This window comes from Thalassospira lucentensis (assembly GCF_050516545.1).
GTDB lineage: Bacteria > Pseudomonadota > Alphaproteobacteria > Rhodospirillales > Thalassospiraceae > Thalassospira > Thalassospira lucentensis_C.
Genome location: NZ_CP191544.1, coordinates 2,087,427 through 2,145,097, shown reverse-complemented (window position 1 = coordinate 2,145,097; position 57,671 = coordinate 2,087,427). Strand labels below are relative to the sequence as shown.

52 protein-coding genes and 1 pseudogene (2 of these 53 cut by a window edge) are annotated in these 57,671 nt (G+C 52.6%); 19 read left to right on the top strand and 34 right to left on the bottom strand.

What is annotated here, in order from left to right; genetic code table 11:
- Positions 1-2,052, top strand: partial view of a glucose/quinate/shikimate family membrane-bound PQQ-dependent dehydrogenase gene (locus ACQ0MK_RS09955; RefSeq protein ID WP_430475871.1) — the 3' portion only. 288 nt of this gene lie to the left of the window's left edge; 2,052 of the gene's 2,340 nt are visible here — the last part of the coding sequence; its start codon lies beyond the left edge, outside the window; its stop codon occupies positions 2,050-2,052.
- A gap of 73 nt (positions 2,053-2,125) precedes the next feature.
- Here the strand turns inward: ACQ0MK_RS09955 and ACQ0MK_RS09950 are convergent, their stop codons facing one another.
- From ACQ0MK_RS09950 to ACQ0MK_RS09940, 3 genes are all read right to left on the bottom strand, one after another.
- Complete coding sequence (locus ACQ0MK_RS09950) at positions 2,126-2,791, bottom strand: tetratricopeptide repeat protein (protein WP_430475870.1); 666 nt, start codon at positions 2,789-2,791, stop codon at positions 2,126-2,128.
- A gap of 116 nt (positions 2,792-2,907) precedes the next feature.
- On the bottom strand, positions 2,908-3,264 hold the full coding sequence (locus tag ACQ0MK_RS09945; RefSeq protein WP_350161868.1) for a DUF2794 domain-containing protein: 357 nt from the start codon (positions 3,262-3,264) through the stop codon (positions 2,908-2,910).
- A gap of 173 nt (positions 3,265-3,437) precedes the next feature.
- On the bottom strand, positions 3,438-3,863 hold the full coding sequence (locus tag ACQ0MK_RS09940; RefSeq protein ID WP_350042194.1) for a hypothetical protein: 426 nt from the start codon (positions 3,861-3,863) through the stop codon (positions 3,438-3,440).
- A gap of 534 nt (positions 3,864-4,397) precedes the next feature.
- Between ACQ0MK_RS09940 and ACQ0MK_RS09935 the strand changes: the two genes are divergently transcribed.
- From ACQ0MK_RS09935 to ACQ0MK_RS09920, 4 genes are all read left to right on the top strand, one after another.
- On the top strand, positions 4,398-5,048 hold the full coding sequence (locus ACQ0MK_RS09935; protein ID WP_350161866.1) for a tetratricopeptide repeat protein: 651 nt from the start codon (positions 4,398-4,400) through the stop codon (positions 5,046-5,048).
- Positions 5,049-5,115: 67 nt separating this feature from the next.
- Positions 5,116-6,456, top strand: coding sequence for a PQQ-binding-like beta-propeller repeat protein (locus tag ACQ0MK_RS09930; protein ID WP_430475869.1), 1,341 nt, complete (start codon positions 5,116-5,118; stop codon positions 6,454-6,456).
- Between the two features lie 108 nt (positions 6,457-6,564).
- On the top strand, positions 6,565-8,091 hold the full coding sequence (der, locus tag ACQ0MK_RS09925) for a ribosome biogenesis GTPase Der (protein WP_430475868.1): 1,527 nt from the start codon (positions 6,565-6,567) through the stop codon (positions 8,089-8,091).
- Between the two features lie 206 nt (positions 8,092-8,297).
- Positions 8,298-9,980 (top strand): sensor domain-containing diguanylate cyclase, encoded by a 1,683-nt coding sequence (locus ACQ0MK_RS09920; protein ID WP_430475867.1) that lies wholly within the window; start codon positions 8,298-8,300, stop codon positions 9,978-9,980.
- Positions 9,981-10,144: 164 nt separating this feature from the next.
- Here ACQ0MK_RS09920 and ACQ0MK_RS09915 read toward each other — a convergent pair whose 3' ends face one another.
- Positions 10,145-11,182: an aldo/keto reductase gene (locus ACQ0MK_RS09915; RefSeq protein WP_430475866.1), complete on the bottom strand. Its 1,038-nt coding sequence runs from the start codon at positions 11,180-11,182 to the stop codon at positions 10,145-10,147.
- A gap of 107 nt (positions 11,183-11,289) precedes the next feature.
- On the opposite strand from ACQ0MK_RS09915, the gene ACQ0MK_RS09910 reads away from it, so the two are divergent.
- Complete coding sequence (locus ACQ0MK_RS09910; protein WP_430475865.1) at positions 11,290-12,195, top strand: LysR substrate-binding domain-containing protein; 906 nt, start codon at positions 11,290-11,292, stop codon at positions 12,193-12,195.
- A gap of 173 nt (positions 12,196-12,368) precedes the next feature.
- Here ACQ0MK_RS09910 and ACQ0MK_RS09905 read toward each other — a convergent pair whose 3' ends face one another.
- The 13 genes from ACQ0MK_RS09905 to rpsF all read right to left on the bottom strand — a co-directional run bounded on the left by ACQ0MK_RS09905 (position 12,369) and on the right by rpsF (position 24,294).
- Positions 12,369-12,857, bottom strand: coding sequence for a c-type cytochrome (locus tag ACQ0MK_RS09905; RefSeq protein ID WP_430475864.1), 489 nt, complete (start codon positions 12,855-12,857; stop codon positions 12,369-12,371).
- A 189-nt stretch (positions 12,858-13,046) separates the two neighbouring features.
- Positions 13,047-13,760: an SDR family NAD(P)-dependent oxidoreductase gene (locus tag ACQ0MK_RS09900; RefSeq protein ID WP_430475863.1), complete on the bottom strand. Its 714-nt coding sequence runs from the start codon at positions 13,758-13,760 to the stop codon at positions 13,047-13,049.
- Entirely contained in the window at positions 13,757-15,217 is a 1,461-nt protein-coding gene (gene purF / locus ACQ0MK_RS09895) for an amidophosphoribosyltransferase (protein ID WP_430475862.1), read from the bottom strand. The genes ACQ0MK_RS09900 and purF overlap by 4 nt, the downstream gene beginning before the upstream one ends.
- A 65-nt stretch (positions 15,218-15,282) precedes the next feature.
- On the bottom strand, positions 15,283-15,969 hold the full coding sequence (locus ACQ0MK_RS09890) for a CvpA family protein (RefSeq protein WP_430475861.1): 687 nt from the start codon (positions 15,967-15,969) through the stop codon (positions 15,283-15,285).
- A gap of 70 nt (positions 15,970-16,039) precedes the next feature.
- Positions 16,040-17,452 carry a DNA repair protein RadA gene (gene radA, locus ACQ0MK_RS09885; RefSeq protein ID WP_350045475.1) on the bottom strand — a complete coding sequence of 471 codons (1,413 nt, stop codon included), beginning with the start codon at positions 17,450-17,452 and terminating at the stop codon, positions 16,040-16,042.
- A 67-nt stretch (positions 17,453-17,519) separates the two neighbouring features.
- Positions 17,520-18,296, bottom strand: coding sequence for an ABC transporter ATP-binding protein (locus tag ACQ0MK_RS09880; RefSeq protein WP_430475860.1), 777 nt, complete (start codon positions 18,294-18,296; stop codon positions 17,520-17,522).
- Between the two features lie 18 nt (positions 18,297-18,314).
- Positions 18,315-19,088, bottom strand: a complete 774-nt coding sequence (locus ACQ0MK_RS09875; protein WP_350045477.1) for an MlaE family ABC transporter permease — start codon at positions 19,086-19,088, stop codon at positions 18,315-18,317.
- Between the two features lie 59 nt (positions 19,089-19,147).
- Complete coding sequence (alr, locus tag ACQ0MK_RS09870) at positions 19,148-20,269, bottom strand: alanine racemase (RefSeq protein ID WP_430475859.1); 1,122 nt, start codon at positions 20,267-20,269, stop codon at positions 19,148-19,150.
- A 48-nt stretch (positions 20,270-20,317) separates the two neighbouring features.
- The gene (locus tag ACQ0MK_RS09865; protein WP_350042207.1) at positions 20,318-21,856 is read right to left on the bottom strand and encodes a replicative DNA helicase; all 1,539 of its coding nucleotides are present in this window, start codon (positions 21,854-21,856) and stop codon (positions 20,318-20,320) included.
- A gap of 207 nt (positions 21,857-22,063) precedes the next feature.
- A complete protein-coding gene (rplI, locus tag ACQ0MK_RS09860; RefSeq protein WP_430475858.1) occupies positions 22,064-22,675 on the bottom strand; it encodes a 50S ribosomal protein L9 in 612 nt (203 codons plus the stop codon).
- Positions 22,675-23,613: a DUF2232 domain-containing protein gene (locus ACQ0MK_RS09855; protein WP_350042209.1), complete on the bottom strand. Its 939-nt coding sequence runs from the start codon at positions 23,611-23,613 to the stop codon at positions 22,675-22,677. The genes rplI and ACQ0MK_RS09855 overlap by 1 nt, the downstream gene beginning before the upstream one ends.
- 47 nt (positions 23,614-23,660) lie before the next feature.
- On the bottom strand, positions 23,661-23,894 hold the full coding sequence (rpsR, locus tag ACQ0MK_RS09850) for a 30S ribosomal protein S18 (protein WP_007090355.1): 234 nt from the start codon (positions 23,892-23,894) through the stop codon (positions 23,661-23,663).
- 22 nt (positions 23,895-23,916) lie between these two features.
- Positions 23,917-24,294 carry a 30S ribosomal protein S6 gene (gene rpsF, locus ACQ0MK_RS09845; RefSeq protein ID WP_430475857.1) on the bottom strand — a complete coding sequence of 126 codons (378 nt, stop codon included), beginning with the start codon at positions 24,292-24,294 and terminating at the stop codon, positions 23,917-23,919.
- Between the two features lie 698 nt (positions 24,295-24,992).
- Here rpsF and fabD point away from each other — a divergent pair.
- The 5 genes from fabD to mltG all read left to right on the top strand — a co-directional run bounded on the left by fabD (position 24,993) and on the right by mltG (position 29,482).
- Complete coding sequence (fabD, locus tag ACQ0MK_RS09840; RefSeq protein ID WP_430475856.1) at positions 24,993-25,934, top strand: ACP S-malonyltransferase; 942 nt, start codon at positions 24,993-24,995, stop codon at positions 25,932-25,934.
- Positions 25,935-25,978: 44 nt separating this feature from the next.
- Complete coding sequence (gene fabG / locus ACQ0MK_RS09835) at positions 25,979-26,719, top strand: 3-oxoacyl-[acyl-carrier-protein] reductase (RefSeq protein ID WP_350042212.1); 741 nt, start codon at positions 25,979-25,981, stop codon at positions 26,717-26,719.
- A gap of 171 nt (positions 26,720-26,890) precedes the next feature.
- The gene (locus ACQ0MK_RS09830) at positions 26,891-27,127 is read left to right on the top strand and encodes an acyl carrier protein (RefSeq protein WP_007090351.1); all 237 of its coding nucleotides are present in this window, start codon (positions 26,891-26,893) and stop codon (positions 27,125-27,127) included.
- An 87-nt stretch (positions 27,128-27,214) separates the two neighbouring features.
- Positions 27,215-28,474 (top strand): beta-ketoacyl-ACP synthase II, encoded by a 1,260-nt coding sequence (gene fabF / locus ACQ0MK_RS09825; protein WP_350042213.1) that lies wholly within the window; start codon positions 27,215-27,217, stop codon positions 28,472-28,474.
- A gap of 33 nt (positions 28,475-28,507) precedes the next feature.
- On the top strand, positions 28,508-29,482 hold the full coding sequence (gene mltG, locus ACQ0MK_RS09820; protein ID WP_430475855.1) for an endolytic transglycosylase MltG: 975 nt from the start codon (positions 28,508-28,510) through the stop codon (positions 29,480-29,482).
- A gap of 115 nt (positions 29,483-29,597) precedes the next feature.
- Here the strand turns inward: mltG and ACQ0MK_RS09815 are convergent, their stop codons facing one another.
- Positions 29,598-30,389, bottom strand: coding sequence for an SDR family NAD(P)-dependent oxidoreductase (locus tag ACQ0MK_RS09815; protein ID WP_430475854.1), 792 nt, complete (start codon positions 30,387-30,389; stop codon positions 29,598-29,600).
- 194 nt (positions 30,390-30,583) lie between these two features.
- Here ACQ0MK_RS09815 and ACQ0MK_RS09810 point away from each other — a divergent pair, with 194 nt between their 5' ends.
- Positions 30,584-31,468, top strand: coding sequence for a YicC/YloC family endoribonuclease (locus ACQ0MK_RS09810; protein WP_430475853.1), 885 nt, complete (start codon positions 30,584-30,586; stop codon positions 31,466-31,468).
- Between the two features lie 22 nt (positions 31,469-31,490).
- Positions 31,491-32,123: a guanylate kinase gene (gene gmk / locus ACQ0MK_RS09805; RefSeq protein ID WP_430475852.1), complete on the top strand. Its 633-nt coding sequence runs from the start codon at positions 31,491-31,493 to the stop codon at positions 32,121-32,123.
- A gap of 22 nt (positions 32,124-32,145) precedes the next feature.
- On the opposite strand, the gene rsmA is transcribed toward gmk, so the two are convergent.
- The 7 genes from rsmA to ACQ0MK_RS09770 form a co-directional block, all read right to left on the bottom strand.
- The gene (gene rsmA, locus ACQ0MK_RS09800) at positions 32,146-33,015 is read right to left on the bottom strand and encodes a 16S rRNA (adenine(1518)-N(6)/adenine(1519)-N(6))-dimethyltransferase RsmA (protein WP_430475851.1); all 870 of its coding nucleotides are present in this window, start codon (positions 33,013-33,015) and stop codon (positions 32,146-32,148) included.
- Positions 33,016-33,021: 6 nt separating this feature from the next.
- On the bottom strand, positions 33,022-34,038 hold the full coding sequence (gene pdxA, locus ACQ0MK_RS09795) for a 4-hydroxythreonine-4-phosphate dehydrogenase PdxA (RefSeq protein WP_430475850.1): 1,017 nt from the start codon (positions 34,036-34,038) through the stop codon (positions 33,022-33,024).
- Between the two features lie 26 nt (positions 34,039-34,064).
- A complete protein-coding gene (locus tag ACQ0MK_RS09790) occupies positions 34,065-35,345 on the bottom strand; it encodes a peptidylprolyl isomerase (RefSeq protein ID WP_430475849.1) in 1,281 nt (426 codons plus the stop codon).
- Between the two features lie 6 nt (positions 35,346-35,351).
- A complete protein-coding gene (locus ACQ0MK_RS09785) occupies positions 35,352-37,520 on the bottom strand; it encodes an LPS-assembly protein LptD (RefSeq protein ID WP_430475848.1) in 2,169 nt (722 codons plus the stop codon).
- Between the two features lie 22 nt (positions 37,521-37,542).
- Positions 37,543-38,646, bottom strand: a complete 1,104-nt coding sequence (lptG, locus tag ACQ0MK_RS09780; protein WP_350045487.1) for an LPS export ABC transporter permease LptG — start codon at positions 38,644-38,646, stop codon at positions 37,543-37,545.
- Entirely contained in the window at positions 38,643-39,761 is a 1,119-nt protein-coding gene (lptF, locus tag ACQ0MK_RS09775) for an LPS export ABC transporter permease LptF (RefSeq protein WP_430475847.1), read from the bottom strand. The genes lptG and lptF overlap by 4 nt, the downstream gene beginning before the upstream one ends.
- Positions 39,762-39,957: 196 nt before the next feature.
- Entirely contained in the window at positions 39,958-41,742 is a 1,785-nt protein-coding gene (locus tag ACQ0MK_RS09770) for an acyl-CoA dehydrogenase (protein WP_430475846.1), read from the bottom strand.
- A 356-nt stretch (positions 41,743-42,098) separates the two neighbouring features.
- On the opposite strand from ACQ0MK_RS09770, the gene ACQ0MK_RS09765 reads away from it, so the two are divergent.
- The gene (locus ACQ0MK_RS09765; protein ID WP_430475845.1) at positions 42,099-43,595 is read left to right on the top strand and encodes a S41 family peptidase; all 1,497 of its coding nucleotides are present in this window, start codon (positions 42,099-42,101) and stop codon (positions 43,593-43,595) included.
- Positions 43,596-43,689: 94 nt separating this feature from the next.
- On the opposite strand, the pseudogene ACQ0MK_RS09760 reads toward ACQ0MK_RS09765, so the two are convergent.
- The 3 genes and pseudogenes from ACQ0MK_RS09760 to ACQ0MK_RS09750 form a co-directional block, all read right to left on the bottom strand.
- Positions 43,690-44,562, bottom strand: a pseudogene (locus tag ACQ0MK_RS09760) (NAD(P)-dependent oxidoreductase); the annotation flags it as partial.
- A gap of 120 nt (positions 44,563-44,682) precedes the next feature.
- A complete protein-coding gene (gene ppk2, locus ACQ0MK_RS09755) occupies positions 44,683-45,741 on the bottom strand; it encodes a polyphosphate kinase 2 (RefSeq protein ID WP_430475844.1) in 1,059 nt (352 codons plus the stop codon).
- Between the two features lie 248 nt (positions 45,742-45,989).
- Entirely contained in the window at positions 45,990-46,259 is a 270-nt protein-coding gene (locus tag ACQ0MK_RS09750; RefSeq protein ID WP_430475843.1) for a DUF1127 domain-containing protein, read from the bottom strand.
- A 138-nt stretch (positions 46,260-46,397) separates the two neighbouring features.
- Here ACQ0MK_RS09750 and gcvA point away from each other — a divergent pair, with 138 nt between their 5' ends.
- A complete protein-coding gene (gcvA, locus tag ACQ0MK_RS09745) occupies positions 46,398-47,339 on the top strand; it encodes a transcriptional regulator GcvA (RefSeq protein ID WP_430475842.1) in 942 nt (313 codons plus the stop codon).
- Between the two features lie 46 nt (positions 47,340-47,385).
- On the opposite strand, the gene ACQ0MK_RS09740 is transcribed toward gcvA, so the two are convergent.
- Positions 47,386-47,820: a DUF1489 family protein gene (locus ACQ0MK_RS09740; RefSeq protein ID WP_430475841.1), complete on the bottom strand. Its 435-nt coding sequence runs from the start codon at positions 47,818-47,820 to the stop codon at positions 47,386-47,388.
- Between the two features lie 200 nt (positions 47,821-48,020).
- On the opposite strand from ACQ0MK_RS09740, the gene ACQ0MK_RS09735 reads away from it, so the two are divergent.
- From ACQ0MK_RS09735 to ACQ0MK_RS09720, 4 genes are all read left to right on the top strand, one after another.
- Positions 48,021-48,314, top strand: coding sequence for a DUF2849 domain-containing protein (locus tag ACQ0MK_RS09735; protein ID WP_350042230.1), 294 nt, complete (start codon positions 48,021-48,023; stop codon positions 48,312-48,314).
- A gap of 11 nt (positions 48,315-48,325) precedes the next feature.
- Positions 48,326-49,981 carry a nitrite/sulfite reductase gene (locus ACQ0MK_RS09730; RefSeq protein WP_430475840.1) on the top strand — a complete coding sequence of 552 codons (1,656 nt, stop codon included), beginning with the start codon at positions 48,326-48,328 and terminating at the stop codon, positions 49,979-49,981.
- On the top strand, positions 49,968-50,495 hold the full coding sequence (locus ACQ0MK_RS09725; protein WP_430475839.1) for a DUF934 domain-containing protein: 528 nt from the start codon (positions 49,968-49,970) through the stop codon (positions 50,493-50,495). Before ACQ0MK_RS09730 ends, ACQ0MK_RS09725 begins: the two co-directional genes overlap by 14 nt.
- A gap of 374 nt (positions 50,496-50,869) precedes the next feature.
- Complete coding sequence (locus tag ACQ0MK_RS09720; protein WP_430475838.1) at positions 50,870-52,534, top strand: methyl-accepting chemotaxis protein; 1,665 nt, start codon at positions 50,870-50,872, stop codon at positions 52,532-52,534.
- Here the strand turns inward: ACQ0MK_RS09720 and ACQ0MK_RS09715 are convergent.
- The 5 genes in view from ACQ0MK_RS09715 to ACQ0MK_RS09695 are tightly spaced (at most 7 nt apart) and all read right to left on the bottom strand, a layout consistent with a single transcriptional unit that may run on beyond the window.
- Complete coding sequence (locus tag ACQ0MK_RS09715) at positions 52,531-53,046, bottom strand: GNAT family N-acetyltransferase (protein ID WP_430475837.1); 516 nt, start codon at positions 53,044-53,046, stop codon at positions 52,531-52,533. The genes ACQ0MK_RS09720 and ACQ0MK_RS09715 overlap by 4 nt on opposite strands.
- Positions 53,047-53,049: 3 nt before the next feature.
- On the bottom strand, positions 53,050-53,979 hold the full coding sequence (locus ACQ0MK_RS09710; protein ID WP_430475836.1) for a hydroxymethylglutaryl-CoA lyase: 930 nt from the start codon (positions 53,977-53,979) through the stop codon (positions 53,050-53,052).
- Positions 53,979-55,982, bottom strand: a complete 2,004-nt coding sequence (locus ACQ0MK_RS09705) for an acetyl/propionyl/methylcrotonyl-CoA carboxylase subunit alpha (protein WP_430475835.1) — start codon at positions 55,980-55,982, stop codon at positions 53,979-53,981. The genes ACQ0MK_RS09710 and ACQ0MK_RS09705 overlap by 1 nt, the downstream gene beginning before the upstream one ends.
- Before the next feature lies 1 nt (position 55,983).
- A complete protein-coding gene (locus tag ACQ0MK_RS09700; protein ID WP_430475834.1) occupies positions 55,984-56,796 on the bottom strand; it encodes an enoyl-CoA hydratase/isomerase family protein in 813 nt (270 codons plus the stop codon).
- A 7-nt stretch (positions 56,797-56,803) separates the two neighbouring features.
- Positions 56,804-57,671, bottom strand: partial view of a carboxyl transferase domain-containing protein gene (locus ACQ0MK_RS09695; RefSeq protein ID WP_430475833.1) — the 3' portion only. The gene runs 743 nt beyond the window's last position; 868 of the gene's 1,611 nt are visible here — the last part of the coding sequence; the start codon falls outside the window, past its right edge; it ends in the stop codon at positions 56,804-56,806.

Genomic DNA, 57,671 nt, shown 5'->3' with positions numbered 1-57,671 from the left:
CCGGCATTTCGCAAGACATTGGTTTCGGGGAAACCGGTGCCCGATGTCAAACCAACCCGTTCCTTCCTGCTTGAAGGCAGTGTGGTTCTGGCGGTGATTGTTGCGGTTTATTCCATGATGAACAATCCAAACGAAGTTACCGGGGCGTTGCCCAGTGATCCGGTGGTCAGCAGCCCATCTTATGGTGGAACGGTGCCCGATGGCGATTGGCATCAATATGGTCGCACGCCATATGGGCAGCGCTATTCACCGCTTGATCAGATCAATATCGAAAATGTCACATCCCTAGAACAGGCATGGGTTTATCAGACCGGTGATATGAAGCGCGTCGATGACGTGCCCGAAACGACGTATCAGGTCACGCCGCTGAAAGTTGGCGAAACGCTTTATCTGTGTACACCGCACAGCTGGGCAATTGCGATTGACGCAAATACCGGACAGGAAAAATGGAAATTCGATCCCGGCATTCCGCAAAATCCGGATCGGCAGCATCAGACATGCCGCGGTGTGACCTATTACAAGGACCCGGGAGTCTCGGAAAACGGGCCTTGCACCGCCCGTGTATTCTTACCGACATCTGATGCGCGCCTGATTGCATTGGATGCCGATACAGGCGAGGTTTGCCCATCCTTTGGCGATGAAGGCACTGTGCATCTTGAAACGGGCATGCCGTACAATCCGGCGGGGTATTATTATTCGACCTCACCGCCAGTGGCAGCCGATGGAAAGCTTATTATTGGCGGGGCGGTGAATGATAACTATTCAACCAAGTCCCAATCCGGCGTCATCCGTGCGTATGACATTAATACCGGGGAGCCGATCTGGAACTGGGATTCAGGTAATCCGGATCAGACAGAACCAATTCCGGAAGGCCAGACCTATACCGCCAATTCGCCCAATAGCTGGTCGGTTTCGAGTGCAGATGAAATGCTTGGCATGATCTATGTACCGCTGGGCAATAAGGTGCCTGATCAGCTTGGTATGAACCGCGATGAGAATGTTGAAACCTATTCATCTTCCATCGTCGCCCTTAGCCTTGAAACAGGGCAGGTCCAATGGGTGCGTCAGACCGTCCACCATGATCTTTGGGATATGGATGTTCCGGCCCAGCCAGCGCTGCTTGATATCACCAATCAGGATGGTCAAACGGTGCCCGCCCTTGTCGGTCCGACCAAACAGGGTGACATTTATGTCCTTGATCGCCGGACGGGCGAGCCAATCATTCCGGTCACTGAAGTTCCGGCACCTGGCGGGGCAATTCCCGAAGACTTTACTGCACCGACCCAACCGGTATCTGATTTGACCTTTATGCCCGAACCCCTGACGGAAAAGGATATGTGGGGCATTACCCTGTTTGATCAATTGGCGTGTCGTATTGCGTTCCATCAGTTGAAATATGAAGGCCGATATACGCCGCCATCCTTGCAAGGGTCGCTGATTTACCCGGGTAATTTCGGGACCTTTAACTGGGGCAGTGTTGCGGTTGATCCGGAACGTCAGGTGATGTTTGGCATGCCGACCTATCTTGCCTTTACATCGCAATTGATCCCGCGCGATGAAGTGCCGCCACCCGGAACGGAAAAGGCCAGCGAGATGGGCATTAACCGCAATGTCGGCGCACCTTATGCGGTAAGTATGGGGCCGTTTTTATCCCCGCTTGGTGTTCCGTGTCAGGCTCCACCGTGGGGCTATGTCGCCGGTGCTGATCTGCGTACAGGCAAGATCGCCTACAAACATAAAAACGGCACCGTCGAAGATATGACGCCGTTACCGTTGCCATTCGAGGTCGGTGTGCCCGGAATTGGCGGTCCGATCATAACCAAGGGCGGTGTCGCGTTCCTTGGTGCGGCAGTGGATAACTATTTCCGCGCCTATGATGTGTCGACCGGCAACCAATTGTGGGAAACACGTCTTCCGGCCGGTGGGCAGTCGACCCCGATGACCTATCAGACCAAAGACGGCACGCAATATGTGCTGATTGTTGCTGGCGGGCATGGGTCAATCGGAACAACGCCGGGGGATTACGTGATCGCCTATAAGCTGTCCGAGTGACCGGCTTTAAGTGGATTTGAGACAACAAAGGGACCTGTCATGCAGGTCCCTTTGTTGTGTTTGTTGGAGGAGTTTATCCGGCAGCCTCGTTGGTCAGGCGATCATTGATCCGTTTGATTTCTTCGGGACGCAGGCGAGGTTCAAGGGCGGAAACTGCGGCCTTGGCATCCATCGGTTTTTCTTCTTCTGCCCCGGTGGGCAGGGATACTACGCCAAGGGTTGCGCGTTTTAACCAGTAATAAGATTCCGCGTAATTTTGCGGAACCCCCCAGCCGCGTTCAAGCATCGCCCCGAACATGAATTGCGCGGCATGCATGTTTTCCTTGGCGGCAATCTCAAAATAATGGGCGGCTTCGACAAAGTTTTGCGATGCGCCGCGCCCATGGAAATACTGTGCCCCGATCAAATAGGCGGCATTGGCATTGTGCGGGTTGATGTGAAGGGCGCGTTTGAAATACTCGGTCGCGCGGAACTGATCATAGTTCAAGCCGTGCCCGTTAAAATACAGCAACCCGATATAATAGGTCGCGCCACCGTGATTGGCTTTGGCGGCTTGTGAAAACCACTTGGCGGCCTGCTTGTAATCAACCGGTCCTGTTTCGCCGCGATAATACAACAGGCCAAGGGCATATTGTGCAAACGGATCGTGATTGTTTGCCGCCACATGCCACTGGCTTTGCGCCAAGGCAAAATTGCCAGATTGATAGGCGCGATACCCTGACTGGTATTCCGCACTCATCTGTGTCGCCGGGCTAGGGGATGGCAGGGCCGAGATTGCGACGGAGAGGGAGACGGCGAATGCGACATTTCGAAAAAGATTTGAAACAACGGATCGAGATGGCGCGGTCATTTTTGTCATGAATGGGTTTTGAACAGCGGGATCACTTTGCGGGCGCGTTTTTCGATGGCCTCAAGGACATTGTTGATGTCTGAACTTTGCTTGATCCGCTGCCCGCTATGCAGGGCAAGAAACTGGCCGGCGTTCTTGTGTTCGGGACCAAGTTTGATGACCGCAAATAATGGGGTCTCATGGGCGCTGCGAAAGATTGAAAACATCGCCATGCCATCCAGATGGTCAATCGCATAATCACGCCAGGCGCCGCTTGCGACCTGACGGGAATATGTGTTCATGAGCCTCATAAGTTCTGCCCGGTCAAAATGCACAAAGCTTTTGGCTTTGCGGTATTTGGCCAAATCGAACAATGTTCCCATGTCATGCTCCGGCAGTCTGGACCCTAAAGATGGCGTCATCCCGCATGCCCGAAAATGACAGCCATATGACACGGTAGCGTGGATTGGCAATTGCCTCAAGTTTCAATGAAAAAAACCAGCCGCGCGGTTAAACCTGCGGGCTGGTTATGATCGAACGATCAAGGGCTTGGCGGTTAAAGACTGCGTGAACGGGTCGGTGGCCAGTCCACAGTCTGGGAGCCCGTGTTATAGGGGTCGGGCGTGCGATAGCAGCTGACCGCCGCCAGCGTGCGATAACAATAAAGCGGGGGTTCAGGCACCGGGTCTTTTTTGCAATAGGATTTGCCATCAATCTTGCGGATGGTCGAGCAATCCTGACCGGTGGAAAGGGATACGGCATGATCAATAAGGGTTTTGTCCGTATTGATGATGCTGATCACGTCAAAGGCCAGATACCATTCGCCGCCGGTAAACAGGCTGGTTCCGGCTATGTCTGACATGGTTGTGCTGCAACCAGAAACGCTTGTCCCCAGCAAGGCCGCAAACAATCCGGCAAGGATGCGTTGTCGAATGATACGTTTGGCATCGAAGCGGCTATGAACAATCTGGCGGCGTTTCATGATGGTCTCCGTCCAGCCACCGGGCAATTTTGACCGATGACATTGTGAAATCTGTTCCCTTGGCATTTACCAAAGCAAACCTTGTGCCGAATTTGCCATATTGGCCTGTCTGTTTTTGATGTGGGCGGTTTTAGTGTTGTTTTCAGCCTGTTTCGCGCAATTCTGTTGGATCGAATATACATCTGATGGGCGTGCTTTCGCCTTGAGATTTATCCTTGATAATGTACGCCAATCCTTTCCAAGCGGTTTAAACCGGCATGTAACGGCAAAGACGGGCAGGCAATTCTTTCCCTTTTGCGAAGAAATGCCGTAATTTGCCCAAAACTCTGGTTTTGTTTGACGATGAAATTGGCGCGAAAAGCGGTTTGATATGGGTGGAATCCGGTAATCGGGTAAAATAATCGCCTGAAAGCTGTGATTGGTGTCGAGCAGACTTGACCCTGTGCGTGCTGGCGCGTTAAATCCTTGCCAGATTTATTTTCAGATAAGCGGGCAAGTTGCCCGCTTTATTGTGACCGGATTGGAGCCGTTTTCGTGGTTGATATTTTCCAGGAAGTCGAAGAAGACCTTAAGCGTGAACGCAGTGAAGAACTGTGGCGCAAATACGGGAAATACGTAATCGGTACCGCAGCTGTTATCGTGCTGGGTGTTGCAGGTCGTGAAGGCCTGAAAACTTACGAGCAGACCACCAGCATCGAAAACGGTACGCGCTTTGCCAATGCCGTCGAACTTGCCCAGGCAGGTGAAGACAAACAGGAAGCCGCACTTGAGGCACTTGATGCGATCATTGCCGATGGCAATGCCGGTTTTGTCGCCATGGGCCATTTCCAGAAAGCTGCGATTTACCTGCGCGCCGGGGCAACCCCGTCTGCGGTAAGCGAACTTGAAGCCGTTGCTGCGAACGACGACATTGATCAGGTTTATCGTGATCTTGCTGTTGTCCAGATCGCCATGAACAGTGCGACACAAAGCAATGCCAAAGACCTGATCGCGCAGTTGGAGCCGATCGCGGTTCCGGAAAATGCCTGGTATTACTCGGCACGTGAAATGATTGCGTTGCTTCATGTTGCTGCCGGTGATGTTGCAGCGGCCAAACCGCTTCTGACCGATATTGCCGATGATGGTGACGCGCCGTCTGGCATGCGGGCACGTGCAAGTGAAATTCTCAAGGCCGTTGGTGCCTGACCAGATCTAGGCAAAGGTTGGCCAGACAATGATCTGACCAACAGGACGTGAGCTTGAATTAGGGGATATGGTTTTGACCACACGCGGTATTAAGTCACTTCTGTGCGTTATGGGGCTGACTGGCCTTTTGGCAGGGTGTTCCAGTTGGCTGGGCCAAGCCGAAGATCCACCACTACCGGGTGAACGTATCTCCGTTCTGGCGTTGCAAAGTACGGTACAGCCTGACGTCGAATTATCTGATCAGCGTGTCATTCTGCCAGAACCAGAACCGATGGTCGATTGGCCGCAGAATGGCGGCTTCCCGAACCACGCATTGCACCATGTTGCGTTGGCAAGTGATGTCCTTGAGCAGGATTGGTCGGTCGATAGCGGCGAAGGGTCGATGGATGACAATCTTTTGCTTAATCAGGCGATCGTTGCCCGTGGTGTGATCTTTACCATTGATGCAAGTGCCGAAGTTCGCGCATTTGCTGCAGGTTCAGGCAAAGAAATCTGGTCGCTTGAACTTGCCCCGGAAGATGAAGAGGACAGCACCTTGCTTGGTGGTGGTCTGGCCTATGAAGGCGGGATCATTTACGCGACGACCGGTTTTGCCGAAATCATTGCGATTGACGCGCCAAGTGCAACCATCCTGTGGCGTGAACAGGTCAGTGCGCCGATGCGTTCGGCGCCAACTGTGCGCGGCGGGCGTATTTTTGCCATCACGATTGATAACCAGACGATTGCGCTCAATGCCTTGACCGGTGAAAACCTTTGGAACCATCGCGGTGCATCCGAGGGGGCGTCATTTATCGGCGGCGCCAGCCCGGCTGTTGACCAAGGTGTGGTGATTTCGGCCTATTCAACGGGTGAGATGTATGCGCTGCGTGTCGAGAACGGGCAGGTGATCTGGTCCGATGCGCTGGCCGGTGCCGGGCGCACAGATGCGGTTTCTGCAATTGCCGATATTCGGGGTTTGCCGGTGATTGACAATGATCTGGTGTTTGCGACCAGTAACTCCGGTTTGACCGTTGCGATTGACCTTCGGACAGGCTATCGGGTCTGGGAACTTGAAGCCGGTGGTATCCAGTCGCCATGGGTTGCAGGCGATTATATTTACGTTCTTACTAACACAAATGATCTGATTGCCTTGCGTCGGAAGACCGGACAGGTTAAATGGGTGACAGTTCTGCCACGTTTTGTCGATCCCGAAGACCAGGATGAGCCGATTGTTTGGACAGGTCCGGTTCTGGTTGGTGACAGGTTGATCGTTGGTAACGAGCAGGGCGAAGTAATGACTGTTTCCCCTTATAGCGGTGACATTCTTGGCAAGGACGAATTGTCCGGGCCAATTACCCTGCCGCCATCTGTTGCAGGTGACAGTCTTTACTTCCTGACTGCGGATGCCGATCTAATTGCATATCGCTGATCAGTAATAGAAGTTTTCCGCAAGGGTTCCTTGCAAGATTTGCGGTGCGCCGTGGGCTTTGATGCCTCCGGCGCATATCGCCGTTTATAACGAGAGTCTGAAAGTCAGATGTCGCTAAAAGTAGCTATTATCGGTCGCCCCAACGTTGGGAAGTCGACCTTGTTTAACCGTCTGGTCGGCAAAAAGCTGGCCCTGGTTGATGACCAGCCCGGTGTCACCCGCGACCGCCGTTATGGCAAGGCGCGGCTTGGTGATATGTCGTTCGATATTATCGATACCGCCGGTCTGGAAGAAGTATTTGATAATTCCGTCGAAGGCATGATGCGCCAGCAAAGTGAAATGGCGTTTGAGGAATGCGATATTGCGCTGTTCCTGATTGATGCCCGTGCGGGTTTGACCCCGCTTGACAATCACTTTGCCGATTGGCTGCGCAAACGCCACAAGCCGGTCTATGTCATTGCCAACAAGCATGAAGGCATTGCACAGGACCCGGGCCTGTATGAGGCCTATGGACTTGGACTTGGTGATGTTGCCCCGATTTCGGCTGAGCATGGTCTTGGGATCGAGCTGCTTTACGACATGCTCGAACCGCATTGGAAAGAATGGAAAGACCGCATTCGTGTTGCCAAACAGCATGCCCGTGAAGAAGCAAATGAAGCGGCTGGTTTGGACGCAGATGATGCGGATGACCAGATCGAGGATGATGACTTTGCCGATTATGGTGGCGAGGCCTTCCCATCGTTTGAAATCGAATTCAACGAAGATGATGAAGACGAAGACGGCGAGTTGATCGACGAAGGTCCGCGGGATAATTCAAAAATCCAGTTGGCAATCGTTGGCCGCCCGAATGCCGGTAAATCAACATTGCTTAATCAGCTTTTGGGTGAAAACCGCGTGATGACGGGGCCGCAGGCCGGGTTGACCCGCGATTCAATCGCCGTTGACTGGTCCTATGAAGGCCGTCCGTTCCGTTTGGTTGATACAGCCGGTATGCGCCGTAAGAAAAAGATCGATGACCGTGTTGAACGGCTTTCGGTTGCTGATACGCTGCGCGTGATCCGTTATGCACAGGTCGTTGTGTTGATGCTTGATGCGACCAACACGATGGACAAGCAGGACCTGACGATTGCCCGTATGGTGCTTGAAGAAGGCCGCGCCTTGATCATTGCAGTGAACAAGTGGGACACGATCACGGACAAGGCTGGTGTCATGCAGGCCCTTCGGGACAAGCTTGATACATCCTTTGCCCAGGCCAAAGGCATTCCGGTTCTGACTTTCTCGGCACTGACCGGGCGTGGGACTGAACGTCTGATGCCGACTGTTCTTGATATCCACGATATCTGGAGCCGTCGTATTTCAACATCGAAGCTTAACCGTTGGCTTGAAATTGTTAGCGAACGCCACTTGCCACCGGTCATTTCCGGGCGCCGTATTCGCCTGCGCTATATGACACAGGCAAAGGCACGTCCGCCAAGCTTCTTTATCAACTGTTCCAAGGCAGCAGAGCTTCCAGAAAGCTATACGCGTTACCTGATCAATGGTTTGCGCGAAGATTTCGATATGCCGGGCGTTCCGATCCGGATCAATCTGCGCAGCAGCGACAACCCGTTTGCGAACAAGAAAAAGAAACGCTAGTTTCAATAGCTTGGTAGCGAACCAATTTAGAACCGCCCTGTTGTCGCAGGGCGGTTTTTATTTTATGGTGTAGGTGACTATACTAAAGAATGGGATTTGAGTGAGGAATGTATATGTTTAATGGTAGTGAAAGCTTGTACGCAGGCCTTTACTTTCAGGCGTATCCAATGTGGCGATGTCATCGATAACCAAAACGGGCGGGGCTGATGCGACTAAAACACGTTTTGTTGATCTGTTTTCTCGTGCTTTCGGCATTGCCGTTGATCCTGAGTATCTGGACACTGCACAGTCATAGCTCCGCGCAGTATCGCAAGCAGATCGCTTCCAATCTTGATGCCATTTCCGAACTGGCAAAACAGCGTCTTTTGGCCACTGTTGATCACATTGATGATAATGCGACACTCTTGGCCAATAACGAGGCCGTGCGTCGGCATCTCGTTGATTTTGCGCGCACACGTGCCTACGAGCTCTATGATCAGATGGAAGCAAGCCTGCGTGAAGCAGAACATCAGATGGACAACATCATTGATGTCACGCTGTTTGCGCCGAACGGGCAGTTTTTGGCATCTGTCAATCAGCGCGCGACATCGTTTGATCCCAAATTGTTTCTTGATAAGGAACGCGCGATTTTTCTGGTGCATTCTCAGGAACTGATCATGCGCAGCATCACGCGTATCATGCGTGCGGGAGTCATACTTGGTTTCATGGTGGTTGATTTCGACGCAGATTTCATACTTGATCTGGTCGAGGACAGGACCGGCCTCGGCGAAACTGGTGAATGGCTGTTTGCTGTGCGCGACGCAGAAGGACATGCGCTGTTTGCCGTGCCGTTGAGATATGACCCAACGGCATCGTTCGTGCGCCGGGTACCCAAGGATCGCCTTGATGTTCCGATTACTCAGGCGATGCTCGGCAATGAGATTCTGATGGATGAAGCACCCGACTATCAAGGGATACCGGTCATGGCATCAACCCGCTACCTGCCGTCAATGGATTGGGGACTGGTTGCCAAAATCAATGAGTCGGAGATTGCATCGATTATTAGCGCAGCCAATCGGGTTTTGGAACTGATCGGTATCGGGATTCTGGTCCTCGCAATTATTGCTGCGATCTGGCTGTCCGGGGTAATTGCACGACCGGTCGAACAGCTTCGTCGATCCACACTCAGGGTGATTGATGGTGACTTTGATGTGGAGCCGATTGATGCCGGTTGGCGTGAGGCCAAGGATCTGGGGTCGTCATTCGCTAATATGGCTATCTCGCTTCAGGACCTGCGCGCGAACTTGCAGGAAAAGGTGTCTGAGCGCACCCGTGAACTGGACGAAGTTAATCAACAACTTATGGAGCTGTCTGTTCGCGACCCGCTCACTGGCGTACATAACCGTCGATATGTGACAGAACGCCTTGATGAAGAATTCGCACGTTCACGGCGTTATAATGGTCAATTGGGTGTTGCGATTCTTGATATTGATCATTTTAAGAAAATCAACGACACGCTTGGGCATGCTACGGGTGATGAAGTTCTTATTGGCCTTGCTTTTTGTGTTCAGAATGCCTTGAGGTCGTCTGATCTTTTCGGTCGAGTTGGCGGGGAAGAGTTTTGTATTGTCATCCCGGAAGCTGAACATCAAGGTGTCGTTCTGCTTCTGGAGCGCATCCGGGAAGAAATTCAAGCCCTGCCTTTCCAATTTGAAGGCAAGTCAATTTCCGTAACATGCAGTGTCGGTGTCGCATTCCTTGACGAAGAAATTCAAAGCTCGATGACATTGGTTGAATGTGCCGATAAGGCGCTTTATCACGCCAAAGCAACCGGCCGGAACAAGTTGGTCGTATATTCCGACATCCCCAAGGATGAACTTGAGGCGTCAACGCCAAGTCACATTGGGTAAGCTGGCACTGAAACCGCTTGGTAAAAAACTTCAGGTTTTAGATGGTTAGCGCACTTTGCATGTTGCTGATTTCAGAATTCTGATTCGTCTGTAACCCAAAACCGCCCACCGGGAACGGGGGCGGTTTCTGTGAGATCTGTGAAGCCTTGCTGACCCTTGAGCTATCAAGGGTAGCGTGGGGGATTAAGCCGGGAAAAACCTTCCTGAATGTAATAGGGGTAATGAGGATAGGGCGGCATGCGTTTGCTGACCCGGTCAAGACGGTCGATTTGGTCTTGTTCAAGTGACCAGCCCACGGCACCAAGATTGGAAATAAGTTGGCCTTCATTGCGGGCACCGATGATGACCGATGAAACGGTTGCGCGGGTCAAAAGCCAGTTGATGGCGATTTGCGGAACGGTTTTGCCGGTTTCCAATGCGATTTCATTAAGCACATCGACGATGTCATACAGCATTTCATCCTCAACCGGCGGACCGAACTGCGCTGTTTCATGCAGGCGACTGCCATCGGGGATTGGTGAATTGCGCCGGATTTTCCCGGTTAGTCGACCCCAACCCAATGGGCTCCAGACCAAAGCCCCAAGACCTTGATCCTCGGCGAATGGCATCAGATCCCACTCGTAATCCCGACCGATAAGCGAATAGTAAACCTGATGGGCGACATAGCGGGAATATCCATGCTGATCGGCAACAGACAAAGACTTCATAATTTGCCAGCTGGCGAAATTTGAAACGCCAATATAGCGTATCTTTCCAGCACGTATCAGGTCATCAAGCGTTGCCATGACTTCTTCTGGCGGGGTTGATGCGTCAAAGGCATGAAGTTGCAGCAGGTCAATATAATCGGTACCAATGCGTTTAAGGGCGGTATCTGTTGCCGTGATCAAGCGATCACGTGATGTGCCATATTCGTTGGCATGATCGCCCATTGGCAGGCCAAGTTTGGTTGAAATCAGGACTTTGTCCCGTTTGCCTTTGATCGCACTGCCAAGAACCGTTTCGGATGCGCCATTGGAATAGACATCTGCGCTGTCAAAAAGGTTCACGCCGTGTTCCAGACTGATATCAACCATTCTGCGGGCCCCGGCTTCATCAACCGTTCCCCAGTTGGAAAAAAGTGGGCCCTGACCGCCAAAGGTTCCAGCACCAAGTGACAATGCCGGAACGCGCAAACCGGACCGGCCAAGCTGTCTGTATTCCATTTCGATCTCCTGTCTTTATCGAAAAATGTGGTGAGCCCGAATATGGACAGAAGATCTATTTTCAACTAGAGGTAACCGAGGAACATTATTTGTGAGTTGAATTCATCATGGGGCGGCTAGACACAAATCGATCCGGCGAAATGGAAGTCTTTGTGCGTGTCGTCGAACGCGGTGGTTTTTCCGCAGCGGCAAAAGATTTCGGCATGACGCCATCCGCGGTCAGCAAACTTGTCGGTCGTCTGGAAGGAAGGTTATCCGCACGGTTGTTCAGTCGATCGACACGCAAGCTGCGCCTGACGGAAGAAGGGCAACGTTACTATGATCGGTCCGTTCGCATCTTGGCCGATATCAACGAGGCCGATGACGAGGCATCCAGCGTGGTGCGTCCCAAGGGAAAGTTGCGCGTTAGTGTGAATATGCCAGTTGGATTGCACCGCATCTTGCCACTTGTCCCGGAATTTCAGCAACATTACCCGGATGTCGATCTTGATATCACCGTAAGTGACAAGGTCGTTGACCTGTATGAAGAACGGGCAGATATCGCTATTCGAAGCGGCCCTTTACAATCATCTGGATTGATCGCGCGAAAACTGGGCGAGTGCAGAATGGTGATTGCCGCTGCACCGGATTATCTGACGCGATATGGGGTGCCCAAGGAAATCGGCGACCTTACAGACCACATTCTGGTTGGATATAATTTCCCGCGCGCGATGAGTGAATGGCCGTTCATCGTTGATGGAGAAAGAAAATCCGTCATGCCCGGTGGCAAGGTTTGCGTTGGTGATGCGGAAAGTGCGCGCAAGGTTGCCTTGGCGGGCGGTGGAACTGTCCGACTTGCTGAGTTCCATATCCGAAAAGATGTCGAAGAGGGCAGGTTAAAAGTCCTTCTTGACCAGTTTAATCCCGGCCCGTGTGTTGAAATACATGCCGTCTATATCGGGCAGGGCGGACATATGCCGGCCCGTGTTCGGGCGTTTCTTGATTTTTGTATAGAACGTGTCGATCTGACATGAAAAGGCCGGAACAAGGTGGTTGTATGTTCTGACATGCACAAGAACAAACTGGCGACGTCCACGCCAAGTAATAATTAGTGCGCAAGGCAGCGAGGCGGTGTGAACCAAAAAACAGTCAGCTTTGAAATGTGTATTCTGAAGAAGCCGGTTTTGAAAAAAGTTCCTGTCGAACCCTATTCCTGTGGAATAGATGGGCCGTTATCAATGATCTCGCGGATATGATCGGGAAGGTCGGCTTCGGTAAAGCCTTCCTGCATCGTTCCATCTTGGACAAAAGCGAATATATCGGCCAGATCCTGTCCGGAGAAATCAATCTGATATCCAAGGTCAGCTTGTTGGAGATGAAGCATTGGCTCTGCTCCGCGCCACATCCGGGCAAAGAACTCAAACGGATCTCGCGATTGATTAAGGTTTGAGGCATCCAGACTTGGTCCGGTGTCTCCACCCACATTGTTGATGGAATGACAGACAACGCAGCCGCGGTCTGCAAACAGGCTTTTACCGGCATCAGCATCCATTTTGGGTAATGTAATTTCAGATGCCCCAGTCTCGTCTGCAAATGCTTCAGGAACGCTTGTAAGAGCTGCGAACGTGCAAAGCGTTACTGCAATGGCAAATGCGCCCAGCGGGCGGCAAGCTTGTTTGTAAAAGGCCGATCTCATTTTGTGCCCTGCTCCGATGCGGGTGGGTCGTGGTTTATCAGGCTATGCTATCGGGCCTTACCTACGAATGGCAATGCATTGGTGTCATTCATAGAAAATTTGTTTTCTGATTGATGCGTACGGGGCATTTTGAACACGAAAAAGGGCCTATGAAAGGCCCTTTGATGTTCGGTGTACGAAGATGTGATGCTAATACGCGTTTACAATTTCGCCATGTTTGGTGCAATCAGCTGCGGCCAGATCGACAAACACATCCATGATGCTTTCAGGTGTCGCCAGGGATTGCGGATCTTCACCAGGATAGGCTTCTGCCCGCATTTTGGTGCGGATACGTCCCGGATTGACCAGATTGACGCGCATGGACCGTTCTTCGACTTCCTGGGCATAGGACAGCACAAGGCTTTCCAGTGCGGCCTTGGTGGACGCATAAAGCCCCCAGAAGGCGCGACCCTTTGCCGAGGCATTCGATGTCACGAAAATCGCCCGACCGGCATCAGAAAGCTGCAAAAGCTTGTCCGTGGTGCGGATCAGGTGGAAGTTTGCCGTGACGTTGGTGGCAAAGGTATTCTGGAAAATTTGACTGTCGATATGACCGACCGGGGCAATTTCACCCAAAAGGGCGGCATTGCCAACAACGATATCAAGTTTGCCAAAGCGCTCATAAATCGTCGGGCCGATGGCATCGATCTTGTCAAACATCGTCAGATCAAGCGGAAGCAAGGTGATCTTGCCACCCTTTTCCGTGATCTCGTCACTGAGTTCTTCAAGCGCGCCAACATTTCTGCCAATGGCAATCACGTGCGCGCCTTCGGCGGCATAGCGTTTTGCAATGGCATAGCCGATCCCGTGCGACGCACCCGTTACCAGTGCAACGCGTCCTTCAAGCCGATTGGTATTGGTCATGCAGACTGCCTTTCGACCAACTGACTCAGCTTGCGGTTTTTGTTTTCCGCATTGTGATCGGTCAGATAGATCGGATAATCACCGGTAAAGCATGCATCGCAGAAAGCCGGGCTTTCATTGTCACGGCCCGGAAGGCCGGTTGCACGATACAGGCCATCAATCGTCACAAATGCAAGACTGTCGACACCAATAAGTTTCGCCATGCTTTCAATATCGTGATTGGCCGCCATCAATTTGTCTTTTGACGGGGTATCAACACCATAGAAGCACGGGTTCATGGTCGGCGGGCTTGTAATGCGCATGTGAACTTCGGCAGCACCGGCCTGACGGACCAGATCGACAATCTTGGTCGAGGTGGTGCCACGTACAATCGAGTCATCGACCAGAATAACGCGTTTTCCCTTAAGCTTGCCGGGGTTGGCGTTATGTTTCAGCTTCACGCCAAGGTGGCGGATCTGATCGGTCGGTTCGATAAACGTACGGCCAACATAATGATTGCGGATGATGCCAAGTTCAAACGGAATGCCGCTTTCTTCTGCGTAACCAAGGGCGGATGGCACACCGGAATCAGGAATCGGCACGACAACGTCGGCATCGACAGCTGATTCACGGGCCAGTTCACGGCCGATATGTTTGCGCACGTCATAAACGCTTGTGCCTTCGACAATGCTGTCGGGGCGGGCGAAATAGACATGTTCGAAAATGCAGAAACGTGATTTTTGCGGTTTGAACGGCTTGATCGAGCGCAATCCGCTATCGGTGATTTCAACAATCTCGCCCGGTTCGATGTCGCGGATGAATTCCGCGCCAACGATATCAAGGCCGACCGTTTCCGATGACAGGATATAGGCATCATTAAGCTTGCCCAGAACCAACGGGCGGACACCAAGCGGATCACGCACACCGATCAGTTTCTTCTGAGTCATCACAACCAGAGAATAAGCCCCTTCAACCTGACGGACCGCATCAATCAGACGATCGACGATCTTTTCATACAGGCTGGTGGCGATCAGGTGGATGAAGGTTTCGGTATCCGAGGTCGACTGGAAGATCGATCCACGCTTGACCAGACGTTCGCGCACAGCAAGCGAGTTGGTCAGGTTGCCGTTATGGGCAATCGCCAAGCCGCCAAATTCAAAATCGGCGAACAGCGGTTGAACGTTTCGAAGGCCTTTGCCGCCAGCCGTTGAATAGCGCACATGCCCAACGGAACGGTTGCCCGGCAGGCTTTTGATTACATCCTCTGAACCAAAGATATCACCAACCTGACCAGAGGCCCGGTGGGCGGGGAAATCTTCTCCGTCATAGGAAACAATGCCTGCGGCTTCCTGTCCACGATGTTGCAATGCATGAAGGCCAAGAGCCGTCAGTGCTGTAGCATCGGGGGAGCCAAAGACGCCAAAGACGCCACATTCTTCACGTAGCTTGTCGTCATCAAATGGATTGGTCGTCAGCATGAGTGGGTTCCGCTCTCTCGCCGGTGGCGTACGGATAACGCAAATTCTTGCGAAACCAACACGCCTCACTCGTTAGTGGTCGCCTCAATCAGGCGATCCAAATCATCGCGCGAGGGCCTTGTATACCCGTTTAGGGGCTTGGGTCCAGTCCCTTTTGGCTCCGGGCCAAGAAGTTGACGGTAGGTTTGCTCGTTCGCATCGGCGTTACGCTGAGCACGCGCCAGTTCTTCGGCTGTGGTATCGAATATTTCGTCAGGAGCCATGCGCATAATGAGGAACGCGCCTTCTTCCAAAACCGGACGGGTGCGGGCATCGCGGACCCAGTCGGGTTGCGAATCTGCCGGCAGAAGCCACGACAGGGCAAGAAAGCCGATACAGACGATCAAGCCACCACGCAAAAGACCAAACACAAAGCCAAGCGTACTATCAAGACTATCAAGTCCGGAGTTCTGAACCGCGCGGCCAATCCGGCCACTGATGAACGAGAAAATCAAAAACGAAATCAGGAAAAGACCAACCCCGGTCGCCAGATCGGCAATCAATTCAGACGGGATCAAATCGCGGACATAGGGACGTGCAACCGGATAGCCATAAAGCGCACACAGCCCCGCCCCAAGCCAGCCCATCATCGACAGGATTTCGTGGATGAATCCGCGGAAAAAGGCAAACAAACCCGATACCAGCACAATGCCGACGACAATCAGATCAAACACATCACGTGCGCCAAGATCGGGAAGGGCGGAGAAATCCATTTGTTCGTAAACCTTGTCAGTAAGCTTGGAAGCCTGGGCATTGATATGTGCTGGGCCGCAAAGGGGGCGCTTAATACATGCCTTCGCGCGGACGCACTTTGTCGCGCACATCGTCGCCGAAGAGGTTTACCAAATCCTGAAGATGGCCGATTTCGGTCTGATTAAGGCCCTTGATCGATACCTTTTTCTTGGTCTGCATGCCGTTTTTCGGGGTGTAGGCATTGCCAAAGCCAAGTTTGGTGGCCTCTTTCAAACGCGATTCGAGTTGCCCGACCGGGCGTACTTCGCCCGAAAGGCCAATTTCACCGACAATTACGGTTTCATTTGGAACCGGTTTGTCTGCCACGGCCGAAATCAGCGCGGCGGCAACCGCCATATCGGCGGCAGGTTCGCCAACCCGCAAGCCACCAGCCACGTTCAGATAGACATCGAACTGGCCAAGCGCCAAGCCACAACGGGCATCAAGGACGGCCAAAATCATGTTCATACGGGCCGAATCCCAGCCGACAACCGCACGGCGCGGTGTTGCCAGGGCCGATTGGGCGACCAATGCCTGAATTTCGACAAGCATCGGGCGGGTGCCTTCCAGTCCGGCAAAGACGGCTGTGCCACTGACCGGGCTGTCGCGATCGGCCAAAAACAATGCCGATGGATTGGGAACTTCGACCAGACCGGCATCCCCCATTTCAAAAACGCCGATTTCATCGGTCGCGCCGAAACGGTTTTTGACCGCCCGCAGGATGCGGAATTGATGGCCGCGTTCGCCTTCGAAATACAAAACCGTATCGACCATATGTTCCAGAACACGCGGCCCGGCAATCTGGCCTTCCTTGGTGACATGACCCACCAGCAGCACGGCAAAGCCTTTGCGCTTTGCCAGACGGATCAGTTCCAGGGCGCAGGCACGAACCTGTGACACGGTGCCCGGCGCACTATCAAGGGTGTCGGCATACATGGTCTGGATCGAGTCAATGACCACGACTTCGTGGCTGCTGGCTTCCAGTGTGGTGATGATGTCGCGCAGGCTGGTCGCAGCAGCAAAATCAACCTTGGTTTTGCTAAGGCCCAAGCGCGCGGCCCGCATGCGGACCTGATCAATTGCTTCCTCGCCCGAAATATAGGCGCATTTATGCTTGGCAGCCATTGCGCCAACCGCCTGAAGCAGGATGGTGGATTTACCAATGCCGGGATCACCGCCAACCAGAAGGGCAGAGCCCGGAACAAGGCCGCCACCACAGGCGCGATCAAGTTCGGCAATGCCGCTTATGATGCGCGGCGGGCTGGCACTTTCACCTTCAAGTGCGACAAAATCGATGGTCTTGCCCTTTGCCCCGCCGGAAATGCCACCCGCAGCCTTGGGGCCTGTTTCAACCCGCTGTTCTTCGATGCTGTTCCATTCGCCGCACGCATCACAATGGCCGGTCCATTTGCGATATTCCGCACCGCAGTTTTGACAGGTGAATCGGCTTTGGGTTTTGGCCACAGAATGCTCCGCAGGTCATGAAGGGGGCAGACAAAGCGTTTATCTGCCGCGTGGGACGAGGACAATTTCAGAGATGTTTAAGGTCAAGGTCAAGGGGACCTTCGATTTCACCAGAAACGAATTGCTGTAAGAAAGGGTTATCAGCCTGATCAATATCGGCAACCGGACCATCCCAGATGATCTTGCCCTTATAAAGCATGGCAACACGGTCTGCGATTTTACGTGCACTTGCCATATCATGGGTAATGGTCATGGCACTTGCCCCCAGTTCACGGGTGCATTTAACAATCAGGTCGTTGATGACATCGCCCATGATCGGGTCAATGCCCGTGGTCGGTTCATCAAAAAACAGGATTTCCGGTTCTGTTGCAATTGCGCGGGCAAGACCGACACGTTTTTGCATGCCGCCCGAAAGGGAGGACGGGGTCATATTGGCAATTTCAGCACCAAGGCCAACATCGGCAAGTCTGGCAATCGCAAGATCACGTGCCTGACGTGGTTTCATGCCTTGGCCTTCAATCAGGCCAAAGGCAACATTTTCCCAGACACTAAGGGAATCAAAAAGGGCTGCCCCCTGAAACAGCATGCCGGTTTTTGCCAGCATGGCATCGCGCTCAGACCGATTGGCACCGATCATTTCAACGCCGTCCACCGTGATCGATCCCTGATCAGGGGATAAAAGACCCAGCACGCATTTCAGGGTGACAGATTTGCCCGTGCCCGATCCGCCAATGATGGCAACCGATTCCCCCGGTGCGACATCAAGGTCGACACCCTGAAGGACTTTCTTGGGGCCAAAGGCCTTGTGAACATTGCGCAGGGATATCTTGGCGGGAGTGCTCATGATGTTGTCAACCGACCCTTATCGCGTGAAGAACAGTTCGGTGACGATATAGTTCGAAATCAGGATCAGAATGGAACTTGATACGACCGCATTGGTGGTTGCCTGACCAACGCCCTGTGCGCCACCCCGCGAATTATACCCGTGGTAGCAGCCCATCAGGGTAATGATAAAGCCAAACACAGCGGCCTTTACCAGGCCCGATACAACATCAAGCTGTTCAAGATACTGGAACGTATTGCGGATATAGGATCCTTCGTTAAAGCCAAGCTTGTTGACCCCGACAAGATAGCCGCCCAGAACCCCGATAATATCGCCAATCAGAACCAGAATGGGCAGGGTGATCACACCCGCAACCACACGCGGCACAACCAGATATTTGAATGGATTGGTCGAAAGGGTGACCAGCGCATCAATCTGTTCGGTCACACGCATGGTGCCGATTTCAGCAGCAATCGCTGCACCCACACGTCCGGCAACCATCAGACCGGCCAAAACCGGACCCAGTTCGCGGGTCATAGAAATGACAACCACGGTGGCAACCGCACTTTCCGCCGAAAAGCGCGAGAACCCGGAATAGGATTGCAGGGCCAGAACCATACCGGCAAACAGGGTGGTCATGGCGACCACCGGCAGCGAGAAATAACCAATCTCGCGCATCTGTTTGAAAATCAGCCGGAAATAGATTGTCGGCGTTACCATGTGGCCAATCGTACGACCAGCAAACACAGTTACGCGACCGACAAGGGCCAAAAAGGTCAAAAACATATGGCCAACCGGCGCAAAGATCGGCATCTGTACTTCGAAGTCCCCTGTTATCGGCCTGCTTTAGATTTATGGCCGGTTCTTATAATTCAGCCTTCTGTATAGACCCGCCGGTAGCGATGTCCAAGAGAAGTTAGAATCTCATAACCAATTGTACCAGCAGCAGATGCAACATCGTCAACCGTCATCTTGTCATCAAGAAGCGGGACCATATCGCCAGCTTTGATCGATTTGCCCGGAAGGTCGGTGATATCAACCGTGATCGCATCCATCGACACGCGCCCGACATAGGGAACTTCATGCCCCTTGATCAGCATTTTTCCGCTGTTGGAAAGCGACCGTAACCAGCCATCGGCATAGCCAACCGCAAGGGTTACGATTTTCGATTTGCGTTTGGCGGTCCATGATCCGCCGTAACCGACCGATTGGGCGGCGTCAATTTCGCGCACCTGAAGCACTTTGGCGTTCAGGGTAACGACCGAGCGCATCGGATTGGTGGTTTCAGGCGTCGGGTTGCCGCCCCAAAGCGCAATGCCCGGACGGCAGAATTCCAGATGGTAATCATCGTTGCGGAAGATCGCCGATGAATTACAAAAACCACGCGGGGCCGGTGGCAACCGGCGATACCATTTCATGAACAGATCGTACTGTTGCTTGGTGATCGGGTTTTCTGCCTCGTCAGCGGCGACCGGGTGGGTCATGTATCCGGCTTTTTCAAAGCCATACAGAAGCGATGAATAACGGTCGACCAAGGTGCTGACATCAAGTGGTGTCAGGCCAAGGCGGCTCATGCCGGTATCAAGATGAATAAAGGCCGGGGCAGGGCGTTCATATTCCCGGCACAGGTTTGACCACCGTTCGATCTGTTCAAGATCGTTCAGAACCGGAATGACGTCATTTTCGATAAAGAATTCTTCGTCACCGGGCAGAACACCATTGAGAACCGCAATCCGTCCGCCGCCGCGCAAAAGCGGGAACAGGTCGGCGGCTTCGTTGGCCTGCGCGACAAAGAACAAACGGCATCCTTGCTTTTTCAGGACCGGGACGATTGTTTCCGCACCCAAACCATAAGCATCGGCTTTTACCACGGCACCGCAGGTGCGGCCGGTATAGCGTTTGGTCAAAGTCTTGTAATTGTCGGCAACTGCTTTCAGATTGATTTGCAGTTCCGCGCACTCGGCCGCACGGCCGACGGCGGGAAGAACGGTCATTCTTAATACCCCGTGGAATCCGTTTGCGGATGGGCTTACGCCCGATCCCTATTCATAATCTTCTTCAGTGTGATCAAGATCGCCAAACTTGGTGTAGTTCCCGTCAAAATACAGACGCACGTTGCCCACCGGGCCGTGACGCTGTTTGGCGACGATGACTTCTGCGGTGTTGTAGACATGGTTCAAACGTTCCTGCCAGTTGGCATAGCGTTCACCGAATTTATCGGTGGCTTCGCCCTGATTCTGGGCGGGTTCGGAACGTTCGAGATAATATTGTTCACGGTAAATGAACATCACAACGTCGGCGTCCTGCTCGATCGAGCCGGATTCACGAAGATCCGACAGCTGCGGACGTTTATCGTCGCGCTGTTCAACCGCACGCGAAAGCTGCGACAGGGCAAGAACCGGAACTTCGAGTTCCTTGGCAATCGCCTTGAGCATTCGGGTGATTTCCGAGACTTCCTGCACACGGCCATCGCCACGGAAGTTGGTCGGCGGGGCGAGAAGTTGCAGGTAATCGACGACGATCATTGCAAGACCGTGCTGACGTTTCAAACGGCGGCAACGTGTACGAAGGGTCGATACCGGAAGGGCCGGTGTATCATCGATATAAAGCGGAACGGTATTAAGTTCCTGAGTGGCGAGCAACAGTCGTTCGAAATCCTGTTCGTTCAGATCACCACGGCGCATGTTATCGCCTGATACTTCAGCAGCCTGAGACAGCAAACGTGCGGCCAACTGTTCTGCGGCCATCTCAAGCGAGAAGACGGCAACGGCACCGGTGCGGATTTCATCTTCTGAATCGCTTCCCGCCGCGCGGTTTTGGTGGGATGCAATCGCGGCGTTAAAGGCAATGTTCATTGCCAGGGCCGTTTTACCCATCGATGGACGACCGGCAAGGATCAGCAAATCCGATGGGTGCAGACCACCAAGCTTGCGGTCAATATCACGCAACCCCGTGGTAACACCGACAACGCGACCGGCATTTTTGTACGCATGGTCAATGTTTTCATATGCCTTGGCCATCGCCGGGCCAAAGGCAACAAAGCCCGATTCGGCCGAGCCGGCGGTGGCAAGCGAGAATAGTTTCTGTTCGGCTTTTTCAATCTGGATGGTGGCATCAGTATCAAGTTCATACTGATAGGCATCATTGACGACATCTTCGCCAAGCTCGATCAGCTCACGCCTCAGATACAGGTCATAAACCAGTTTGCCGTAATCACCGGCATTGATGACCGAGACAAGGTTGTTTGACAGTTCAGCCAGATATTGCGGTCCGCCGATCTCGGCAAGGGCTTCGTCCTGCTTGAAATAGGCTTTGAGCGTGACCGGATTGGCCAACTGTCCGCGTTCGATCTGCTTGCCGCAGGCTTCGAAAATGCGGCCATGTCGGCCATCGGCGAAATGTTCGGGCCGCAGGATATCAGACACACGTTCATAGGCAGCGTTGTTGTTAAGAATCGCGCCAAGAAGGGCTGCTTCCGCTTCAAAGTTGTGCGGAGCCATACGCTCGAGCACCATATCGGCGCCGTCACCGTGGTCTATATCAAGCGGAGCAAAGAGGGCGTCTAAATTGGGATCTGTCATGGGCGGAAAAGGTACCAGTCATCCGGTTGGCCGCAAAGAGTTAATCGGTATAACTCATAGCGGGTATTCCGCAAGCGCAGAGGTCGTCCGCTGCCCGGGTTTTGAAATGTTTTTACAAATCAGGCCCGAAAAGAAGACGACAAAAAGAAAACGGCACGTCCTTGCGGACATGCCGTTTCCCAAATGATCTTGGAAGAACCAAGCAAATTATGCTTTGGAATCTTCTTCGTTCGGAGCATCTGCAGAAGCTTCTGCCGGAACTTCTTCTTCGAAGAGTTCTTCAGCAGCTTCCAGAGCTTCTTCTTCTTCAGCTTCCATTTCCTCGATGGTGCCAAGAACAGCAGAACCTTTACGGAGCTGTTCAGCGGCATCTTCTTCGGAACGTGCAACGTTGGCAGTCACTTCAATAGCAACTTCCGGGTGCAGGCTGATTTTAACCTGGTGCAGACCAAGGGTTTTGATCGGCTGATCAAGAACGACCTGGGTGCGTGCAACAGTGTAACCGGATTCGGTTACTGCATTTGCGATATCGCGTGCAGTTACCGAACCGTAAAGATGACCAACATCGGATGCCTGGCGAACGAGGGTGACAGCAACGTCACTCATCGTTTCGGCAACCGCTTCGGCTTCTTTGCGGCGGTCAAGGTTGTCAGCTTCGAGCTGTGCTTTCTGTGCTTCAAACACGGAAAGATTCGCTTTGGTTGCACGAAGGGCCATGCCCTGCGGCAGCAAGCGGTTGCGGGCGTGGCCCGGCTTGACGGAGACTACGTCACCCATCTGACCGAGTTTTTCTACCCGCTGGAGCAGAATAACTTCCATCACCGATCCTCCTCATTGCTACGGGTCATCGGTTCTTTCCCCCGCAGCCTGATTAAATGCTCAACAATTCCAAGTCCGGTGATCGCAATAAACGACCAACTAGACAGAACCGCGACGATGTAGAACACCGTCAGTATCATACGTTTTTGCGGCCATCGGGCAGCCTGCCCATGTACCAGCGCCAATCCCTGAAACAGGAACGGCACTGCCAGTACCACCGCGACGTTTCGCGCTACATAAGCCAGGGAACCATCGGCAAAGCCGACCGTAAACCCGGCCAAGGCAAACGCAAACAGTGACCAGCCAGGCAAGGCAAAAGAAGCCATACTTGGTGTCGGACGCAGGTTTTTGCCTGCACGCACCAAGATTGCCTGTGCGATTGCCGCATTGGCGAACAGCATTAACAGCCAACTCACCGAAGCAATCGCCGGGAAATACGTCTGGAACATTCCAATCAAACCCTGAACTTCAGGTGTCACAGGGACACCCATTTCCGAGTATGTCTGGTTCAGGAACTGCGAAACGAAGTCCTGAAGATCCAAACCTTCCGCCGTTAGTGTTCCGGTAATGATGATCATTACCGTCGCGACCATAACGGCCATGGCACCAACAACAATTCCGGATGGAAGAAAGGCAATATTGCCATTTGCATCCTTCCGAATGATCAGTGCCATGCGGGTCAACAACATCGCCGGTCCGGCAAACACGACCATAAAGACCGTGAAAGGCAGTAATCCCCCCAAAAGAACAAGGGCACTACATGCGGCAACTGCCGCAACCAGCAGGCGTTTTGGTCCTTGCCACAATCCCGTAAGGAAAAGCGGCAGATGCCCGAAATATGAGAGCAACAAAGCAACAGGGTTTCCTGATAGAACCAACAGGAACAGAACGGCACTGCCAAGTCCTGATCCAATAGCTATTAGGGTGTCACGTTGCATCATTTACTCCCGGCCTGAGACCGCAAAAGGGTCTCTTGCCGACTGCCTCAGACTTGATCTGAGTACGGCAGCAGCGCCAGGAAACGTGCACGTTTAATGGCTTTCGCCAGTTCGCGCTGTTTCTTGGCCGAAACCGCAGTGATACGGCTCGGAACGATTTTGCCGCGTTCGGAAACGAAACGCTGCAGCAGTTTGACATCTTTGTAGTCAATCTTCGGCGCATCCGCACCCGAGAACGGGCAGGTTTTACGACGACGGAAAAACAGACGACGTCCAGCCATGATATATACTCCTCGCTATCTGTTAGCCGTGCTGACGGGGACCGCCGCGGCGATTACCGCCACGTGCGCCGCGCTCGTCGCGGTTACGCAGAATGGCTGACTGTTCTTCTTCGAACTCTTCAACCTTGACAGTCATCTGACGCAGAACGTCTTCGTTCAGGCGCATCTGACGCTCATATTCCGCGATCGTGGCGTTGTCGGCTTCGATCTGGAAGAGAGTATAGTGGCCTTTGCGGTTCTTTTTGACACGGTATGTCAGGGAACGCAGGCCCCAATATTCGGTTTTGGCAATCTTGCCGCCGAGACCTTCGATGGTCTGGGTCAGCTTTTCGTTCAGGCTTTCGACCTGTGCGGTCGAGAAGTCCTGACGTGCGATAAACACGCTTTCGTACTTGCTCATAATACTCCTAATCACTCCTTGTGGCTTATCTCTTCCTAACATGACCTCGTGTCATGCAGGCATAGCCGGGCAATCCCGGCAAGGAGCCGTGAGACCGCGGAATATACACTTTTCGCCCAGTAGTGCAACGCCAAATGCACCTTTTCCACAATTGCGAAACATCACGCTGTGTTTGTGAAAAACGGCAGGAACGCAATGCTTTGGAAGTTGGTCCCGAGGTGGGGGAAGCGTTGCGGTTTTGCGATAACGGTTATGCGGATCGCCTCAAAGACAGTTTTTATAGTGTCTCGCCGTTATATCCTACGGTTTAAGGTCCTGAAATTGATCGACTTCGCGGTCCGTGCCCTTAGTTGCCTGCAATTTGATTACACAGGAAATCAAAAGGTGGGGCCGGGTGGGGCTTTGGTTGCGCGGGGTTTAGGTGTTTGTGGGGTGTTTGTTTTGTGCGCTGCGCAACAGCTCGTTCTTCGTAAATCACGGGAACTATGTCATAAGCGCGAGACGGGGACTTAATTGCCTGTGGCTTGCAATAGGGATTGAACGTGCCAAGTTTGAGGCAACGAAATTCCGAATACGGTCTGATTGACGCCATCTCTCCTTGACAGTGCGGTCGCGCACGTTATCAAGGGTGGCTTGATTTTTAGGGGCCGAATTTCGGCACAGCCTTCGTAGAAGCTGACAAGGGTATTATAGATATAATGACACGCGCACTCGTTTTCCCCGGTCAGGGGTCGCAAGCGGTTGGTATGGGCAAGGAACTGGCAGATGCATTCCCGATTGCCCGCGAAGTTTTCCAAGAAGTTGATGACGCGCTTTCACAAAAGCTAAGCGCATTGATGTTCGAAGGACCGGAAAACGAACTGACCCTGACTGAAAACGCACAGCCTGCATTGATGGCCGTCAGTCTTGCCGTTACCCGCGTTCTGGAAAACGAAGGCGGATTTGCACTGACCGACAAATGCGATCTGGTTGCCGGTCATTCGCTTGGCGAATATTCCGCCCTTGCCGCGGCTGGTACATTTGCCATTGCCGACGCGGCGCGTTTGTTAAAAATCCGTGGTCAGGCCATGCAGGCGGCAGTACCGGTTGGTGTTGGCGCAATGGCGGCTCTTCTTGGGCTTGATTATATCGATGCAGTTGCCGTTGCCGAAGAAGCTGCGCAGGGAGATGTTTGTACGGCGGCAAATGACAATGCCAGCGGACAGGTTGTTGTGTCCGGCCACAAAGCGGCTGTTGAACGCGCGATTGAGATTGCCAAGGAAAAGGGTGCGAAACGCGCAGTTCTTTTGCCGGTATCTGCACCGTTCCATTGCGCGCTGATGCAGCCTGCTGCGGACCGCATGGCCGAAGCACTGGGTGAAGTCACCATGAATGCACCGGCCAAGCCGCTTGTTGCAAATGTCACGGCAGAAAAAACCATTGATCCGGAAACCATTCGTAAACTCCTTGTGGAGCAGGTTTGTGGCACCGTGCGTTGGCGTGAGTCAGTTCTTTATATGAAAGAACAGGGCATCACCGATCTGGTCGAGATTGGCACTGGCAAGGTTTTGACAGGTATGGTGCGCCGTATTGACCGTGACCTTAGTGGTGTTGCCGTCAATAGCCCGGCAGATATCGAAGCATTTCTCGGCACTCTTTGAATTGAGTGTTGTGACGAAGACGAACCCAAAGGGAAAAGAAATACATGTTTGATCTTGCAGGGAAAACAGCACTTGTAACCGGTGCTACCGGTGGTATCGGTGGCGAGATCGCCAAAGTTTTGGCGCAGGCCGGTGCGAAGGTTGCTCTGTCGGGGACCCGTCAGGAACGCCTTGAAGCCGTTGCTGCCGAGATTGGCGAAAATGCTGTTATTGTTCCGGCGAACCTTTCGGATTCTGCCTCGGTTGATGGTTTGATCAAGCTTGCTGAAGAAGCACTTGGCGGTCAGCTTGATGTTCTGGTCAATAATGCGGGCATCACCCGTGACCAGTTGGCAATGCGTTTGAAAGACGAAGACTGGCAGGCGGTTATTGATGTGAACCTGACGGCTGCTTTCAAGCTTGCGCGTAATTCGCTGCGTGGCATGATGAAGCGCCGGCACGGTCGTATCATCAATATCACCTCGATCGTTGGCGTGACCGGAAATCCGGGTCAGGCGAACTATGCCGCAGCAAAAGCAGGCATGATCGGCTGGTCTAAATCGCTCGCACAGGAAGTTGCTGCGCGCGGTATTACAGTGAACTGTGTCGCACCTGGTTTTATTACGACGGCCATGACCGAAGAGCTTGGAGATGCCCAGAAAGAGAAGCTTTTGGGCGGGATTCCGGCAGGCCGGATGGGCGACAGCAAAGAGATCGCAGCAGCGGTTCTGTATCTTGCAAGTGACGAAGCTGCTTATGTCACAGGACAGACCTTGCATGTGAACGGCGGAATGGCGATGATTTAACCCGTTGCGGGTTGCCTTCTTTTCTGTTTAAAAGGGGCCGCTATACCAAATATTGAAATCGGCAATTGTGTGTTGTCGGTTTCCGGTTCCCGGGAGGTCCTTCAATAGGGGGAAGATAACGGGCACCACGTAAACACTAACTGACAGAAAACCTATTGAAGGATTTGAGCTATGAGTGATGTCGCAGATCGCGTGAAGAAGATCGTTGTCGAGCACCTCGGTGTTGAAGAAGACAAGGTCACTGAAAACGCTAGCTTCATTGACGATCTGGGCGCTGACAGCCTGGACACGGTCGAGCTGGTTATGGCGTTTGAAGAAGAATTCGGTTGCGAAATTCCGGATGACGCGGCTGAAAAAATTCTGACCGTCAAAGACGCGATCGACTTCATCGAAAAGGCGAACGGCTAATCTTGCCGTGAGACACGGGCGCCCGAGGGCATCCTCAGGCGCCCTTTTCGTCTTTGCTGGATTCATAAAATAAAGGCGTAATGCGGGATGAGACGCGTAGTTGTTACCGGACTTGGTGCTGTAACGCCGCTGGCTAGCGGTGCACAGAATACTTGGCAGAAACTGCTGAACAGCCAATCCGGCATCAAAAGCATCGACACGTTTGACGTGTCGGATATTCCTGCCAAAATCGCAGGCCTCGTGCCGCGCGGTGAGGGTGACGGACTTTTCAATCCGGAAGATCATGTTTCGATCAAAGACATGAAAAAGATGGACGATTTTATCGTCTATGGGATTGCAGCTGCCGATCAGGCACTTGCCGATTCCGGATGGAAACCTGAAACGGACGAAGACCAGGAAAATACTGGTGTTCTGATTGGTTCGGGTATCGGTGGTTTGCCAAGAATCTCCGAAGCCACCGAATTGGTGAATAACGGCAAAACCCGCCGCGTCAGCCCATTCTTCATTCCGTCTTGCCTGATCAATCTGGTCTCTGGCCAGGTATCGATCAAACACGGACTTAAAGGCCCGAACCATGCTGTTGTGACAGCATGTTCGACCGGTGCACACGCCATTGGCGATGCGTCACGCATGATCATGCTTGGCGATGCCGATGTGATGGTTGCCGGTGGTGCGGAAGCCGCTGTTTGCCGTCTTGGCATGGCAGGCTTTGCCGCAGCACGTGCTTTGTCCACGGGATTCAACGATACCCCGACCGAAGCATCCCGTCCTTGGGATGAAGGCCGTGACGGTTTTGTCATGGGCGAAGGTGCGGGCTGTGTCGTTCTTGAAGAATACGAACACGCCAAGGCGCGTGGTGCACGTATTTACGCAGAAGTCGGCGGCTATGGCATGTCCGGTGATGCGTATCACATCACGGCACCTGCGGCAGATGGCAACGGTGGTTTCCGTTCGATGCGCAATGCGCTTAGGAATGCCGGTGTGAACCCGGAAGATGTCGACTATGTGAATGCACATGGTACGTCGACTCCGTTGGGTGATGAAATCGAACTCGGCGCGGTTAAGCGTCTGTTTGGTGATCATTCATCGAAACTTTCGATGTCATCGACGAAATCGGCTACAGGTCACCTGCTTGGTGCGGCTGGCGCGATTGAAGCTGTGTTCTCGATCCTTGCGATCCACGAAGGCGTGGTTGCACCGACCTTGAACCTGCACAATCCGTCTGAAGCCTGCAAAGGCATGGATCTTGTTCCGCTTGAAGCGAAACAGCGCAAGGTCAATGTTGCCCTGTCGAATTCGTTCGGTTTTGGCGGCACCAACGCGTCGCTCGTGTTCAAGGCCGTTTAAAACAGCAGATCCAACCTTACCGGGAGTTTTCCCTTGAAGCGTTTTCTGCTTGTTCTTGGCTTACTAATCATCACCGCTGCCCTCACCGTTGGTGGGGCGGCGGTGTATGTTTATGTGCAATACACTTCACCGAGTAAATTGGTGCAGGGTCGTGATATCATCATCCCGCAAGGGACCGGTGTTCGTGGTATTGCCGAAATTTTCCGCCGCGAACACATCGTCACCGAACCGCTGATCTTTCTGGCGGGGGTTCGCGTTGGCGGGCTGGATCGATCGCTTCGCGCCGGGGAATATCATTTCCCTGCACGTGTAAGCCCCAAACAGGCGGCAGAAATTCTTGCCAATGGCGATACCGTCAAACGGTTTGTCACCATCCCCGAAGGATTACGGTCCGGCGAAATTATTGACCGGATCAATCTGGTTGATGGTTTGGACGGTGAAATCACCGAAATTCCGCAAGACGGGACGCTGTTGCCGGAAACCTATCAATTCTCGTATGGCGATACGAAACAAAGCATCATTGATCGGATGCGGGCCGCCCATGATGACATGGTCGAACAACTTTGGCCCGGACGGGCTCAGGGATTGCCGTTTGATACGATTGAAGAGGCGCTTGTTCTGGCCTCCATCGTTGAACGTGAAACAGGTGTTGCTGCCGAACGTGCGCGCGTTGCCGGTGTGTTCGTCAATCGATTGAATGCCAATATGCGGCTGCAATCTGATCCGACGGTTGCCTATGCAATCAGCCCAGATAAGCGCCTTGATCGGGCGTTGACGCGCAAAGACCTTCGGTTCGAAAGCCCGTACAACACATATGTCACGCGTGGTTTGCCGCCGTCACCGATCACCAATCCGGGGCGTGAGGCATTTTATGCGGTGCTTCATCCGGCCCCGACGAAAGATGTGTATTTTGTCGCCGATGGCACCGGTGGACATGCCTTTGCCCGCACGCTCAAAGAGCATAATCGCAATGTTGCCAAATGGCGGCGCATCCGCGACGGGCAATAACAGGCCGTTTGGGTGTTTTGTGCTCCATCAGCAGGTCGACAGAACTGGTTCTCTACAAATTAGAAAGGCGACGTCCAGTTTAGGAACGTCGCCTTCTTCATGTGGCCTTGATGCCTCAGTTTTCTGAATTCTGCTCAGATGCTGCTGTTTTCTTGGGGATTCGCGAAGCAGCCAGATCAAGCACCCATTGTGGTGTGATCTTTAATGCGCCAATGATCATGTTCATCGGCCACGGGAAGGCGATTATGCCTTTGTTTCGTTCAAGCCCCTTTGCAATCTTGCGCGCAGCCTTGTCGGCCTGCATGAAAAACGGCATCGGGAAATCATTGGCATCAGTGATGCGGCTTTTGACGAATCCGGGGCAGATGACATTGACCTTGATGCCATCAGGGGCCAGTGCCCCACGTAGTCCTTCGCCATAGACACGTACAGCCGCCTTGCTGGCGCAATAGGCCGGGGCAGAGGGCAAACCACGCCAGGAGGCTTGCGACGCGACCAATGCGACTTGTCCTCGCCCCCGCACGCGCATGGCATCGATTGCCGGGTCAATGGTGTTGAGTACGCCCGCGACGTTGGTTGCGAATATGTCGCGCACCTGTTCGGGGCTTTCGCCCTTGCCACCAGTGCCTGCTGAAATGCCAGCATTGGCGATAACCAAGCTTAGTGGGGCTAACTCATCGCAATGCGTGACATAAGCCGTCATGGTTTCACGGTTGGTTACGTCCAATATATCGGCAAAGACATTTGCGCCTGCTGCACGGCATTCATTTTCCACAAGGCGCAAGCGCGTCTGATCGCGGCCACTGATGAACAAAGTGACGCCTGTACGGGCGAAATGACGGGCAAGAGCGGCACCGATGCCGGAACTGGCACCGGTGATCAAAACGGCATGATACTGAAAGGACATTGTTGCTCGTATGCGGTTTTTAAAATATGCGTTATCGATTTTTGCCGACCATGCTGCACCTTTGGGGCAGGATTATGAAATACCGGCAAAACATACCATATTGTTGATAACATAGATCTCGCCAGTGTTGGCCCTTGGCGTGCATCGGGCCAACCGTTATAAGCGGGAAAACATGAATTATACTGGATGAAAATATGACCGTATCAAGCATGACCGGCTTTGCCCGCACCGATGGTGCGGCAGAAGGCTTTGGCTGGACCTGGGAATTGCGCAGCGTCAATGGCAAGGGCCTTGATGTTCGTGTGCGTCTGAATGGCGGGTTTGAACGGCTTGAAGCCAAAGTCCGCGATGCGGTTGCCAAACGGTTCAAGCGCGGCAATGTCGGGGTTACCCTGAATGTTGTGCGATCTGCTGATACCAGTGCCTATCAGGTGAACCGGGAATTGCTATCAGATCTGATTTCTCTGGCGGAGGAATTTGACAATACTAGCAGCCTGTCGGCGGGGACGATTGCCGATCTGATGAATGTGCGCGGTGTGCTGGAAGTTGTTGAAACCCACGAAGACGAAGCAACGCGGGATGCCCGTGATGCAGAGGTTTTTGCCAGCCTGAATGATGCAATTGACCAGATGACTGCGCATCGTGCGGAAGAAGGCGAAAAGCTTGATGCGATGCTTCGCGGGCATGTTGATAACATCGAAGCAACGGTTGCCCGTGCAGAAAGCTGCGCATCTGTGCGCGTGGATGCGATCAAGGAACGGTTGAAACGCCAAATCGAAGAACTGATGGATGCGGGCAAGTTTGAACCAGAACGGTTGCATCAGGAAGCAGCCTTACTTGCAACCAAAGCCGACATCCGCGAGGAAATTGACCGTCTGAAGGCCCATATTACCGGCGCACGCGATATGCTGACCAAAGGTGGTTCCATTGGGCGTAAGCTTGATTTCCTGTGTCAGGAATTTAACCGCGAAGCCAACACGTTGTGCTCGAAAGCCAACGACGTCGAGCTTACTAATTGCGGGATGGAGCTTAAAGTGATCATTGATCAGCTCCGCGAGCAGGTTCAGAACGTCGAGTAAGCGGGCAGGGAAGGAACACGATATGGTAGATCAGAACAATCGTCGTGGCGTTATGCTGGTTTTCTGTGCCCCGTCGGGCGCAGGTAAAACCACCATTACCCGTCAGTTGCTTGAAAAAGATGACAGGATTTCATTGTCTGTGTCGGCAACCACCCGTGAAGCCCGGCCGGGCGAAGAAGAAGGCACACATTACTTCTTTAAATCGGTCGATGATTTCAAACACATGATTGCCGAAGATGCGCTGCTTGAGTGGGCGGAGGTTTTTGGCAATTACTACGGTACGCCAATAGCACCGGTCGAGAAGGCGCTTTCCGAGGGGCGTGACGTGCTGTTTGATATTGACTGGCAAGGTGCGCGCCAATTGCGCGAAAAGGGCGGTGCAGACGTTGTATCTGTCTTTGTCTTGCCACCGTCATCGGCGGAACTTGAACGGCGTTTGCGCGATCGTGGGCAGGATGCAGATGGTGTGATCATGAAACGCATGGCCAAGGCCGGTGCGGAAATCAGCCATTGGGAAGAATTCGACTACGTTTTGATCAATGATGATCTTGAACGCTGCCTCGCCGATGTTGAACATATCATCGGGGCCGAACGGATGAAGCGCGCGCGGCAATCGGTTCTGCCCGGGTTCGTCAAAAAGCTTTTGACCGATTGATTGGGAATTCAAAATGGCCGCTTTACGAAGCGGCCATTTCGTCATGAACCTGTGTCAGGCGGACAAAGTCGGCGACACTGAGTTCTTCGGCACGGGATGTTTCCGTAATCCCGGCTGTGGTCAGCAATTCACCGACATTGATATTAAGCGTCTTGAGGCTGGCGCGCAGCATTTTGCGCCGCTGACCAAAAGCAGCCTGGGTGATTTTGGCCAAGCTGGTCAGGTTGATGTCAGCACCGCGATCCGCCTTGGGCCGCAACTGCACGACGGCGGAGGTTACCTTTGGCGGCGGGGTAAAGGCGCTGCGGTGTACATCAAACAGAATGTCGCAATCGCACAGATACTGACACAGGACGGAAAGCCTGCCGTAGGCTTTGCTTTTTGGGCCAGCGACAACACGTTCGGCAACTTCTTTCTGGAACATCAAAGTCAGGCTGGCGAATTGGTCGATCTGCATCAGCCAATTGATCAAAAGCTGCGTTCCGACATTGTAGGGCAGATTGGCGACAATTTTGCGTGGTGCCGGGCCAAGGGTTGTGACATCGACGTCTAGCGCATCGCCATCAATCACATGCAGGGCATTGGGGTAATGGGCGCTGATTTGGTCTAGAACCGGTTGGCAGCGTGGGTCACGCTCGATCACGGTCAGGTTCTTTGCGCCATTAAACAGCAACGCACGGGTCAGGCCACCGGGGCCGGGGCCAATTTCGATCACGGTCGCATCTTCAAGTGGCGCGGCCGCACGGGCAATCCGGCCCGTCAGGTTGAGATCAAACAGAAAGTTCTGACCAAATTTCTTTTGTGCAGACAGGTTATGGATGGCAATCACCTCGCGAAGGGGCGGAAGGCCATCATTGGCGAGGGTGCCGGTTGTGCTGTTGTCTTCTGACACGTTTGGTCAGGCTCCTGTCGAAAGGCGTTTTGCTGCCATCTCTGCAGCCATTTTAAGGGCCGCGATAAGGCTATCAGGACGGGCGATGCCTTTGCCCGCAATGTTCAATGCAGTGCCGTGATCGGGTGATGTTCTGATAAATGGTAATCCCAATGTGATATTGACACCCCCATGAAAATCAAGCGTCTTGACCGGGATCAGGGCCTGATCGTGATAGGGGCACAATGCGACATCGTAGTTCGCCCTGGCTTCTTCATGGAACATGGTATCGGCCGGAAGCGGACCAAAGACATCAATGCCCATGTCACGCAAGGTCTGAATGGCAGGTGCTATGATCGTTTGTTCTTCGCATCCCATAGCGCCATCTTCACCCGCATGCGGGTTTAAACCGGCGATTGCCAAACGTGGATGTTCGATGCCGAAATCCTGCTTTAGAGCAGATGCGGTGATCTGGCAGCGATTAATGATCAATTCAGCCGTAAGCTGCGTGGGGACATCAGACAGTGCGATATGGATCGTAAGCGGCACAACGCGCAGTTTTGAATTGGCCAGCATCATGACCGGGATTGTGCCGGGGCCGGCTAACTCTGCCAGAAACTCTGTATGACCGGGATGTTTGAAGCCCGCTTCGTAAAGCGCACTTTTCTGTATCGGGTTGGTGACAACGGCACTTGCCGTACCACGACGCGTCAGTGCCACGGCTTCCGTGATACTGTTTATGACAATGTTGGCCGTTTCCGCCGAAGCGACACCAGAAACGGCTATCGCGTCCGCCTTCTCAATCGCAAGAACCGGCAGAGCTTCGGCAAATACATCGTATGTTTCAGCGATGTCTGAGACGAGTTTGAATGGAACATCTGTTCCAGCCTGCTTGATCGCGTTCTCAACAATATTAAGCGGAGAAAGAAGGCAAAAGGGTTCTATGCCCGCATCTTTCCGCTGCAACCAAGCCTTGAGAGCAAGCTCTGGTCCGATACCGCCAGGCTCACCAATTGTCAGGACGATTGGTGCGATCTTAGTCATCTTGGCTCCGTTTCTGGTCGGATCGATCACATACGGATATCAATAAAGGCCTGTCGGCGCAGTTCACGAAGTTTCCGGCGTGCCAGAATATCAAGCCGTTCCATACGCAGTCGGTTTTCGACTTCGCTGCGGCTGGGCAGGTTACTTTCTTCGGTTTTGTTGCAAATCATGACCAAAAGCGCCCCGCCATCGACACGAATGATGTTGGAAGGCTTTTGCGGTTCAAGATTGCTCACCGCCTGACTGATGGGGCCGGAAAGCTCTGTCGGGGAAATGCCTTTCATCTCACCACTCAGCTCGGAACCTAGGTCAACAGCAACATTCGCCATTGCTTCACAGCTGTCTGCTGTTTCTTGCGTGTTGTTGAGCACTGCAAGTTTGGCATCAATCTGATCTTTCGGCATGTCGGATGTCAGCGGGACAAACAGTTGGTAAAGATCAAGGCGAACATCGGTTACGACATTTGCATCACCAACGCGGCGATCAAGAAGCTTTATGATGTAATAGCCACGAATGGTTTGAACAGGCTCGCTAATTTGTCCAGGTTCAAGCTGGTTAACGGCTTGTTGTAACTCGCTTGCTAGTTCGCCTGAATACAGCCATCCAAGGTCACCACCATTGGCCGCACTCGCACTTGCCGAAAACTGACGCGCGAGGCCGCTGAACTCGGCACCCTGTTTCAAGACGTTGAGAATTTCCAGCGCACTTTGATAGACACGGGTACTGTCTTGCGGATTGTCGACCGGAAGGAAGATTTCCTGAACCCGATTACGTGGTTTGCCTTGGTTGTTGACGATCCGTTGCAGGTTGTCATCAATCTCGGCATCTGAAATCTGGACCTCATTGCGCATGGAACCAAGAAGTTTTTGCCAGGCGACCTGTGGTTTGATCTGGTTTTCAATGGTGCCTGGCGCAATTTGACGTTGTTCAAGGAAACGGTCTAATGAGTCAGTCGGAAGACCGGCATTCTGTTCAATGATAGATTTCCCACGCGCAATATCTTCGTCGATTACTTCAAGCCCGCGGCGCTCTGCTTCCTGCATCTGCAAGGTTTCATTGATCAGTTGCTGCAATACCTGCGGCGCCATCTCATTGCTTTTCTGCGGTGTCATTTGAATGTTTGACGACACGGCGATCAGCTTGATGCGCTCAACCAGATCGATGATCGAGATTGGCTCGTCATTCACAACAGCAGCGACACCGACGGGCGACTGTGCATATGCCGGTGCACGAAATGTCATCAATGTAATAACAGCCAGCAAGAGGCAGATATTCGTAAATTTGAAAGTTGTAAATTTGGAAATCATCTTTTCTTATAATCCGGCTGTGGACGCGAATTCGCCCAATGTCTTGAATACCAAGCGGAACATGAATTCATCAGATTCGCCCAGATCCTGATCCTGATAGAATGTGCGGCGGATGCGACCATCAAATATGAAGCATTCATCTTCATAAACAAAACCAACACCATATTCCAACGGATCACCTTGATCTACATCGTAGCGGCTATAGGCCATCCCTGACCAGAAATCGCTGAATTGGCGGTCGGCCCGGAAGTAAAACTCTTCACGTTCATTGAATTCTTCGCTGCCAGCGTCATCGGTGAAGTGAACATATGTCGTGTTCACACGCAAGGTATCCATTGATCCAACTGTTGCGGCGACTTGATTGCGTCGGGCTGAAAGGTTTTCATTGTCCAGACGATAGCGATAGGTCAGATCAAGATATCGACTGGGAGAAACCGTAACGCGACCTACATAGTCTGACAAATGTTCATCCAAACCAGATCCGTCGGCAAATGTGTCATTTGCATTTGCCCGGTAGCTCTGCCCAAACATTGCACTGGTATACCCACCTTCTGGTCCGTAGACTCCCCACTCAAGTCCATAACTGGTCCGGAACCCGTCTTCTGCACGGTCGATCCCACCGAAACGATCGTGTGAGAACAGGTTGATGTCATCAAATTCAAAGGATTGGGAATCTTCGTTTGATATCTCGTCCGGGTTTCCGCCATTTGGTGACCATGCGGCCATGGCTATCGGCGTTATCACCTGATGATATTTACCTTGGTCACTTACGAAGGGCATTTGCCAGTCGATGGCAGCCAAAGGCAGAATGCGTCCTGTATATCCACTATAGTCACTCTTGCCGTCACGCTCGACGTCTGACACCATGTAGTTGTCACTTCGAACGGACAGGCTAAGTTTGGTCACATCGCCCATTGATCCGACATAAGGCAAGGCCCAACCTGCCTTGGCAGAAACGCGATGGGAATCTGCACCATCTTCTCGGGTGAGTGACAGTCCGTCGAGATCAAGAGTTGTGAAGCTACCATATTTCGCAGGCTCGGTTTGCCCGTGGAACTGCATATGAGGCAATACAATTGGCGTCGTATCCCGATCATCATCAGACTTCAGACCCTGAAAATAGTAACCGTCCATCCTCGTATAACTGGAATCTCTAAAACCTTCTGTGAACAGGTTTGAAGTTAAAACCGAAGGCGACCCAAATCCATATCGGGAGAGATAAGTTTTCTGACTTGCCTGTTCGGCATCAAAGCCCCAGCGCCAAGTAGGATCAATGTCAAAGCGTCCTTCTGCATCGATATGACCTTGCCAACGATCATCACTGTCGCGGGTCGTGCTGCCATAGAGCTCCATCTCACCACTATCAAACCGTTGGCGGTATTCGGTCGCAAGTACGGGGCCTTCATCCATCGTATAGGTAGGCGTGAAGGTCATATCCTTGCTGTTATCAATCGCCCAATAGTAAGGTTGACTGAAATAGGAGCCGACATAGCTCGTGCTTCCGAAAGAAGGTGCCAAAAGACCAGATTGCCGTTTGACTGTTGGGTCGGGATGCTGAAAATATGGCGTATACAGAACTGGAACACCGGCAACTTCAAGTCTAGCGTCTTTATATTCAACCGTTTTGCTGTTGGCATCGTGCAAAACGCGCGCAGCCCGAATTCTCCAAAGTGGTGTGCTGTCTTCTTCGTCAGCGCACACCTTGCATGGGGAATAGACAGCTTTTGCAATCTCTGTGAAATTACCCTGACTACGGCGCGCACCTGAGCCAGCAATTCGGGTGTTTTCATCTAAAAGAACGTAGATGTCCTTAACGATCCCGTTCTTGAAATCGCCACTAATCTCGACATAGCTGGCAAAGGTTACTTCGCCGGAAGGTTCTGTAATGCTGACATTGCCTGAGGCGGTCAGGACATCTTGTGAACGATCATAATTGACCGTATCAGCCAGAAGAATGCGGCCTTCGCGAGAAATTTCGACATTGCCGCGCGCGGTTACGGTTTGCAGCTCGCGGTTATAGTCAACCTCATCAGCACTAAACAGGATGGCTGGTGCTTCCTGACTTTGTGGCTCCGTCGCCGCTGTTTGCGCGTGTGCTGTGAACATGCCAGCAGTGCTACCAATGAAGAATACGCCGCAGCCCAGTATAGTACTGGTTGCCAGTCTTTTTATCATTCCCCCCGCCATGGCCATATGTCTAGCCATCCTCAAGATGTAGCAATGTCGAAATCCCCAATAGTAACGAAATACCGGCAGGTGCCCATGCGGAGAGTATTGGTGGAATTCCTCCCGAAACACCCAGCGCTGAAATTACGTCGGTACAAAAATAAAGAATAAACCCTGTTGTAACACCACCACCGATAACAAGGGATGCCCGTCTACGTCGAGAAAATTTAAGACAAAATGCCGCAGCAATCAGAACCATAGCACATAAAAGAAGTGGTCGAGACAATAGGCTGTGGAAGTGGATGCGATGGCGCGTGGCGTTAAACCCTGCGCGTTCGAGCAAACTGATGAATGGCTTTAAGTCCCAGAAAGACATTGTTTCGGGTGAGGCAAAGCTGTCTTGAATTTTCCGTGCAGTCAGATTGGTAGGTAGTTTTAATTCATCAGAGAACTTGCTGGCCTGTCCGGGGGTAAATGTCCAGGCATTGTAAAAATGCCAAGTTCCAGGTTGCAGAACGGCACGTCCGGCATCAACGCGGGTCGTGAAATCATCCGAGTTTTCAAACCGGAAAACAGTTACATTGCGCAGATCAATTTGATCGCCTTGTTGGCTGCGAACTTCCCGAGCATAGATCACAGCTTGCCCATCTTGTGTGCCTTGACGAAGCCAAAGGCCGCTTGAAGAAAGGTTCATCACGCTGACATTGTTCTGAAGGTAACGTGCTTCGAGCGTTTCATAACGCTGCAAAAGGATAGATGAGAGCGGATTAAGAGCAGCAACCTGAATGGTGCCAAGGATCAAAGCACACAAGATTGGCGGCAGCATAAACTGCCACGCTGAAACACCGGCAGCACGCGTGACAACCAGTTCCTGATTTCCGGTAAGTTTCCAGAACGAAAACATCGACCCGAACAAAACGGCAAAGGGCAAAACCTTTTCCGTCATAAACGGAATCCGGCTGGTGGCCATTTGTACAACGATACTGACGGTCGCATCTGGCTTGCCACCGGCACGGCGCAACAATTCAATGGTGTCGCCAATTACGATCAAACCAATCAGAAGAGCCAGAATAGAGAGAATGGAAATCAGAACATGCTTGCCAAAATACCATGTCAGGATCGGAGAAATTCTCATGCCTCAGCCTCTTCAACTGCAGCACGTTTCGCGCGTATCTGAGGTCCGCGGAATGTCCAATATAGACCAAATATGATCGGGAGGAACGCATTGGCATACATCAAAGGTACAAGTGCCGGGTTCTTACCAGCCAGATTTTTCATCGCAATACCCAATGCCTGGCATAGCACCATCACGCCAATCGCAATCAGAAGGCGACCGGTTTGTCCACGTCGGGAAAAGCTGCTTGAAACCAGAACGGCAAGTGCAATACAGGCGAAGGCGATCGCGTTTAGCGGTGAAATAAGCCGGTCATGACCTTCGGCCCGGAACGCGCCAATATCGTTTTCTGAAATATCAGGGACGACCCCGGTTAAAAGATTAAGCACACTACGTTCACGTGCTTCGCGGTAGCGGATGGTTGGGTCTTCTGCGCTATGGGCGATATCAACAGCATAGCGGTCGAAATACAGGATCGACATCGTACCGTCATCCGGGTTCACTTCCTGCCGGTTACCGTCAAGCAAGACAATCCTTGGGCCTTCATCGGTGCGCAACAAGGCCCCGTGTTTCGCCATCATGGTCGTTTGCGCCGCAGGGTCGCGGGAATCATGTACCAGAATGCCCAGCAATTCATTGTCCCGACCGACTTCGCGCACATAAACCGTCAAACCATCAAGATCGGTAAAGCTTCCTTCCTGCAAAAGCACAGATGAGAAATCATTCCGAATGGAAAACTGTAATTCTTTGAATTGCTGGTAGCTATAGGGCAGGTAAAACAGGGTCAGAAAATAGCAAATAGCGGTCGATATCAGGGCAACCATCAAAGCGGGCTTGGCCAAAGCCCACTGGCTCAACCCGGCGGATCGCATAATGATCAGTTCTCGATCCTGAATCAGCTTATTGTAGGTAAAGACAACCACAAAAAATAACGAGATCGGGATAATGATCGTCAGGAAGCTTGGAAGCAGCAAGGATGTCAGCTGCAAAAAGACCGAAATCGACAGGCCCCGATTTACAATCATTTCGACAAATCGGAGGCTTTGCGATAGCCAAATGACGCAGAGAAGCCCCAGCGTCACAAACACCATCATAATCAGCTGCTGTTTAAGCATATATCGGGTTAAGCGATTCATCGGGCGGATTATAGAGAAGCAATCAAAAACCGAAACAGGAAATTATCGCCAAACAAGGTCAATTCGTACGGAATTTCCGAATGTTGGCGCGCGAAGAGGTAAAGTTGATCGCACTCTGAACAGGTGCGGTAGAAGTGATCATGCCATCGTCATCTTTTGATAACGATGGCATGGGGCAATCTCAAAAAAGAGTTTGTCAAAATAGTGGCCGGGTTTCGTGTAGTTCAGCCGCGTCGCTGTTTTCAATTTGGGTCGCCATGAAGGTCGCTTCTGGCAAGAGCTGCGCAAAGAAGAACTGACAAGTTTTGATCTTGGAAGTTTGAAAGTCGCTTTGCGTGGTCGAACGTGCGGCTGCCATCATGGACCGCAACATCAGCCAACCGGAAATGCACAACGCCGCCTGACGCAAATAGGGCGATGCAAGAACCTGTGCCATGTCACCATTCGTAGCGCAGCGTTCAAGAACGGTTGTGGTGCTGGCATCAAGCAAGTCGACAGCTTTCTGCAGCTGTTCCGATGCAGTCTGAACGGCCTTTGATGGGGGAGAGTTCTGTGCGTCTTCGATTGTTTGTTTTACATTTGCCAAAAGGCTGTTGAGACCATCTGCCCGATCGCGAAGGACTTTGCGGGCGATGAAGTCAATTGCTTGAATGCCATTTGTTCCCTCGTAAATCGGGGCAATGCGGGCATCGCGCAAATGCTGGGCGGCACCGGTTTCTTCAATGAAGCCCATACCGCCGTGGACTTGAACACCAAGGGATGCATTATCAACGCCAAGATCGGTTGACCAGCCCTTGACCAGCGGGATCAAAAGATCAGCACGGGTTTGCGCTGCTGCCCGATCCGTGTCATCGGCAAGGTGATGGGCAAGGTCAAGCTGGGTCGCAGCATAAAGGGACAATGCCCGTGCGGCTTCGGTTGAGGCACGCATGCGCATTAACATGCGTTGAACGTCACCATGGACGATAATCGGCGCGTCGCCATTAACATTGGCAGCCCGGCCCTGTTTGCGGGTATGTGCATACTCAAGTGCTTGTTGATAGGCGCGTTCGGAAATGGCGACGCCCTGTTGACCAACAGCAAGGCGGGCATTGTTCATCATCGTGAACATATAAGCCAAACCCTTGCCTTCTTCGCCAATCAGATAACCCGCTGCACCACCTTGATCGCCAAAGGAAAGAACCGCTGTAGGGCTGGCGTGAATGCCAAGTTTGTGTTCAAGCGATACACAGGTGACATCGTTGCGTTTACCAATGGCCCCCGCGTCATCGACCAGATATTTCGGGACAATAAAAAGAGAAATGCCTTTGACACCAGCAGATGCATCTGGCGTTCTGGCCAAGACAAGATGAACGATATTTTCCGTCATCTCGTGATCACCATAGGTAATGAATATTTTCTGACCTGAAACGCGATATGTCCCGTCATTTTGCGGGGCTGCCATGCTGCGCACTTTTGAAAGATCCGAACCCGCCTGTGGTTCGGTCAGGTTCATTGTGCCGGTCCATTCGCCGCTAATCATCCGCGAAAGATACAATTTGCGTTGCGCATCCGATCCATGCGCACAAAGGGTTTCAATCGCACCTGCCGTCAACATCGGGCAGAGCGCAAAGGCCATGTTTGATGAATGCCACATTTCAGCAACGGCAGCGCCAAGAAGAACGGGAAGTCCCATGCCACCTTCGGCTTCAGGGGCCGTGATACCTTGCCAGCCACCATCGCAGAATTGCTGATAGGCTTCTTTCCAGCCGGTCGGTGTGCGCACAGTACCGTCATCAAGAAGTTTTGCACCTTCCTGATCGCCGATGCGGTTCAGGGGCGCAAGAACGGATGATGCAAGCTTTCCGGCTTCTTCAAGGATAGCATCCACCAGATCAGGCGTTGTTTCCGAATATGTCGGCAGGTGGGCAACCGTATCCAGCCCGATCACGTCATGGATCAGGAACCTGAAATCGGCAATGGGTGGTGTAAAATCGCTCATTAAAAAAGACGTCTCCCTGAAATGTGAGCCGCCCGCTCGGAACAGTCGGCTTTTTGCCAACTTTGTTTGTTAGATCACAGCATAACGGTCGATTGGATCAAGATCGAGTCTGTTTCGCTATTGTTGGTCGAAAGACCTATTGGACGCCGTTTCTGAGCATGTTCCTTGAGAGAGGACTGGCAAACTGGCCAAAAGCATCCGATATGTGAGTTCACGTCCAATTGATCGGTTATCAGTCGAAAACGCACCATTAAATCAGGCGAGGGGTCGCCAACCGTAAAAAGGCAGGCTAGACTTGGCTGATAATGCCGCCGGGTTGTAGTCCGGTATTTAAGTTGAATGACAGGAGTGGGCTATTGCTGCGTAAAGGATTATTGCCGGTTTTGTTTGCTGTGCTGATTTCGTTCGCCGGGACAAAGCTGGTCGCTTGCGCCGGGCCTGCTTGGCCCAGTGACGAGGAACGCAGATTTCTTGACGCCTATCGCGACAGCGTAACTGCAGGCGCGACGGATGATCAATTTGCCCATGCAGATAAACTGTATGTCGAGGCCCTTCAGGTTCTTTCTGAAACCTATGTCGAAAAAATCGACCGTGCCGCGTTTGTTGAAAACAGCATCGCTTCGCTCAATGGTCTTGAAATCGAAGACATGTCACCGATCAACATCGTTGGTGCCGCTCTTGATGACAGTTTGCATACGCTTGATCCCCATAGTGCTTACATGACCGATGATATGTTCCGTCGCCTGCAGGAAAGCACAGAAGGCAGCTTTGCCGGCGTGGGAATTGTCATATCCCTTGATGATGAAAAACATATCCGCATTGTTTCGCCGATTGATGACACCCCGGCGGCCCGTGCAGGGTTAAGACCTGATGACCGAATAACCCATATTGATGGTCACCAGATGAAGGGTGAACCGATTTCCGAGGCCGTGCGTCTGATGCGTGGCCGCGTGGGGGATCCGGTAACCTTGACCATTTTACGGGTGGATAACAGCTTTGATGTAACGGTTAAACGTGCACGGATCGAAGTGCCATCGGTAACGGCCGGGATCATTGATCAGGATATCGGATATATCCGCGTGTCGCGATTTGATGCGACGACGCTTGATCAAACACAAGAATATCTATCAGAACTGGAAAGCCGGATTGTGACGCCGCGTGGGATCATTGTTGACCTGCGCCGCAATCCGGGCGGTTTGCTTGATAGTGCGGCGGATATTGCCGATCAGTTCCTGACCAGCGGATTGATTGTCGCGACCGAAGGACGCGGTGAACGCAAAATGCGCAGCTACGAAGCCGATCGGTCAGATTACTTTGATCTGGTGCCAATGGCCATTTTGCTTGATCGTGGGTCGGCATCCGGCGCAGAGCTGATGGCGGCTGCCTTGCGGGAAAACGGCCGCGGCGTGATCATTGGTGAACGGTCGTTTGGCAAAGGGTCAATGCAGCGCATCATGCCATTGACGTCCGGCGGCGGACTTAAGATCACCACCGGATATTACACCACACCTGAAAACCATATCGTACAAGGCCACGGCGTGGTCCCGGATATTGAAGTCAATCGCGCTGATGCCGAAGAATTCGAACGCGAAATCGATCTGGAGCACGCTTTGCCATCCCGTCGCCGTGATCCGCGCCAGTCATTGGCAAGTTTGGATGCAACGACGTGCGAGCAGGATATCGAAATCGAACGTCTTGGAAAATCCAACCGCGAGAACCTTGAAGAGAAGCCCGAAGACGGCGAAGAGGTCTATCGCGATTCCGTTTTGGAATGTGCTGTCGGCTATTTCGCTGATGGTCCTTTGGCAACATATCGCAATCAGGTTGAGCCGCTTTTGCGTGCAGGCCTCTAAGTCCTGATCCAAAGAACGCACAAGATCAGAAATACAAGAAAGCGCGGCCCATGCAGGCCGCGCTTTTTGTTTCAAGTGGTCTTGGGCGGGTGCGTTAGCCGCGCGATAGAAGATCAATCAGGCTGGACGTATCCCAGCGATTGCCGCCACGGTCCTGTACCTGCGCATAGAACTGATCCACCAGTGCGGTGACCGGAAGACGTGCGCCATTGCTTTTGGATTCTTCAAGGCAGATGCCAAGATCCTTGCGCATCCAGTCAACCGCAAAACCAAAGTCGAACTTGTTTTCGACCATGGTGGACCCGCGATTTTCCATCTGCCAGCTGCCAGCAGCCCCTTTGGAAATCACATCAAGAACCTTCGACATGTCAAGTCCGGCTTTCACGCCGAAATTGACACCTTCGGAAAGGCCCTGAACCAGTCCGGCGATGCAGATCTGATTGACCATCTTGGTCAACTGACCGGATCCGCTTTCACCCATCAATTTGCACGAACGGGCAAAGGCATCAATGACCGGTTCGGCGCGATCAAACGCGGCTTGATCACCGCCGCACATCACCGTCAGAACACCATTTTCAGCACCGGCTTGGCCTCCGGATACTGGTGCGTCGATGAACGAAATGCCCTGTTCTTTTGCTGCTGCGTAAAGTTCACGCGCAACGTCAGCAGACGCGGTGGTGTTGTCGATTAAAACAGCACCTTTATCCATGCCGGCAAACATGCCGCCATCGCCCAGCATCACATTGCGAAGATCATCGTCATTCCCGACACAGGAAAACACGAATTCTGCACCCTTGGCCGCTTCTGCCGGGGTTGGTGCGGACGCGCCACCAAATTCGGAAACCCATTTTTCTGCCTTGGCAGTCGTACGGTTATAGACGGTAACGTCGTGACCTGCTTTTTGCAGGTGACCGGCCATTGGATATCCCATGACACCCAAACCGATAAATGCACATTTTGCCATTGTTTGCCTCCCAAATACTGTTGGATGCCAGTAAAGGTGGCAGGAGCGACATTGTCAATGAGTGCCGCTGTTACCATGGCAATGTTTTCACGATCTGGAAAACCTGCGGGTTATGGATAGCGTTTATCCTTCATCAAGTTCTTCCGCGACACTGTGAATGACCCGTCGATCAAAGACCAGAATTTCAGGCCGTTTTCCGGGGTAGTCGAACTGCGACAGGTAGTGGCGCATGGCATTAATGCGCGCCCGTTTCTTGTCGTCGGATTTAACGATGACCCATGGGCTGTCGGTTGTTGATGTGTGAAAGAACATGTCGCGCTTGGCTTCTGTATAGGAGTCCCAAAGGTTCTGGGATGCCAAATCAACCGGGCTAAGTTTCCACTGTTTCAATGGATCAGACTGCCGTTGCTTGAACCGGCGGCCCTGTTCTGACTTGCTGACGGAGAAATAGAACTTGGTCATGCGAATGTCTGACCGGATCAACATCCGTTCAAGCTCCGGCACGGATTGCAGAAACTCGCTGACGTCAAACATGCTGCAAAAACCCATAACGCGTTCAACCATCGCGCGGTTGTACCATGACCGGTCAAACAGGGCGATTTCACCACCACTTGGTAGATGTTCTATGTAGCGTTGGAAATACCATTGGGTAAGTTCACGGTCATTTGGTTTGGCAAGTGCGACAATGCGGGCCCCGCGTGGATTAAGATGTTCGGTAAACCGTTTGATCGTGCCGCCTTTGCCTGCGGCATCGCGCCCTTCAAAGATAACCATGGATTTCAGGTTTTCGGCCTTGATCCAGTTTTGCAGCTTCAAAAGTTCGATATGCAGTGGGGCAATCAGTTCAAGATACTGTTTGCCGGGCATCTTTTTTGCCCGCGCATTGGGCTTAAGGTCTATGTCGGGTGGTAAATCATTCTTGCTGACGTGAATGTTGACTTTATTTTGGCTGGCGGGGCGGTTTTGCCCTGCTGGATGATCGTCAATCCGGTCCATCGTCAGATTTTCGCAATCCAGCAACAAGTGGTCTTTGGTTTCGCGATCAAGTGTAGCCATCGACGCAGCCTTGTTTGCGGCGGACCGACTTTTCCCTGTGCGATGTGTGGCATCAGAAAGCGTCTTGGCACTTTCGTCGGTGACTTTGGCTTTGGTCGATTTTCGAGCCTTTTTTCCAGACGCCATGGCTGTATTTCCAAGTGATATGGATAAAGAATATCGACAATCTTGCGGTATTGCTGTGGCGACCGCAATCGATCAATTCTGTATCGGCCAGCCGGGCAGGGGCGCCTGTAAAAACACCCGATCAATGACATCACGTCATCAACCGGGTGAAAGTTTGGGTTGTGCGGTGGCACGAAGGGCAGGCCCGTGACTTTGGGGGATAAGCGTGGGGCTGCTTAAAGCAACGGGCCTGTTCGGTGACAGTCGGGTTAGATCGATTTGAATGACCGTCGGTATTCTTCTTCTGCATCCGCGCGGGTGATGCCGATATCGCGAAGTTGCTGATCGTTTAGGGCAAGCAACATCCGGCGTTGACGGCGGATTTCGGTAAATCGGGCAAAACGTTCTACCAGTAGTGTCAAGTGGTCGGTCAGCCGCGCGGCTGCGGAATGCAGCGATGCAGTGGCATTTGAAAGCGAAGAGGCAGACGTGTCGCATGAGTCCTGATGTGCAGGAGCAGGGCAAGCTTGATAAGCCATGATCGTCTCCATGAGTTAATATTGCTAATGCAATGTTTGCTGTTGGAGCCATTGTGTGGCTATATTTCGATGAAGACAAACGAGTATTTCTGATCAAATGGATTAGGAATACTAATTCATTTTTATCGGGAGTTTTCGATGCGTCTACCGCCACTACAATCGCTGCGCGCGTTTGATGCCGCTGCCCGGCATCTGAGTTTTACCCGTGCCGCCGAAGAACTGTTTGTTACCCAGGGCGCGATCAGTCAGCAGGTGCGCCAGCTTGAAGACTATTTGGGGTTCAAGCTGTTTCATCGCTTGCCGCGTCAGATACATCTGACCGAAGAAGGCGTCCAGTTGGCCCATGCAACGAGTGCAGGCTTTTCGCGTATTTCAGATGAAATTGAACGTTTGATGCTGGTCGAGGAAACCGGTGTTGTCACGGTAAGTGTATTGCAAAGTTTTGCCGTTAAATGGCTGGTGCCGCGTCTGGGCCATTTCCGCGAAGCCTATCCCGATATTGATGTCCGCATTCATGCCGATGACCGGATGGTTGACCTGCGGACCGAGGGGATTGACCTTGCCGTGCGGTTCGGCAACGGGAAATACCCGAACCTTAATTGTGAAATGCTGATGCGCGATGAGTCATTCCCGGTCTGCAGTCCTGCATATCTTGCGGCACATCCAACACTTTGCGAACCAAGTGACATTGCCGGTCATCAATTGCTACATGATGCCACTGCGATTATTGATCATCCGCACGCCGCCGATTGGGAATTTTGGCTTGATGGAGTTGGTGCATCGGGTGTCGATGTCAGTCGAGGGTTGCGGTTCAATTCAGGCGACATGGTCATTCAGGCGGCCCTGATGGGGCAGGGGATTGGTATGGCCCGAACCAGTTTGGCGGCCCTTGATCTTAAGGTCGGAAACCTTGTTCGACCCTTCCCGCAAACGGTGGCATCAAACGGGGCTTATTATCTGGTTTACCCTGAAGAACATCTTAGACGTCCACGTGTTCAGGCCTTTGTGAACTGGCTTAAAAACGAAGTTGCCGCGACGCTTCGGGAAATTGATGATGACGGGACGATGGCGCCGACCTGAGTGTGACCGTGCCACAGGCAAAAAAACGGTAATTGACGCATTCAGATCAAATCAGACCAAGATCGCGCAATTCATCGGCCATATCGTCGGGCAGGGCTTCTGTGCCCCCACCTTGTTGGTCATCCGGGGCGCATTTGTCTTCTGTAAGATAGCGCCAGCCTTGAAAAGCCCGGTGCGGATAGGGGCGGGTTTCAATCAATTCGGGATCAAGCACGATACGGCAATATTTCGTGCCTTCCTCGTTCACAAAATCTTCCAGATCAAGGATGCGCTGTCGGCAGCGAATAGCCCCTTTGAACACCCAATAGATTGATCCGCCATCAAGGATTTCGGCCTTGCGTTTTGGCGTCATGCGGGTTGTGTGAAACACCCGGCCATAGGTGGCCTGAAAATAGGTCTGCCATTCACGCAAACCTTCTGGTGTTTCCGTTCCGACGCTTAGCTTGATGATGTGAAGGGGCATGTTATGACGGCTTTTCATCGCAGAGAAATATTCTGTGTCCTGACCTAGAACCAGTACGATCAGGGGTCAAGGGTGGATTATAAATACACATAAATAAATGTAATTAAGTCTATTTAACAAAAAAACTTGACCAATAGGGGTTAATCAGCCAAATTCTGCTGCAGAAAAGGTCCGCCCGCAGGACCAAACCCGAGAGATTTACAGGCTGAGAGAACCGAATGTCCCTGCAAGTTGTCACGGCAAACCGTCTGGGTGACGGGTTGGTGGTGTTTCTGACTGCCGATGGTGGTTGGAGCGAAAGCATCAATGATGCCTGCACGGCCGATGGCAAAGAAGCTGCGAATGCGCTTCTTGCCAAAGCAAGTGCCCCCGAACTCGACGTGATTATCGTTGGGCCGTATCTGATTGATGTCGAACAACAGGACAGTGGACTGGTTCCGACAAAATACCGTGAAGTTCTGCGCACCAAAGGTCCGAGTGTTCGTGAAGACCTTGGTTATCAGGCGGTATAAGGAGAGACCCGATGTATCGTTATGATGATTTTGACCGCCAGCTTGTCCAAGAACGCACCGAGCAGTTCCGCGAACAGGTAAGGCGCCGTCTGGCCGGTGACATCACCGAAGAACAGTTCCGTCCGCTTCGCCTGATGAACGGTGTGTATCTACAGCTTCATGCCTATATGCTGCGCGTTGCCGTTCCTTACGGGACGCTTCGTTCGGATCAGTTGCGTGAACTTGGCGCCATTGCGCGGAAATATGACAAGGGCTACGGCCATTTCACCACGCGCCAGAATATCCAGTATAACTGGCCGAAGCTTGATGAAATTCCTGATGCGTTGCTTGATCTTGCCAATGTCGAGATGCACGCCATCCAGACATCAGGCAATTGCATCCGAAATACCACGACCGATCAGTATGCCGGTGCCGCGGCCGATGAAATCGAAGATCCGCGCCCATATTGCGAACTGATCCGCCAGTGGTCGACATTCCATCCGGAATTCACCTATTTGCCGCGTAAGTTCAAAATCGCAGTGACAGGTTCGCCCAATGACCGTGCGGCTGTTAAGGTCCACGATATCGGCCTTCGCATGCATTACAATGATGCAGGCGAAACCGGTTTTGAAGTCATTGTTGGCGGTGGCCTTGGCCGCACGCCATTCGTTGGCAAAACCGTTCGGGAATTTATCGGCAAGAACGATTTGTTCTCTTATCTCGAAGCCATCCTGCGGGTTTATAACCGCTTTGGCCGTCGTGATAACAAATACAAAGCCCGTATCAAAATCCTTGTTCACGAACTTGGTGTTGAAGAAGTCCAGCGCCTTGTCGAAGAAGAATGGGCGCAGATCAAGGACGGGTCGCTTAAGATCGGTGATGCTGAAATTGCGCAGTATATCGAACAGTTTGCCCCGCCGGCCTATGAAGTGCTGTCTGACGACGATGCTGATTTTGAACGTCACAAGGCGGAAAATCGTGGATTTTCCAACTGGGTACGCTCGAACGTCATCGAACATAAACAGCCGGGATATGCCATTGCCAACGTATCGCTGAAACCGATTGGCGGTATTCCGGGGGATGCAACCGATACCCAGATGGAACTGGTTGCGGATCTCTCGGAAAAATACAGCTTTGGCGATGTGCGTGTGACCCACGAACAGAACCTTGTTCTGCCACATGTCAAAAAGGCCGATCTGTTTGCCGTTTGGACCGCTCTTGAGGGGGCCGGTCTTGGCACGGCAAATCTTGGTTATGTCACCGACATTATTGCCTGCCCGGGGCTTGATTACTGTGCATTGGCAACAGCGCGGTCGATCCCGTTGTCGCAGCGTATTTCCGAACGGTTTGGTGATCTGGATCGTCAGCACGATATTGGCGAGCTGAAAATCAAGATTTCCGGCTGCATCAATGCCTGTGGTCATCACCATGTCGGGCATATCGGTATTCTTGGTCTCGATAAACGCGGCAAGGAATTTTACCAGATTACCCTTGGCGGTGATGCCAGTCAGGATGCCTCGATTGGCAAGATTGTCGGTGCCGGTTTCTCCGAGGCCGAAGTGGTTGACGCCATCGAAAGTCTGGTGACCAAATATATTGATATCCGTGATGGCGGCGAACGGTTCATCGACACATACCGTCGTGTCGGCATGGACCCGTTCAAGGAGGTGCTTTATGGCGATCGTTAAGAATGACAGCGTGATCGAACAGGAATGGATCACGGTTGAAGCCGAAGACGACCTGCCGTCAAGCGACGAGAACCTGATTGTGCCTTTGGCCCGGTTCAAGCAACAGCGCGAAGATCTGATTGGCCGCAATGGCGGGCTGGGGGTTCAGCTCAACCCCGGCGATGCACCCGAAGACCTTGCAGACGATCTTGACCGCCTGACGATCATCACCGTTAATTTCCCGGCCTATACCGACGGGCGTGGATATTCCTATGGCCGTGTGTTGCGCGAACGCATGGGGTTTACAGGCGAACTGCGCGCCATTGGCGATGTGCTGCGCGACCAGATCCTTTACATGCATCGTTGCGGCTTTGATTCCTACGACTTCAGTATTGACGGCGAAACGGCGCTGACCAAAGTGCGCGCCGCATTGAAGGAAATGTTGGTCTATTACCAGCCGACCGGGGATGGTCGCGCAACGGTTGCCTCGCTTCGCGAACGCCGCCGTGCGGCACTGGATCAAAAAGCATTGTGATTGACTAACGAGCTACACAGTCGGACAGAGCATCATTGCTCACCTCAGGGCGCCCGTTGCGGCGCCCTTTCTTTTATGTTCAGCACTTGGATTTTATCTCCTCGTACCCCTTTCCGGGCGGCCTCGTCGCTGCATATTATGCGCTGATTCTTCGGGACGGGATCAAATACGAATCAGCGGTGTGCTGTTGACAAACAGATAAATACACTAAGTTAGTGTATTTTATAAATTTATTTTGGAAGGGTTAATTTGATTCCAGGAAGGGTTGAATCTTAAAAAAATCACATCACTATACTAATGGATATACATACTGTCCAAAAGGGGTGTGCTGCGTGGAGGCTTATGGATCCAAAAATTCCGAGGGGGAGAGTACGATGTCATTCTTCAAAAAAATCAAGATATCCCAAAAGATATTCGGTGGGTTTGGTGTGATCCTCCTGCTGCTTGGGGTACTGGCGATACTTACGGTAACGGCTCTTTATCGGGCAGAAGATCATTTTGTCAGATATCAGGAACTGGCCGAGATATCGAACCAGTCGTCTTACGTACTGGCAAATCTCCAGGGTGCACGTATCAACATTGATGCGTATCAGAATAATCCCTCGGACGCGGGGAAAGAAGAGATAATCGGGAGATTATCCACAGCCGCCGAAACAACCAAGAAGCTTGTCGGGATGTCTTTGAGCCCTCACATACTTGAAGTCATGTACGAGGCGGAACAGGACATGGAAAGATTCTCCAATGCTTTTGCCGCACTGATCGCCAGCGATGATCCGGCCGAGAGACAGACGATTATTGATGACCAGCTTGATGTCATTGGCGCGCGCATTGCCGAAGAGATCGAAGAAGTTAAGGTTTCCAGCATAGAAGAGCAGGATGCACTCGCGGTCGAAACGGTTCAGGAGATCGAGCTTGAGGTTATTGTTTCCGAAATAGTTGCCGTGACTACCATTGTGATGGGCATATTCATTGCGTGGTTGATTGGAACCGGAATTTCGCGGCCAATTATTGCGATCACGTCGACCATGCGTACCTTTGCTGATGGTGACAAAACCGTCGAAATCCCCGGTCAGGACCACAAGGATGAAATTGGCGATATGGCCAAGGCTGTTCTGGTGTTCAAGGAAAACATGATCAAGGCTGAACAGCTTGCTGCTCAGGAAGTTGAAGCCGTAAAGACCCGCGAAAAGCGTACTTTGAAAATCAGCGAACTGACATCTGGATTTGATGAAGATATGTCTGCGGTTCTTAAAACCTTGGCATCTGCGGCAACTGAAATGCAGGCAACGGCAAGCGGTATGAGCAGCACGGCCGAAGAAACCAGCCGTCAGTCAGGTATCGTTGCAGCAGCAGCCGAACAGGCATCAACCAACGTCCAGACTGTTGCCAGTGCAACCGAGGAATTAAGCGCGTCAATTGCCGAAATTACCCAGCAGGTCAGTCAGTCATCCTCTGTCGCCAACCGTGCGGTGGATGATGCAGAACGGACCAATACACAGATACGGGGTCTGGCCGAAGCCGCCCAGAAGATCGGTGATGTTGTTGGCCTGATCCGGGATATTGCGGAACAGACAAATCTTCTGGCTCTTAATGCAACAATTGAAGCCGCCCGTGCAGGCGATGCGGGCAAGGGCTTTGCCGTTGTCGCGGCCGAGGTCAAGAACCTTGCAACAGCAACATCCAAGGCGACCGAAGACATCACGAACCAAATCACCAGCATTCAGAACGAAACCGATGGTGCGGTGATGGCAATTGCATCGATTTCGACAACCATTGCCGAAATCAGCGAAATTTCAGCTACCATCGCCAGTGCAGTGGAAGAACAAGGTGCGGCGACACTTGAAATTACCCGCAACGTTCAGGAAGCATCTGCCGGCACAACGGAGGTCACAGCCAATATTGTCAGTGTGAATGAGGCCGCCGGATCAACTGGGGCGGCGGCAGAACAGGTGTTGTCAGCAGCGGGCGAGCTTTCCAAAGAATCCGAAAGTCTGCATCACAAGGTCGAAGCATTCCTAAGTGCGGTACGCGCGGCTTAGGGTGCTTTAAGGCAGCTCGGCGCGCTAAGCGTCATTAAAAGACACGGACCCTTGGCGGTTTCATATTCGCGGCCCGCAACAAAGCCGATGGCCTCGTAGCATCGAATGGCGCGTTCATTTTCTGGATCCGGATCGATCCCGATCATGGGCGCGCCACGTTCGAATAACGCCGTGGTCAGGGATTTTAAGAACATCTGCCCATGTCCACATCCCATCATGCCCGGAACGCCGATAAAAGCATCCAGACAGCGTGTCTGTTCGGGCAGGGGATCAAAATGCGCCTGTGGCCATTGATGCGCGTCGTAATGTTGCGCGAACGCAAAAGGCCGATTGCGATAAGACACAATCAGGGTTGCCATTTCGGCCAGTTCGACATCTTCGGTGATAAGTTCAATCTGCTCGACCGGATCGCCCCACCAACGAATGACTTCTGGCAGATAAAGCCAGCGGCGGATCATCGGGAGGTCGTTTGGGGTGGCCCGTCGGAAGCTGTATGGCGACGGACCTGTCATGCGTTATTCCCCGGCAGTGTCTCGTTGGGCAGCCAAGGCCAGATTGACCTTCGATGCACTTGATCTGCCGATTTGACCACAAATCCAGCTTCCTGTCTCGGCAAGCTTTTCAAGATCAATCCCGGTTTTAATCCCAAGCCCGTTTAACATATAGACAACGTCTTCGGTCGCGACATTGCCGCTGGCGCCTTTGGCATAGGGGCAGCCGCCCAGTCCGGCGACGGAACTGTCAATTGTTGCAACACCCATCTGAAGAACGGCAAGCAAATTTGAAAGTGCCTGACCATAGGTATCATGGAAGTGGGCGGCGAGTTTTTCGGTGGGGATGTGTTTGGCAACGGCGGCAATCATCGCCTGTGCCTTGGCTGGTGTGCCCGTGCCAATCGTATCACCCAGACTGATTTCATAGCAGCCCATGTCATACAGCGCCTTGGCGACCTCTGCGACCTTTTGCGGGGCAATGTCGCCTTCATAGGGGCAACCCAAAACACACGATACATAACCACGTACCGCAAGGCCTGCTTTGCGCGCAGCGTCAGTGACCGGGGCAAAACGATCAAGGCTTTCGGCAATCGAACAGTTGATGTTTTTTTGTGAAAAGCTTTCCGATGCCGCGCCAAAAACGGCAACTTCGGTCGCACCGGATGCAATGGCGGCTTCAAGCCCCTTCATATTCGGAGCCAGAACCGGATAACTCACACCGGCTTTGCGGGTGATCTGTGCCATGACGTCGGGCGCGTCGGCCATTTGCGGGACCCATTTCGGGCTGACAAAGGCGGTGGCCTCGATCACCGACAGACCGGCATCATTTAACCGATTGATCAGCTCAACCTTGGTTGCGGTGGCAATCATCGTTTTTTCGTTCTGAAGGCCGTCACGCGGGCCGACTTCAACGATTTTAACGGCGGGTGGCAGATCGGAAAGCGTTGCCATTATTCGGCTTCCTCAATCGCAATCAGTTCGGCACCATCATCAACCTGATCGCCAACGTCAAAGAAGACTTCCTTGATTGTGCCGGTTACGGGGGCGGAAATGGTGTGTTCCATTTTCATCGCTTCCATCACGACAAGCTTGTCGCCGGCAGCAACCGATTGTCCCGCCTTGGCCATCACGGCAATGATTTTACCGGGCATCGGGGCGGTTAAACCACCCCCGGCACCTTCATTGCTGCCGGCCGCAGCCAGTGGGTCAAAGATATCGAGACGATCTGCACGACCATCGCGGAAAATCATCAGACGATTGCCATCACGCAAGACCGTCGCGCGTTTGCGAACAGTGTTCAAGCTGGCATGAATAGCACCATTTTGATCATGTTCGCCGTTGACGATGATAGCGCTACCATCGGGCATATCCAGGGCATAGCCGGTATCGCGATAATGGACTTTCACCGCAATATCTTGGCTGTCGTGACGCAAGATCAGATCATGATGATTGTCATCATTCAGGCGGAAACCAGCCGTGCTGTTCCAGGGCGAATAAGGATCGTTGCTTTGGGCGGCATGAAGGGCGGCTTCGGCGTCGCGGGTCAGAAGGATATCAAGGGCGGCAAAGGCCAACGCTTCGTTGTCCGGGGTTGTCGGTGCCGGGATCAGATCATTCTGATATGTCGGGATGAAACCGGTTTCAACTTCGCCGGCCTCAAATGCCGGGTGGCGGGCAATATTGCCCAAGAACCGGGTGTTGGTCGTAACCCCGACAATTTGAACGTCATTTAAGGCAGATGCCATGCGGCGCAGGGCCGATTTACGATCAACATCCCACGTGATCAGTTTGGCGATCATAGGGTCATAATGGATCGAAACTTCACCGCCTTCATAAACGCCGGTATCAACGCGCACATGTTCGGATTCTCGTGGCATGCGCATATGAACGAGCGTGCCTGTGGCAGGCAGGAAATCGTTCTGCGGGTCTTCGGCATAGATGCGGACTTCAAACGAATGACCATTGATGGTCAATTCATTTTGCGATTTTGGCAAAGCCTCACCATCAGCCACGCGCAACTGCCATTCTACCAAATCTTCGCCGGTGATTTTTTCCGTCACCGGGTGCTCGACCTGAAGCCGGGTGTTCATTTCCATGAAATAGAAATTGCCCGATGCATCAAGCAAGAATTCAACCGTGCCCGCACCTTGGTAACCAATGGCCTTGGCGGCATCGACAGCAGCCTTGCCCATTTGGGAGCGTAGTTCTTCGCTCATGCCAGGGGCTGGGGCTTCCTCGATCACTTTTTGGTGGCGGCGCTGCAATGAACAGTCACGTTCAAACAGGTAAACCGCGTTGCCATGGCTATCGGCAAAAACTTGAATTTCGACGTGGCGCGGTTTGACAATCAGCTTTTCAATCAGGCAATGGTCATCGCCAAAGCTACTGGCGGCTTCGCGTTTACAACTGATCAACGCATCTTTGAAATCAGATGCCTTATCAACCGCCCGCATGCCTTTGCCGCCACCACCAGCCGATGCTTTGATCAAAACAGGATAGCCGATTTTGTCCGCTTCTGCTGCCAGAAGGTCAGGGTCTTGATCCTCACCGTGATAGCCGGGCACCAGCGGCACACCGGCCTTTCCCATGATTTTCTTGGCTTCGGATTTTGATCCCATGGCGCGGATGGCACTTGCCGGTGGGCCAACAAAAACACATCCCACTTTTTCCAATGCATCTGCAAAACCGGCATTTTCCGACAAGAACCCATAGCCCGGATGAACCGCATCCGCACCCGATTGTGCAATGACTTCAAGCAACCGATCGGTGCGAAGATAGCTGTCTTTTGGGGCGGGTGCGCCAATGTGGTAAGCCTCATCCGCATGTTTGACATGCAGGGCATTGGCATCCGCATCGGAATAAACGGCAACGGTCTGGATGCCCATGCGGTGGGCTGTTTTGATCACGCGGCAAGCGATTTCACCGCGGTTGGCGATCAGAATTTTGCGCGGCATGTTATTTCTTGCTCCAGTTCGCGGGACGTTTTTCCAGGAATGCGCCAACGCCTTCGCGGCCCTCATCGCTTGCACGTTGATCTGCAATGCGGTTGGCGGTGTCGTCAATGACGTCATTAGAAATCGGTTTGTTTGCAACCGCGTAGATCAGGTTTTTGGCGGCATGCATGGCATTCGGGCCATTGGCCAGAAGGAGATGCGCCATTTCATCGCCGCGGGCGGTCAAGTCATCGCCGGCAACAATGTCATGCACCAGTCCGATCTGATGGGCGGTTTTGGTATCAAAACGTTCGGCACTCAGGAAATAACGCCGCGCTTGATTAACCCCGATGGCCTCGACCACATAGGGCGAAATCACAGCCGGGATCAGACCCAGTTTGACTTCGGACAGGCAAAAGCTTGCCCGATCTGATGCAATCACGATGTCGCAGCACGCCGCCAAGCCAACCCCACCACCAAAGGCAGCCCCGTTGACCAATGCGATGGTCGGTTTTGATGCGAAATTCAAAACCTTCATTAATTTGGCAAGTGCGCGGGAATCCGCAAGGTTTTCGGCATGGCTATAACCCGCCATGCGTTTCATCCAGTTAAGGTCCGCACCAGCCGAGAAGCTTTTGCCTGCACCGGTCAGAATGATCACGCGGACTGCCGGATCGGCATCAAGTGTTTCGATCTTTGCTATCAGATCGGCAATAAGCAGATCATCAAACGCATTATGGATATCCGGGCGGTTCAGCGTGATGCGTGCAACGCCAGTGTCGGCAATTTCGCAGATGGCTGCATCGGAAATGTTATTGGTGTTTACATTGGTCATGGCAGCCTCACATTCTAAACACGCCAAACCGGGTTTCATCGACCGGTTTGTTAAGCGCTGCGGACAGGCCAAGGCCAAGAACCATGCGGGTATCGGCCGGGTCAATCACCCCGTCATCCCATAGGCGGGCAGATGCATAATATGGGTGACCCTGATCTTCATATTGATCGCGGATGGGACCTTTGAAGGCATCTTGTTCGTCAATCGGCCAGGTTTCGCCACGTTTTTCCATGGCATCGGCCTTGATTTGCGTCAGAACGTTGGCCGCTTGTTCGCCGCCCATCACCGAGATGCGGGCATTCGGCCACATCCACAGGAACCGCGGGCTATAGGCACGGCCGCACATGCCGTAATTTCCTGCCCCGAATGATCCACCAATCAAAACGGTGAATTTCGGGACATTGGCGGTGGCAACGGCGGTAACAAGTTTCGCACCATCCTTGGCAATGCCACCACTTTCATATTTGCGGCCAATCATAAAGCCGGTGATGTTTTGCAAGAAGACAAGCGGTATGCCGCGCTGGGCGCACAGTTCGATGAAATGTGCACCTTTGAGCGCACTTTCAGAAAACAGAATGCCGTTATTGGCAATGATGCCAACCGGATAGCCAAAGATGCGGGCAAAGCCAGTGACAAGGGTTGTGCCATATTGTGCTTTGAACTCGTCAAACTCTGACCCATCAACAATGCGTGCAATGATTTCGCGCACGTCATAGGGTTTTTTGGTATCGGTCGGAACCACGCCATAAATTTCGCGCGGGTCGTAGGCGGGTGCGCGCGGTTCGGTCAAGGTCAGGCCGGGGTTCTTGGTCCAGTTCAGGTTTTTGACGATATCACGCGCAATCGACAGGGCATGTTCATCATCCTGTGCGTAA

Coding starts and splice junctions, on each gene's coding strand:
- ACQ0MK_RS09950 (WP_430475870.1), bottom strand. CDS start 2,791: ATGAGTGCGGAATACCAGTCAGGGTATCGCGCCTATCAATCTGGCAAT.
- ACQ0MK_RS09945 (WP_350161868.1), bottom strand. CDS start 3,264: ATGGGAACATTGTTCGATTTGGCCAAATACCGCAAAGCCAAAAGCTTT.
- ACQ0MK_RS09940 (WP_350042194.1), bottom strand. CDS start 3,863: ATGAAACGCCGCCAGATTGTTCATAGCCGCTTCGATGCCAAACGTATC.
- ACQ0MK_RS09930 (WP_430475869.1), top strand. CDS start 5,116: ATGGTTTTGACCACACGCGGTATTAAGTCACTTCTGTGCGTTATGGGG.
- der (WP_430475868.1), top strand. CDS start 6,565: ATGTCGCTAAAAGTAGCTATTATCGGTCGCCCCAACGTTGGGAAGTCG.
- ACQ0MK_RS09920 (WP_430475867.1), top strand. CDS start 8,298: ATGCGACTAAAACACGTTTTGTTGATCTGTTTTCTCGTGCTTTCGGCA.
- ACQ0MK_RS09915 (WP_430475866.1), bottom strand. CDS start 11,182: ATGGAATACAGACAGCTTGGCCGGTCCGGTTTGCGCGTTCCGGCATTG.
- ACQ0MK_RS09910 (WP_430475865.1), top strand. CDS start 11,290: ATGGGGCGGCTAGACACAAATCGATCCGGCGAAATGGAAGTCTTTGTG.
- ACQ0MK_RS09905 (WP_430475864.1), bottom strand. CDS start 12,857: ATGAGATCGGCCTTTTACAAACAAGCTTGCCGCCCGCTGGGCGCATTT.
- ACQ0MK_RS09900 (WP_430475863.1), bottom strand. CDS start 13,760: ATGACCAATACCAATCGGCTTGAAGGACGCGTTGCACTGGTAACGGGT.
- purF (WP_430475862.1), bottom strand. CDS start 15,217: ATGCTGACGACCAATCCATTTGATGACGACAAGCTACGTGAAGAATGT.
- ACQ0MK_RS09890 (WP_430475861.1), bottom strand. CDS start 15,969: ATGGATTTCTCCGCCCTTCCCGATCTTGGCGCACGTGATGTGTTTGAT.
- ACQ0MK_RS09880 (WP_430475860.1), bottom strand. CDS start 18,296: ATGAGCACTCCCGCCAAGATATCCCTGCGCAATGTTCACAAGGCCTTT.
- ACQ0MK_RS09875 (WP_350045477.1), bottom strand. CDS start 19,088: ATGCCGATCTTTGCGCCGGTTGGCCATATGTTTTTGACCTTTTTGGCC.
- alr (WP_430475859.1), bottom strand. CDS start 20,269: ATGACCGTTCTTCCCGCCGTCGGCCGTGCGGCCGAGTGCGCGGAACTG.
- ACQ0MK_RS09865 (WP_350042207.1), bottom strand. CDS start 21,856: ATGACAGATCCCAATTTAGACGCCCTCTTTGCTCCGCTTGATATAGAC.
- rplI (WP_430475858.1), bottom strand. CDS start 22,675: ATGGAAGTTATTCTGCTCCAGCGGGTAGAAAAACTCGGTCAGATGGGT.
- ACQ0MK_RS09855 (WP_350042209.1), bottom strand. CDS start 23,613: ATGCAACGTGACACCCTAATAGCTATTGGATCAGGACTTGGCAGTGCC.
- rpsR (WP_007090355.1), bottom strand. CDS start 23,894: ATGGCTGGACGTCGTCTGTTTTTCCGTCGTCGTAAAACCTGCCCGTTC.
- rpsF (WP_430475857.1), bottom strand. CDS start 24,294: ATGAGCAAGTACGAAAGCGTGTTTATCGCACGTCAGGACTTCTCGACC.
- fabD (WP_430475856.1), top strand. CDS start 24,993: ATGACACGCGCACTCGTTTTCCCCGGTCAGGGGTCGCAAGCGGTTGGT.
- fabG (WP_350042212.1), top strand. CDS start 25,979: ATGTTTGATCTTGCAGGGAAAACAGCACTTGTAACCGGTGCTACCGGT.
- ACQ0MK_RS09830 (WP_007090351.1), top strand. CDS start 26,891: ATGAGTGATGTCGCAGATCGCGTGAAGAAGATCGTTGTCGAGCACCTC.
- fabF (WP_350042213.1), top strand. CDS start 27,215: ATGAGACGCGTAGTTGTTACCGGACTTGGTGCTGTAACGCCGCTGGCT.
- ACQ0MK_RS09815 (WP_430475854.1), bottom strand. CDS start 30,389: ATGTCCTTTCAGTATCATGCCGTTTTGATCACCGGTGCCAGTTCCGGC.
- ACQ0MK_RS09810 (WP_430475853.1), top strand. CDS start 30,584: ATGACCGTATCAAGCATGACCGGCTTTGCCCGCACCGATGGTGCGGCA.
- gmk (WP_430475852.1), top strand. CDS start 31,491: ATGGTAGATCAGAACAATCGTCGTGGCGTTATGCTGGTTTTCTGTGCC.
- pdxA (WP_430475850.1), bottom strand. CDS start 34,038: ATGACTAAGATCGCACCAATCGTCCTGACAATTGGTGAGCCTGGCGGT.
- ACQ0MK_RS09790 (WP_430475849.1), bottom strand. CDS start 35,345: ATGATTTCCAAATTTACAACTTTCAAATTTACGAATATCTGCCTCTTG.
- ACQ0MK_RS09785 (WP_430475848.1), bottom strand. CDS start 37,520: ATGATAAAAAGACTGGCAACCAGTACTATACTGGGCTGCGGCGTATTC.
- lptG (WP_350045487.1), bottom strand. CDS start 38,646: ATGAGAATTTCTCCGATCCTGACATGGTATTTTGGCAAGCATGTTCTG.
- lptF (WP_430475847.1), bottom strand. CDS start 39,761: ATGAATCGCTTAACCCGATATATGCTTAAACAGCAGCTGATTATGATG.
- ACQ0MK_RS09770 (WP_430475846.1), bottom strand. CDS start 41,742: ATGAGCGATTTTACACCACCCATTGCCGATTTCAGGTTCCTGATCCAT.
- ppk2 (WP_430475844.1), bottom strand. CDS start 45,741: ATGGCGTCTGGAAAAAAGGCTCGAAAATCGACCAAAGCCAAAGTCACC.
- ACQ0MK_RS09750 (WP_430475843.1), bottom strand. CDS start 46,259: ATGGCTTATCAAGCTTGCCCTGCTCCTGCACATCAGGACTCATGCGAC.
- gcvA (WP_430475842.1), top strand. CDS start 46,398: ATGCGTCTACCGCCACTACAATCGCTGCGCGCGTTTGATGCCGCTGCC.
- ACQ0MK_RS09740 (WP_430475841.1), bottom strand. CDS start 47,820: ATGAAAAGCCGTCATAACATGCCCCTTCACATCATCAAGCTAAGCGTC.
- ACQ0MK_RS09735 (WP_350042230.1), top strand. CDS start 48,021: ATGTCCCTGCAAGTTGTCACGGCAAACCGTCTGGGTGACGGGTTGGTG.
- ACQ0MK_RS09730 (WP_430475840.1), top strand. CDS start 48,326: ATGTATCGTTATGATGATTTTGACCGCCAGCTTGTCCAAGAACGCACC.
- ACQ0MK_RS09725 (WP_430475839.1), top strand. CDS start 49,968: ATGGCGATCGTTAAGAATGACAGCGTGATCGAACAGGAATGGATCACG.
- ACQ0MK_RS09720 (WP_430475838.1), top strand. CDS start 50,870: ATGTCATTCTTCAAAAAAATCAAGATATCCCAAAAGATATTCGGTGGG.
- ACQ0MK_RS09715 (WP_430475837.1), bottom strand. CDS start 53,046: ATGACAGGTCCGTCGCCATACAGCTTCCGACGGGCCACCCCAAACGAC.
- ACQ0MK_RS09710 (WP_430475836.1), bottom strand. CDS start 53,979: ATGGCAACGCTTTCCGATCTGCCACCCGCCGTTAAAATCGTTGAAGTC.
- ACQ0MK_RS09705 (WP_430475835.1), bottom strand. CDS start 55,982: ATGCCGCGCAAAATTCTGATCGCCAACCGCGGTGAAATCGCTTGCCGC.
- ACQ0MK_RS09700 (WP_430475834.1), bottom strand. CDS start 56,796: ATGACCAATGTAAACACCAATAACATTTCCGATGCAGCCATCTGCGAA.